The following is a 45,326-nucleotide window of genomic DNA, read 5'->3' as shown; positions in this document are numbered from 1 at the left end:
CTATTTATAGCTGGTCTTTTTTTCTATACTTGGAGTAAAACTAATTAATGTTAAGGTGATTATTATTGGTATAAGAAGAAAGAAGTTAATTGTTGGTGGACTGATTTCGTATTAAATATGAACTTGTGTTAAAATTAGTTAAACTTCTGAATTTTCACTGGAGGAATTTACGTTGGAACGTCATAATGAAGCATTTGACCAAGAAACGACATTTCACTCCTTTACCGAGTGGTTGAAAAAACAAAAGAAATCAGATAATACAATTAAGACTTATTCGGGGGTACTAGCCCAATTTTTTGAGTGGGCAGAAAAGAATTTTGAAGGTCACCTGAACGAAGAGAGTATTCAGGCTTATCTTAATCATCTAGAAAATAACCAACGAAGCGCTGGAACAATAGAGAAACATTATATGGCCTTGAATGTGTATTGTAAATATCTTGGTCAGTCATCTTTGATGATGAATATAGGCCGGAAAATGAATGATCAAAAGAACGATATTCCTGAAGTGTTGACGTTGCAGGAACAAAAGACCTTATTAAAAGATGTGGAAGCAGATGGGAATTTGAGGAACACGGCGATGGTGTATATTATGCTACATACAGGCATTCGGGTTTCTGAATTATGTGATTTAAATGGTAGTGATCTTGTGGAGAAGGATGAAAAGAAAGCGATAGTCATTCGTAATTCAAAGAATGAAGTAGACAGAACTGTACCGCTATCACAAGAAGCAATTCAGCATTTAGCTTATTTTTTAGGCGCACATGAAGATCCTAGAGGACCGCTTTTTTTATCCAGCTATGGGCAGCGAATCACTCCACGTTCTGTGCAATATATGTTAAAAAAGTACCATGTTAATCCTCATAAGCTCCGCCATACTTTCTGTCAGCAACTGATTGATAACGGGGTAGAGTTACAAACTGTATCAAAGTTGGCGGGTCATAAGGATTTAAATATGACAAAACGATATGTGAAGAATAAGGATGTTGATTTCGGACAGGCGATTGACCAGGCCTTTTCTTAAAAAGGTTGTGAGGGATTATTAACTGGATAGAGTCATCTTAAAAAAAGAATTTGAGGCTGGGCTATTAAATGAATTAGTAATAATTCTAAGGGATGTTAAATGAAGAGGCTGCCATGGATGGATTTTTTGCAACATTGCCAATAAAGTATTTGTTTATGCATTACTTGGACCGACTAACCTATAGTGTTTCTCGATTAAGTTTGGAACTTCTTTGTTTCCCTTATAATATTGACTATAAAGTGAAACTTCCATCGGTGGAGGATGAAAAAACCACTGTTAGAAGTTTCACTTTATCTGTATATGGGTAAAAAATAGTTAAAATCTAATTGAATAATAGTTCTGGGAGGAAGTAAGTATTATAATTAGGTGTATTAATCTTCACTTTTTGTCATTATTCCTCAATATCTTCCAAATTGAGATAGAATAGTAGATAAATAGATTTTACTTTAGCAAGGGGAGCGAATATGACCTATCAAGTTCAATTATTAAAGGGCTTGTTACAGCCTAGAACAAACAGATATCAATTAGAACAAGCAGAAGGAATAACTCGTTTCGGCAGTAGGCTTGTAATATTGTATGTATGCAGTGCTCTTATCTTTCTTTTGGGAGCCAATTTTGGAATAGGATCAGAATCCATGTCAAAAGAAATAACTAAGCTAGGAGAAAGTGAATATGAAACAGGTAAACTTCTAGTGATAGCTGGAAAGTTAGTGGCGAGCATTTTGTATCCAACCTTTTATGTGTTGGTGACTGCAGTTGTTTTTTGGGCCGTTTTAGATATTCCATTTAAAAAAGTTGCAGTTGTACAGATGATTGCCTTTGTATTGCACTTGTTAGAAAAGGTAGTGTATTTACCGTTTCTTTTGTTGATGAACTTAAACCAAAGTGCTAATCCGTTTTCATTAGGAGTGATTAGTCAGTATAGTATCTCTAATGAATATTTTATTCACTTCTTTGGAGAAATCAGTATATTTCAGCTGGCAATTATATGCGTCAACTATTTCTATTTACAAAAGCTTACTGATAAAAATAAATACATCCCACTCATTCTGATTTGTGTGTTTTACTTGGCATCTTATTTTGTAGCAGCGTTTTTGGCTTACATCGATGTTCGTGTGTTTTTATAAGGGAGGCAGTACGGTATGAAAAAATGGAAAGTAGGTACACTAGCTGTGCTTGCTTCGGGTTTCGTTGCTTTGAATCTTTTTTTAATTGAGAAAAAAGATAGTAAGGTGACTCGGACATTATTAGCTCGGAATTGGACTGAAGTTAAGAAAGTCGATATCATAGAAAGATTTGAAACAGATGCGGTGATTAAACCATTAGAAGAGTACAATTATTATTTCAATGATCAAGATAAAGAATTTCAAAAATTTCTTGTAAAGGAAGGAGACGAGGTTACGTCAGGTACACCTTTATTTGAATACATAACGCCTAAACTAGATCAGGTTAAGGACGAGCTTGAAACGGAGAAGAGTCGCTATGAGGGAGAAATAGAGGGGATTGAAGAGTATATTGAAGAGCTATCTAGCTATCAGGAAACCATTCCAGATGCTCCATCTGCTAAAGAAAGAGATGCATTTAAAGAGGCTGGATTTCTCTTAAATGAATATGATTCATCTACATTAATCGTAAGTTCGATTCAACAAGAAATCTATAAACAGGAATTAGAGAAGAAGAAGCTAGAAGAGAAAATCAAAGCTTTTGAAAGTCAATTAAACTATCTGGATGAACATGGCGATACAGCAATGACGGCAAGTGAAACAGAAGGAATTGTGAAGAAGGTCAATAAACAATTAGGCTCTCCAATTGTAACAATTGCTTCAAATACGTTAGCAATTGAAGGTTTTTTTAATGAGCAACAAGTGAAAAAAACAGAACCTGGCATGAAAATTATTGCTAAACAGAAGGATGAAAAAGAGAAAATTAAAGGATTAATATCCGTAATTCAGCCATTTCCAGAAACTGAAGCTTCTGTTGGAACTCGAAGTAAATATGCTTTTCAAGCAACTATGAAAGAAGATCCACAATCTTTAATAATTGGTTCCAAAGTGAGAGTATCTGTGGTGACTGCGGAAGCGAAGGGTGTACCATCTTTGCCGAAAACAGCGATTGATTTAGATAAAAAGCCATCTGTCTACAGATTGAATGGGAACGGTACGGTTACAAAGGAAGTGATCGCAACTGGTCTTGAATTTGCTGGTATTCAGGAAGTGAAAGATGGAATAGAATTGGGGGCTATTATTATAAGTGATGCGAAAAGCTTGCCTTATAACAAGTCTGCATTTATCACGCCCCTTCAAGCTGGAAAAGTAAAAATTTCGGCATATAATGAGCTATCCAAACGTCAAAAACTTCGTTTCATTTTAATAGGTTTGTTAGAAAAATAATTGAACTAAAGTTCAAGCTATTTAAAGTGTATGCCTTTTTGGAGGGTGAAAATAAAATGAAAAAACGTGTGCGTGACTATTCTAGAGTTATTTTCCTTTCCGAAGTATAATAAAAAATATTTACAGTTTAGTGTTTTTAATATAATATTTTATTATAATGTAATTTCCGCTTAATCTTAAAAGAACGGGGGAACCAATTTCGTGGTCCTGTACCGCTTGGGGTGAATTCTTATGAAAGGGCATGTGTTTCCAGGTCCTAACCCGACAGCTAACCTCGTCAGCGTCTTAGAGGGAACAAAATGTTATTTGTTCACGCGAAAAAGACACCTATTGTGTCTTTTTTTATTGTGTGAAAGCTTCTATGTTGTTTCCCTTGCCGAGACACTTGCTTTTTAGCAAAGAATATACAGAAGGTGAGGATGTTAGATGAAAAAAATAAGTTTAGCCGGCCAAATATTAATTGGTCTAATTCTAGGGATTATCGTGGGAGCTATCTTTTATGGTAGTCCAACGATTGCATCTTATTTACAACCGATTGGCGATATATTTCTTCGTTTAATTAAAATGATTGTTGTACCGATTGTTGTAGCAAGTATTATTGTTGCGGTTGCAGGTGTCGGTGATATTAAACAGCTAGGGAAAATTGGCGGTAAGACGATTTTGTACTTTGAAATCGTAACGACAATCGCGATTATAGTAGGTATTATTGCTGCTAATATTATACAGCCAGGCGCTGGCGTGAATATGGGGGAGCTTAACCAAACAGATATCGGCAGTTATGTTGATACAGCAGAGGCAAAGGAAAGCGAATCAATAATCGATACGATTGTGAATATTGTACCAACGAATCCAATTGCTGCAGTTGCTCAAGGTGACATGCTAGCCATTATTTTCTTTTCTCTTGCATTTGGTCTTGGGATTAGTGCGATCGGAGAAAGAGGGAAGCCGGTATTGGCATTCTTTCAAGGAACAGCAGATGCGATGTTCTATGTAACTAACCAAATTATGAAATTTGCTCCTTTCGGCGTGTTTGCCTTGATTGGAGTCACTGTTGCTAAGTTTGGATTACAATCTCTTATACCTCTAGGTAAATTGGTGATTTCCGTATACGGAACAATGATTTTCTTTGTGGTTGTTATTTTGGGAATCATTGCGAAACTAGCTGGTTATAGTCTTTTTAAATTAATAAAACTACTCAAAGAGGAGCTTATATTAGCATTTTCTACAGCAAGCTCTGAAGCCGTACTTCCGAAAATTATGGAAAAGGTTGAAGATGCGGGATGTCCTAAGCATATTGCTTCTTTTGTCATACCGACTGGTTACTCCTTTAACCTTGATGGTTCTACTCTGTATCAAGCGTTAGCTGCAATTTTCATTGCTCAAATGTATGGCATTGATATGAGCATTGCTGATCAAATTTCGTTAATGTTAGTATTAATGGTGACATCTAAAGGTATTGCTGGTGTACCAGGGGTTTCCTTCGTTGTATTATTAGCTACACTAGGTACAGTTGGAATTCCTATCGAAGGGTTGGCATTTATAGCCGGAATCGACCGTATTCTTGATATGGGCCGTACGGTGGTAAATGTTATTGGGAACTCTCTTGCTGCTATTGTTATCTCTAAATGGGAAGGTAACTTCAACCCTGAAAAAGCTTCATAACTTTTGAAAAAAAGACAGCTTAAGGAGTGAAATCCAATAGCTGTCTTTTTGCTATTAAATCTTTTATTTACTCTTCACAATGAGAGCGATCGCCCTCGAAAATAAATTCAGGGATTCCATCGGTAACTTGAATTTTCGTTAAACTGGCATTTCCAATATAGGTTTGGGTAAAAAGCTTATCAAGAGATAATTTTCTTAAATAAGCTGTAAGTATTCTTAGAAAAATTGAATGTGAAACTATCAAAACAGTTTCTGATGGATGGCTAGCAATGATATCCTTATACATCTCTTCAGCACGTTTCCATACATCTGTGAATAGTTCTCCGCTGTTTCGTTCATATAAATGCGGTGTTTCCCAAAAAGCTTTGTATTCAGCAGAAAATTCTTTCTCAATTTCTTCTCTGAGGCGCCCCTCCCAATCGCCAAAGGACATTTCTCGTAATCGATCATCTTTAATAATTGGGACAGTACGTTCACCAGCAATTAACTCAGCTGTCTGGTAGGCTCGTTTGCTTGTACTCGAATAGATCACATCAATTGGAATATCCTGAAGTCTATTCCCTAGTGAAAGTGCATCACGGATACCAGATTCGGTCAATTCTCCATTTCCCCAGCCTTGCATCTTTCCTGTAACATTCCATTCGGTTTGACCATGACGAACTAAATAAATGGTAACCATAATAGTCTCCTTACTTTTTTTAGTATATTTCTCCAATCTATTATTGATAAATTCTCTGAATAAATCAAAAGACATGATCTATACAGTGTAACAATATTGACTATGAGTGGGAATGTATGGGCAGGACAAAGAGTATTATAGTGAATAGTGAAATGGAGGTTATGAATAACTTGGAGGTTTTGTCACATTATTTCAAATGATTTGGTAAAATGATTATAGTGATAATAGATGATAGTTTCGCCAGTTTAAGTTTTATCCCGCATTTATGAACAGTATGCCTGCCACTTCATGACTTTCAGGGAATACAAGTAGGAGATCAACTGCCCGTAAATGCTCAATTGGTGAGAAACAGTGAAACTTACCGTGAGTTACGCAGAGGTCAAGTTTGCTCCCACAGACGATAGACCAAAGGACGCGGTGTACTTAGTCTGTGACTCATTGAACCTTAGTTAATCTTGTTGCTTTATCTACGTTGCGCGGAGGTTTAGCGACACTAGACCGGGACTAACAATCAGTGGGAGATGTGAACTCTGACTCTTTGAAGTTTCAATTTATCATCAGTAACTGTTGCGGAGGGTATTGGTATCATGAAAAATGAGATTAGAGACGTTTTATATATACACCTGCAGCCTGCTGAGCGATTTGCAATTTTCTCTGGCGTGACGTTTCGGGAATTTGTTTACTCTTATGAAGGGCCTTTACCTAACCTTTTATTATTGAAACATGGATACGATGATGGAGAATTTAATAGGAATACACTATTGGATTTTGTTCCGAATGAAGATGTTGAAAAGCTCCTGAAAGATAATGTATATGGGTATGGTGATTTTTGTTGGATTGATTTTGAAGAAGAAGCAGGACTTGATGAATTAAATGGTCAAGAAATTGCCGAACTTTTGTATATTGGTCATTGCAAGACACACTTACGACCACCGTTTTTTGGAAAACTGAATAATCAATTTGTTTATCTCGCGCATGATGACGGATGGTTTAATAAGGTTTATTTTCGAAACCATGATGTGTTAACTCAAGTTTTTGGTAATTTACTTATGCTGAAACTGGAGTCATTACGGCTTGAAAGAAACTGGTTAGGTTTAAAGAAAAAAAGGGAGTATCCAGAAATTCCTTTTGAAGTGCTTCAAAGAATCATCCCGTTAACCTCTGAGGGCGTTGTTTTTTCCTTCCAGGATGTTCAGCATTCTAGGACAAAAATAGAAATTCCAGGTTGGATTATTGGGGACTATATTAATATGGATGATATGATGGACGGATTTAATGACTTGAAAAATAAACGGCCAAAAGCCTTGATTGTTTTACATCGAAAGACTAAAGAATGGAGCGTTATTCTGAACTAAACTATCTTATTTGCAAGTGAACATTTCGTGATTGATGATTTTCATTCTGATAAATGGATAGAGTGAGAATGACCTAGCTTTTGGTCAGTCTCCTTTTTTTTCCGCATTAACGGAAAGTCAAGCCCCTCGTTTATGACTCAGAGGAATCGAAGAAGCATAGGTAGGAGATGAAGAAGTCCCCTCTAGTTATATTCACTTTATGTTAGCTATTTAAGTAAAACATGATAATCCAAGGTGTAGTCCGTGCTATTGCCACATAAGATGTAAGGAATATACGATAGAATTATTGGTATGTTTAGGTAAGTTATCAATCGGCGCTTCTTTTTCGTTTTTAACTGAAGAGTAAGGTGTTACAATAATAAAGTGAAATGAGTGATGGAGGTTTAATGAAAATGAAAACAAAACTTGGACTGCTTTATGGCGGGAAGTCAGCTGAACATGATGTTTCACTACAAACAGCTTTAGCGGTCATTAAAGCATTAGATTTAGAGAAATTTGATATATACCCGATATACATAACGAAAGAAGGGTCTTGGGTAAAGGGACCACAGTTGACCGGACCAGTTGAGAATGTGAAAAGTCTTACATTATCTGCTGAAGCTAGCATGTCACCTTTCGCGATGCAGTCAGCTGGGCAAGTTTCCAAGGAGGATGGAGATGAAGGATTCGACTGTCTATTCCCGCTTCTTCATGGTCCGAATGGAGAAGATGGTACTGTTCAAGGGTTGCTAGAATTATTAAATTTACCTTATGTAGGAAATGGAGTTCTTGCCTCATCTGCAGGCATGGACAAAGTAATCATGAAGAATATTTTTGCTCAAGCAGGTCTCCCTCAAGTTAAATATACGTGGTTTATTCGTTCTGAGTGGGAAAAAGATAAAGCCAGTGCTTATGATAAGATTGAAGCAGAACTAGGCTATCCATGCTTTGTTAAGCCGGCTAACCTTGGATCGAGCGTTGGAATTAGCAAATGTGTCAACAGGGAAGAACTTGAAACAGCGTTTGTTGAGGCATTCCAATTCGATCGGAAAATCATTGTTGAAGAAGGGGTCGTTGCCCGTGAAATTGAACTTGGCGTTCTTGGCAATGATCATCCTAAGTGTTCGGTAGCTGGCGAAATTATTGCGAAAAAAGATTTTTATGATTATAAAGCAAAATATGAAGATGGTGATACTGCGATGGTCATTCCAGCTGATATATCTGAAGATAACTATCAGTCTTTAAATGAAATGGCTATTTCCGCTTTCAAATCACTTGATTGTTCTGGATTAGTTCGCGCTGACTTTTTCTTAACAAAAGAAGGAAAGATGTATATTAATGAAGTAAATACAATGCCTGGCTTTACTCCGTTTAGCATGTTCCCTTTATTATGGAAACATACAGGAGTAGACTATCCTCAATTAATCGAGACATTAGTAAGTTTGGCGCAAGAACGTTATGAAGAAAAGCAGAAGATTAAATATAGCTTTTGATGGACTGCCCAGCAATTTAAAATAAGGCTATGTTAAACCTCGTTGTTGATCTTGGCACTATGTTGATTGGAGCGAAAGGAGTGAGACTCCTGCTTAGAAAAGCGAGCCAAAGGGAGTTCACACAGTCGCACAGCGCCGAGGAGGCTTCCGGACCGCCCGAGGAAAGTGAACGCCCTTCGTTTCAATCATCAGGCAAGTTTAACAGAGCCTAAAATAAAAAGTGGAAAGGGTCTGTCTCATAACAAGGGTCAGACCCTCAATCTCCTATATATCGTTATATGACGTATACATGTCACAATAAAGCTGTATATAGTGAGTGGTGAAAACTCTCTTGGGTTATTCATTTTCCATACTGAACTAGTTTGATATTAAGGGATAAGCCGCAATTTTCTAAAATCCTAGGAGGAACAAGATGTTAAAAAAAACGTTAAAGCAAATCCATGAAATGGTCGGTGGATTGAATAACATTACAGATTTTGAATCTATTATAGCGGCAGGAGTTTCAATTGATTCTAGACATATTGAGCCTAACAACTTGTTCATCCCCCTTCGTGGAGAACAGGTTGATGGACATCAATTTGTAGAAAAAGCCATTTCACAGGGAGCAGCTGCTTCTTTTTGGCAAAAGGATGCGGGAGAGCCACCAGCAGGACTTCCATGTATCATGGTAGAGAATACAGAAAAAGCATTACAAGATTTAGCGAAGGCATATCGAAAGCAACTCAATTGTAAAGTAATTGGCATTACAGGGAGTAATGGAAAAACTACCACGAAAGATATGGTAGCAGCTTTATTGCAAACAATGTACCGCGTTCATAAAACGAGCGGAAACTTTAATAACCATCTTGGACTTCCATTAACTATTTTAGGAATGGATGAAGACACAGAGGTGGCCGTTTTAGAAATGGGTATGAGCAGTCGTGGTGAAATTGAATTTCTTTCCAAACTCGCCGAACCAGACTTGGCTATTATTACGAACATTGGGGAGTCACATTTATTGGATCTTGGTTCAAGAGAAGAAATTGCGAATGCTAAACTCGAGATCGTTGCAGGTCTTAAAGCGGGTGGAACGCTAATTTATCATGGGGATGAACCGTTATTACGGGATCGAATTGAACGGGACTTAACGAATCTCCACGTTGTATCTTTTGGAAGAGAAGACAAAAACGACCTGTATCCAATCTCGATTACTCAAACCGATAATAGTACTTCTTTTGAAATAAATGGGGATTTTAGGGAACCGTATACAATTCCGGTTCTTGGGGTTCATAATGTACAAAATGCGTTAGCCGCCATGCTTGTAGCCAAGCTATTGCGCGTAAATGATACTCATATAAGAAATGGGTTTGAATCGGTCCGATTAACCAACATGAGAATGGAATTGGTTGCAGGAGCAAAAGGGCAGAAAATCATTAATGACGCTTATAATGCAAGTCCAACTTCAATGAAGGCTGCGATTGAGCTGGTAGAAACTCTAGAAGGGTTTCAAAGTAAATACCTAGTCCTTGGTGATATGTTAGAACTGGGAAATCAAGAAAAAGAGTTCCATGTAAATATTGGTAAAATCATTCAGCCAGACAAAATTAATGCAGTCTTTACATATGGTTCACTTGGTCATTTTATAGCTGAAGGAGCTCGTAAATCTTTCCCTGTAGACCGTGTGTTTTCGTATGAAGATAAAACCGCATTAATTACTGATTTAAAAGAGCGTACGTCGCTAAATGATTTAATCTTAGTAAAAGCCTCAAGAGGGATGAAGCTAGAAGAAATCGTTCAAGCTCTACAAAATTAAATAAGGGATTTCTCATAAGGGTCTGACCTCGCACTCTAAATCAGTATGTAAAGAATCATACACGTTTCTTATACTTTATTTAGTTGTTGCGGGGTATGACCCTTCTTTTTGGCCCTTTGATTTAAATGATGAATTGGGTATCTGACGAATAAACTCACTTAAGTTAAGAGTTAACGGGCGTGTTTTAACATGGACAAAGTTATGTATTATTTGGATATTAATGACCTATTTCATTTGAGTTTCAGATTCCTTTATTGCAATAATGACCTGAAAATGGTAACATATTTTATGAGTTTAAATGTCTTTGGAAGGTGAATATGGTATATACTATAATTAATCCAAAGATTATTTATCGTTTCTTTAAGAAACAAATGTTATTTCATTCTTCACTTGGTGAAGATCTTGTACTTTCAGATTAAATAGGCCACGCGTCTTGAATAATATAAAAAGCTGCCTCTCTTGGCAGCTTAAGTTGCTAATAGGAAGGTCCAGCTGTCTGCAGTTGGCTCCATAAGCTCATGACATGATAGATGTGAGATATCGACTATCTCCCAATCCTCTTGCCAGAAATGATCCTTGTGGTTCCTTTCCACTCCGCATTCCCCAAACGCATAAGGGCCTGTTTTTTATGGGAAGCTTGGCTTAAGTCAAGTTTTGTTTTATTCTGTAGGATTTGAAATGTAATCATTTTGGGTAATTATATGAGAGCAATTCATAGCCTATGGCATAATTGCAGCTTTGCCTTTAGATTTCACCTTGAATTCTAAAGCAGATTTTCTTTATGTAGGCTTCTGTCTCATAGGAAAATAAGATGCAGCAGCCCTCACCTGAATAAACATGCGATTTTGTATGCTACTTTGATCTTTCCATTTTTGAATTTCATTCTTGTTACATGTTTTGTAAAAAGATTTCCCAAAACCTACGCCAGGCCAGTATTTGCAAAAGGTTTGACTTTTGTTCGGGACTTTTTTATTCATAATAATGGGGTTCGGATTTAAAAAATGCAAGTATTTTAGGTGATCATTGAGAAAACTTTTCTTAAGCGATAAATAATAAACAAGAACCAGCTGTTAGTTGGTGAATTGTGATCAACTACTGACACAATTCAGACGACACAAGCCATTTTTTCGTGTCGATAAATATATGAATTAAAAAGGAGTACGAATATTTTGACATTATTTAGTGAATTAGGTTTAGACAGAACTTCTATGAAATCAATTGAGAGAATGGGGTTTGAAGAAGCAAGTCCGATTCAAGCACAAACCATTCCTTTGGCATTAGAAGGGAAAGACATTATTGGTCAAGCTCAAACTGGAACAGGTAAAACTGCCGCTTTTGGTATCCCGTTAATTGAGAATATTGATCTTAAAGATGATAACGTACAAGGAATCGTTATCGCGCCAACACGTGAGCTTGCTATTCAAGTCTCTGAAGAATTATTCAAGCTTGGATACGGGAAACGTACTCGAGTAATGGCGGTTTACGGCGGACAAGATATTGATCGTCAAATTCGTGCATTAAAGAAAAAGCCACATATTGTCGTGGGTACACCTGGGCGTTTATTAGATCATATTAAACGTAAAAATATTAAATTGGGCAACGTTCATACAGTCGTATTGGATGAAGCGGATGAAATGTTGAACATGGGCTTTATTGAGGATATCGAGTCAATTCTTTCGAATGTACCAGGTGAAAGACAAACTCTGTTATTCTCAGCTACAATGCCAGATCCAATTCGTAAAATTGCAGAACGTTTCATGAAAGACCCAACTCTTGTGCGTGTTAAAGCAAAAGAAATGACAGTTTCTCTTATTGACCAATATTATATCGAATTAAGAGAAAATGAAAAATTTGATACATTAGCTCGTTTATTAGATATCCAAACGCCAGAGCTTGCTATCGTATTCGGTCGTACAAAACGTCGTGTTGATGAGCTTTCGTCTGCATTGAATATCCGCGGATATTCTGCTGAAGGTATTCACGGTGACTTAAGCCAGGCGAAACGTTTGTCTGTTCTTAAGAAGTTTAAAGAAGGTAGCATTGATGTACTAGTTGCAACAGACGTAGCGGCACGCGGACTTGATATTTCAGGCGTCACACATGTTTATAACTTTGACATTCCTCAAGATCCAGAAAGTTATGTCCACCGTATTGGACGTACTGGACGTGCAGGAAAACATGGTGAGGCAGTAACATTTGTGACACCGAGAGAACGAGGTCAATTGGCTGCGGTTGAGCATACAACGAAAAAACGTATGGTGAAGATGAAAACTCCTACGTTAACTGAAGCGTTGGAAGGTCAACAAAAAGCAGTTACTGAAAGAATTGTGAACACTGTAGAAAATGAAGACTTGTCTCTATACCTAGGTCAAGCTGAAGAGATGCTTCAAAAATACAGTGCAACTGATCTTGTTGCAGCAGCATTAAAATCACTAACTAAAGAACCGGATGCAACGCCTGTAAAATTGACAGATGAAGCACCACTTCCAATGAAACGTGGCGGATATAATAAGTCTGGATCTAATGGAAGACAACGTAATGGTCGCGGACCTTCAACAGGCAGAAAAGATTATAGTGGTGCTAAACGCAGAGATAGTCGTAAACCTAGCGGAAGCACTAACCGTAGCAATAGCAGCTATAACAAAAGAGAAAAACTAAATAAATAATATGTTGTAAATGAGGATGTCCCAAACTAAAGGTCGGAGCCCACAATAACTATTTACAGTTAAACTGTGTATGTAACACGATGAGCTGTATATAGTGTGAGGCCAGAACCTTGTGGGGCCTCCTCTTTTTTATATTCTGGAAATATTTTATATAGTATACTTAAAATAGGATTTTATCCTACATAAATGGGCAGCAAGACTTCCACTGATTGAAGTTTCACTTTATAGGTATTTAGAAAGGAGCGGTAGAGTGGAGCCTAGAAACCGGATTTCAAATAAAGCGCTAAAAGTTTGGCGTGTTAGCGGCATAATACGTGCTGCGATTTGTTGGATCATCACTATTGCGGTACTAGTTGTAACTATTCTTTTTGATTGGTCATATTGGGCGATAGGAGCAGCTGGAATAATCTCCATAGTTGTGACTTACATATCTGTCTTTCTTTTTCCGTCAATGAAATGGAAGCGTTGGCGATACGAAGTTCGGGAGAAAGAGATAGAAATCCAAAGTGGTTTATTTATTATTAAAAGGACCTTGGTGCCTATGATTAGGGTTCAGCATGTAGAGACGAACCAAGGACCGCTGTTACGAAAATATCAATTAGCTTCTGTAGAAATTTCTACTGCCGCAACGACCCATGAGATACCAGCTTTGGAACTTCCAGAAGCTGATGAGCTGCGCTTTTATATATCAAAAATGGCCAGCGTGGAGGAAGATGATGTTTGAGCCTAAACGACTTCACCCAGTTGCTGTTTTGTCTAGTATTTTGCAGACGTTGAAGGAAGCAATTATTCCGTTAATTGTCCTCTTATTTTTAGGGAGTAGTAGCGGTAAAAGTATCCAGTTTATTATTTTTGGCGTGATCTGCTTTTTTCTCATCATTCGTTCTTTTCTTTCATGGCTTAAGCTTACGTATTGGGTAGAAGATGGTGAACTTAGAATTGAATCGGGTGTGTTTATAAGAAAAAAACGATATATTCGTTTTGAACGGATACATAGTATTGATGTTTCAGAAGGAATCGTGCAAAGAATATTTGGTCTTGTTCAGCTTAAAGTAGAAACAGCTGGGGCTAATGACGGAAAGCCTGAAGCAGAATTAACTGCTATTACAAAGCAAGAATCGAACGAAATTGTTGCCATTTTTAATGAAGTGAAAGCAAGGAAAAAGAAACTCGATTTTGAGCGTGTTAATGAGGCGGACGCTTTCGAAGAATTAATCAAAGAAGAAGAGATGGATTCGGCATCTATTGTGTTTAAACAAACTTTTCCGCAGTTGTTTTTAATGGCAGCTACATCAGGTGGGATTGGGGTTGTTCTTTCTGGTGCGGTAGCATTTCTTGCTCAATTCGATGAATTGATTCCTTTTAAAAAAATATCGGCTGAAGCAGAACGGTTCATTCAATCGGGTGTGCTTTTAATAATCCTTACGGTGCTCTTGCTTTTCATACTGGCATATTTAATTGCTACAGCCAGAATTGTCTTCATCTATGCCTATTTTACAGTCAGGAAAGTAGAAGAAGAATTAATCATTTCACGCGGCTTATTAGAAAAAAGACAATTAACGATTCCATTGAAAAAAATTCAAGGAATCAGAATCTCTGAGAACTTAATTAGACAACCGCTCGGGTATGCGAGTGTGTATCTTGAATATGCGGGTGGTTCGGCATTAGATAAGGATACAGTGAACGTTTTACTTTTTCCGCTTGTCAATAAAGAACAGCTAAAAGAAAAAATAAATCAGTTCGTTCCTGGATATGAGTTACAGACCGGAATGAAGGGATTGCCCAAACGTTCCTATATCCGTTATTTCATCAGGCAATTATTTATCATTATTCCCGTTATTGCTTTTATATCATGGTTTCTTTGGCCATGGGGATTAACTTCTTTCACTCTTATACCAATTACTGCTATCTGGGCGTATTTAATATTCAGAGAAGGTGGATGGAATATTAGTGGAAACCAACTGCAATTAAGAACTAGAGTTGTATCTAAACATACATATATTTTTCAAAAGAATCGACTGCAAGTATTTGACCGGCGAGTGAGTTATTTTCAAAGAAGAAGGCAACTATGTACGATTGCTGCTACTGTGAAATCTGGTGCAGGGCCTCGGGAAGGGAAACTCATTGACTTAGAGCAAAAAGATGCTGAATTCATAAATGATTGGTTTTCCTATAGTGAATCCAAAAAAAGCGAAGGCTAGGCCTTTGCTTTTTTAATGGAAAGAGCTAACGCTTGAGTTTATTTCTGAAAAATAATGATGCCAGAAGTAAGCCGGCGAGGAGTCCTGAGAAATGGCCGGTAATGTTTACTTTTGGTTGGATAAACGTCATCAATACACCGACACAGATTAGCGTATAGATCGTTTTAACCTCTTGCTTAGGTAAATGATCTTTTTGGAATAGAACAAGATATAAATAAAATCCGAGCAAGCCAAAAATTGCGCCACTTGCACCTACATGGATATAAGTAGGGGGCAGTAGAATGAAAGTAGTGATATTTGCTAAAATGCCCGTAATAAGAAAAAAAAACGTAAATTTAAGACTGCCCAGTAATCGTTCTAGGGGAGGACCAAAGATAGCCAGTGCAAAGCAGTTGAATAATAAATGTGAAAATGAACTGTGTAAAAATATCGGTGTAATCAAGCGCCACCATTCACCAGATGAGATATACAAGTTGATACCTAGACCTTTTTCAAATAAGAAACCTTCAGGTAGTATGGGTAACAAGTCTAAGAGAAATAGGAATATAGTTAAGGCTATTAAAGTCGTAACAAGTGGATAATAAGAAAGATATTGCCGGAAACTCTCTGTTCGTATAAACATGGTTCACCATCCTTAAATCGTTCGAGTGTGTAAAACTATTAACATGGATAGATTTGAGTTTGTCTTAGATGGATTTATTATTACAGGCAGTACTATATATATTGGCGTAATCGATGGTAATTCCTATGTACATCTTTAAAATCTTTAAAAAATTTGAGTAGTGGATAGAAAGGAAGTTACAAGTGATTAAAGGAATTGGAATGGATATTGTAGAGCTAGAAAGAATTCAAAAACTACTTGAACGGCAGCCGAAATTTATTGAAAGAATTTTAACTGAAGAGGAGCGGAAGACTTTTGTTAGTCTGAGTGCCCGTAGAAGAGTTGAATTTGTTGCGGGGCGGTTTGCTGCAAAAGAGGCATTTTCTAAAGCGGTAGGAACAGGGATAGGGGAAAATCTGTCGTTTTTAGATATTGAAGTAAAACCAAATGAACTTGGTAAGCCAGAAATTATTCGGCCAAATTCTGTACGGGCTCATCTTTCTATTACTCATAGTCGTGAATATGCCGCTGCTACAGTTATCATTGAAGAATAATAGGTTGCTTAGATGTAAATGTAAAATGTGATTTAGTAAGAAGATGATTTTTACCTTTCTTATCAGACGGGTCATATTCACCGGGGTTGTCTCATATATTCATAGTGCTATAGGGAGACAAGGCCCGGTAAAAGGTACATTGCAGGAAAGGTACTCTCGAATCAGTTTTTTATAAAAGCTGTTTAGCGATAATTAGACATGTTAAAACAACCAGAAATCATACATCATCCTACCGAGATATGCATAACCTCAATGACTGGATCCTGCCTTTTCCTCTCCCTTTTACGTTCAAATGACAAAAAGGGGTTGAAAAGATGAAGAAGATCGTAACGCTTTTTGCAGGAATCATGCTTTTGCTCATTCTTTCTGCCTGCGGACAAAAGTCACAAGGTGATGTGGTCAGTTCTTTAAATGACAAGGTTGAAGGAATGAAGGGATACAAAGCCCAGGCCAAAATGACTTTACAAATGGGTACGGATCCTCAAAGTTATGATGTTGAGATCTGGCATAAAAATCCTGATTTTTACAGGGTGAGCTTGAAGAATTCCTCAAAAGAACAAAGTCAAATGATTCTACGCAACAAAGATGGAGTGTATGTGTTGACGCCTGCATTAAATAAAAGCTTTAAATTTCAAAGTGAATGGCCGGAAAATAGTAGTCAAGCTTATTTATATGAGTCGTTAGTAAAGGATATTATTGAAGATAAAAGTGCGAAATTCACATCCACGGACGATCATTACGTGTTTGAAACAAAAACACGTTATCAAAATAATAAGATGCTACCTTTTCAAGAAATTACTATTAACAAAAAAGATCTATCGCCTGTTAGCGTGAAAGTAATGGATGCGGATCATAATTCGCTTGTAACGGTTGAATTTTCTAAGGTGAAGTTTGATGCGTCGTTTGATAAAGATGCGTTTGATATGCAAAAGAACATGACACGCGCAAAACTAGAAGTGCCTGTTATGAATGAAGTGAAGGATGAAGTATTTGCTGTTAAATATCCGACTGAAGCTAAAGGGGCAAGTCTGAGTGATGAACAGGAAATCGCAACTGAAAATGGGAAGCGGGTTATTCTTACGTATGAAGGTGACAAGAGCTTTACACTGATTCAAGAAAAAGCAGAAGTAGTAGAAACTTCGCTTGTGGCAACGACTGTGAATGGAGAACCGGTTGATCTTGGGTTTACGGTAGGCGCCGCTACTTCAAACAGTGTGACATGGACGTATAATGGGGTAGATTATACGCTTGTATCGAAAGATATGGAGAAAGAAGAATTATTGGAAATTGCGAGAACGGTTGATGGAACTTCAGAAAAATGATGAAATCGGTTCTCAGCTCAAGGGATCTTATTCCTTTGTGCTGAGGACCTTTTTATGTTGAGGATATGGGGACGGGGCTTAGCCGCCAATCACTATGTAAGATATACAATCTTTATTAAGAAAGTACTCCAAAATCCAGCTCAGCGCCGCCTCCATTGTGATTGGTGGGTGTAACCTGCTACAGGATGGTTCCTTTATAGAACAGGGTGACGTTTTAATTGCCCAATTTGACTTAAATGAAAGTTACTGTATAATTTTGGCGCAATCGAGAAGGAAACTTTTCATGATTTCGTTTTTTTACTATACTAGTTATATACAAAAGAAAGAACGTGCTAGAATATTGTAGCGCTATTGCTTTTAATGTGGATAAAATGGATGGATAGGCAGTAGTGAGTCCGTAGATCTGAAGTGGTTAGAGAGAAGGGTAGCAATTGGAAAAGAAGGAGTTTTATAGAGATACATGGGCAGAAGTTAATTTAGATCATATTTATAGAAATATCATAAATTTGAAGCAGCATCTATCATCGGAAACGAAATTATTTGCCGTCGTTAAGGCAAATGCTTATGGCCATGGTGCGGTAGATGTTGCGAAGACGGCTCTTTACGCGGGTGCTGATTATTTAGCTGTTGCTTTCTTAGATGAAGCCTTAGCATTAAGAAGAAAAGGAATTTTAGCACCAATTCTTGTATTAGGGGCGACGAGACCTGAAAGTGCAAAAATTGCGTCTAAGGAACGAATTACGCTCACTATTTTTCAAGATGATTGGATACAGAATGCAAAATCATATCTTCAAGATGAAGATATTTTATATGTTCATGTGAAATGTGATAGTGGAATGGGGCGTCTTGGCATTAGAAGTAGGGTAGAGCTTGAGGCTATTGAAAGCAGTCTACTTAAAGACTCACGGTTTGTTTTCGAAGGAATTTATACACACTTTTCTACTGCAGATAGCCTAAATAAAGACTACTACCATAAACAACTGGATGTTTTTCAAAAAATGCTTTCCTGGCTAAAATCAAAACCTCAATTGATACATGCTTCGAATAGTGCAGCTTCATTAAGATATCCAGAAGCCACATTCAACTCAGTAAGAATGGGGATTGCTATGTACGGGTTAACGCCCTCTGTTGAAATGAAAGAATTATTACCTTATCCACTTTCTCCAGCTTTATCATTAAAAACAAGAATCGTAAATGTGAAAGAGCTGAAAAAAGGGGAGAGTGTTAGTTATGGGGCGACATATACCGCTATGGAGAATGAGTGGATTGCTACGCTTCCCATAGGGTATGCAGATGGCTGGATACGTAAGCTTCAAGGGCAAGAGGTACTTATAAACGGCGAAAAAGCGCCAATAGTTGGTCGGATTTGTATGGATCAATGCATGATTAAAGTCCCTAAAAACACGCCAATCCATACAGAAGTAACGTTAATCGGTGAGGATAATGGACAAGAGATTACCGTTGATGAAATAGCGGAGAAGTTAGAAACGATCAATTATGAGATTACTTGTATGATTGCATCAAGAATACCTCGGGTGTATATTAAAAATGGTAAAATAATACACACGGTGAACGCTTTATTAGAATAGATAAAAAAGGGAGAACTAATATGACTTGTCGATGTGTATTTATTTTAGCCCTCATTAACTGCCTGAAAAGGCCTGATTGTTGAGATACAATGAGACTACTGATGTGTGAGTTGAGGTAAAGTTATCTCCTGAAGAGGGTCACATAGACGAAGACATGAGGACGCGGCGCACTTAGTCAGTGATTCATCTTAGTTCGTACTGTCGATTTATCTACGCTACGCGGAGACATTAGCTACTATAGAACGGACTAACAAGCAGTGGGGGAAAAGAGCCCCCTACTACTTGAAGTTTCGCTTTATGCAGAAGTCTCTGATTCTCTGAGGCGAGGAAATGGTCCCCAGTCACCTTGTATGTGCTCGGACTTTCGGAGTCTTTTGTAGCACAATGACTGACATCGGCTTATCCAATGAATTATTTTTAGAAAAATGAATAAGTTTTACAGGTTTTTGTTGATAATAATATATAGTCTAGAATATACTCTTTGCAGATAGTGATTTTAATGGTAAGATTGAAAAGGATTAGTATTAGGTGTGTAGTGATTGGTGGAGGTGTATGTTTGTGTCTGAATCCAGCGCAACAAGAGAGATAATAATTCGATTACCTCAAAATTTCCTAACCGAATTAGATGGTTATGTAACTGAAGAAAATGTTAATCGCAGTGAATTTATTTATCGTGCGACGAAAATGTATCTTCGTGAACGTAAAAAAAGAGAGTTTCGCGAATCCATGAAACGTGGTTATATTGAAATGGCCACCTTGAATCTAACCCTTGCTTCTGAAGCATTCCTTGCAGAGTATCCAGAATATGAGGCCGAACATTCCGTTGCACGATTAGCAAGCGGAGGCTGAGCACTTGATTGTTGTTAAGCGCGGTGACGTATACTTCGCAGACCTGTCTCCGGTTGTAGGTTCTGAACAAGGTGGAACCCGTCCGGTACTCATCCTTCAGAATGATATTGGAAATCGCTTTAGTCCAACTGTGATTGTAGCAGCTATTACTGCACAGATACAGAAAGCTAAGCTACCTACACATGTGGAGATTAATGCAAAGAAATATGGATTTGAACGTGATTCGGTCATCCTTTTAGAACAGATACGCACAATTGATAAGCAGCGTTTAACAGACAAAATTACACATCTGGATGAACCAATGATGCATAAGGTAAATGAAGCTTTACAGATTAGTCTGGGACTAGTAGAATTTTAGTATGTGAAAAAATGGTTTTTCCTTCGAAGAGGACGTCTTTATATAATAATTTATGCCTAATGATAGGTGCAGTAACGATTTTAGCTTTTTGCTGAAATCGTTATTTTTTTTGTTTCTAGTTAGATATTAAATAATGGCTCTGTTAAACTTGCCTGTTGGTTTGAAAAGAAAGGGGTTCGCCTCTCCGCGGGCAGTCCGAGATCCTCGGGGCTGTGCGCCTGTTGGGTCTCCCTTTGACTCGCTTTTTACGCAGGGGTCCCACGCCTTCCGCTCCAATCACCATTGTGACAAAAATCATAATTAAAAAATGGTATTGAAAATAAAAAAAGAATTTTCTTAAAATAGGTTTAATCCTCCTTGAAAGAGGGTTTTATTAAAGTTGAGGCTTCTTAAATGATGTTCATTGGTTGCATAAAAGGAAGGTTAAGTAAATTTCAATTATTGAACAAAATAATAAAAAAGAGCCATTAGATGTAACGATTGAACATTACTATTCTTATAGGAAAAAGAAACATGTGTAATATTTTGTCAGTATTAAGAAGAGGCATTTAAGTTTGTTTTACATTTACTTAACATCCCTGTGAAGTAGACATAGAGTCTGCGGGGGTATGTTAAAATGGGAGGAAATTATGAATCAAGTAGTTTTTACATTTATTACCCAAAATCGTGATTACATACTAGAGGAATGGATGAATCTCATGAAGGAAAATGCCGATGAGCGCCTTATTAATGTGATTTCCAATGAGATGTTTGTACAAACGAGCGCAGAGTATATCGATTTGATTATTTCCAACACAAGAAGAAACAATGAAGAGTTCACTTACAAACTTTCTGAATTTGCGGAGAAGGTTGTACGTTTAGGGTGGCCGCTTTCTTTCGTAATTGAAGGAATTCATAAATTTACTCTATGTGTGATTAATGGAATGGTCTTAAAGGGGCAGGTTACAAAAGACAATCAAATGGAGATCATATACGATTTAGATAAATGGACTTCGCCTATGAAGCAGGAAATTATTTCTACCTACACCCAAACGTGGGAAGGGACAGTCTCTCTTCAAAAAATAGCGCTACAAGAACTATCCGCACCACTAATCCCTGTTATGGAAGGGATCACCATCATGCCGTTAGTTGGGACCATTGATACAGAACGGGCTAAACAAATTATGGAAAACTTACTGACTGGAGCCGTTAAACAGCGTTCAGAGGTCGTTTTAATTGATATTACTGGTGTTCCGGTAGTAGACACAATGGTTGCTCATCATATTATTCAAGCGGCAGAAGCGGTCCGACTTGTTGGGGCGAAATGTATGATTTGTGGCATTCGTCCTGAAATTGCTCAAACGATTGTTAGTTTAGGAATAAATTTATATGAAATCGTTACAAAGAATTCATTGAAAAAGGGAATTGACGCTGCCTTAGAATTAACAAACCGTAAGATTGCTAAGGTGGAGGAATGAAAATGAGAATTCCAATATTAAAGCTATATGATTACCTATTGGTGTCGATCCAATGGGAATTGGATGATGCTACAGCACTCGGTTTTCAAGAAGATTTATTACAAAAAATTCATGATACGAGCGCGAATGGTGTTGTAATTGATTTAACTTCCATTGATTTTATTGATTCTTTTATCGCAAAAGTACTGGGAGATGTATTAAGTATGTCAAAACTGATGGGAGCAAAAGTGGTGATCACCGGAATTCAGCCTGCTGTTGCGATAACCTTAATCGAGCTTGGTATTAGCCTGGAAGGAGTTATGACAGCACTAGATTTAGAGAAAGGCCTGGAGAAATTACAACAGGAATTGGGGGATTAATGGTATGGAGTTCCAATCCTGCGTGAAAATTATCAATGAATGGGATATAGTCGCCGCGCGCCAATTGGGGCGAAATGTCGCAAAAGAGCTGGGATTTGGTACTGTCGACCAAGCACGTATTACGACGGCTATCAGTGAACTAGCCAGAAATATATATTTATACGCTGGACGTGGCAGCGTCTGTATAGAAAAAGAGTACGAGCATGGAAAATCCGGTATGAAGATCATAGCAAGTGATGAGGGACCGGGGATACAGGATATCCGGAAAGTCATGGAAGATGGGTATACAACTTCTGGAGGGCTAGGAGCAGGTCTTCCAGGAGTAAAACGTTTAATGGATGAGTTCGATATCGATTCGTTTCCAAGTAAGGGAACGACAATCACAACCATTAAATGGCTTCGTTAGGAGGGTATTATGGAATACAGAGAGAAGATGAAAAATAAATACCGTGAAGCTCTCTCTACTTATTTGCAAGATCAAACGGAGCAAGCGTTATATCAAGGGCAAAAAATAAGTAAAAAATCGATTGAATATAATATTGCACCAGAAGAAATTATTAATATACATAAAAATATCCTTATGGATGTTTACCCAGACACCCCAGAGAAAGTTCTAGATTCCTTCGATTTTCTACTCGAGGTCATGATGGGTTACGGTTTTGCTTATCGTGAACATCAAAATCTCAGACATATCCAGCAAGAACTTGAATCGGAAATTAAAATTGCTGCCAATGTTCAGTCTACTTTGCTTGAAACAACAATTCCAAATGTGGATGGTCTTGAAATTGGAGCAATAAGTGTACCAGCAAGACAAATGAGTGGTGACTATTACCATTTTGTTCAAGATGAAAAGAAACATATTGGTGTGGCCATTGCGGATGTAATTGGGAAGGGAATTCCTGCAGCACTTTGTATGTCAATGATTAAATATGCGATGGATAGTCTACCAGAGCACCGGCATAATCCAAGTAGCGTATTAGAGAGCTTGAATCGTGTCGTAGAACACAATGTTGATCCCAGCATGTTTATTACGATGTTTTATGGGTTATATAACCCAGAGAAACATTTATTCTCCTATTCAGCTGCTGGCCATGAGCCTGGCTTTTATTACGAAGCAGCTACAAAGGAATTTACAGATTTAAGTGCAAGAGGATTATTGCTAGGTGTTGATAAGAAAACGAAGTATGTACAGTATGAAAAAAAAGTAGAGCGCGGAGATATGATTATTTTGTTATCAGATGGTGTAACAGAATGTCGTACAAGTGAAGGTTTTATAGAGAGAGAATCCTTGATTAAATTTATTCAAAAGAACATGCACCTGCATGCACAAGATATCGTTCATCGTCTCTTTAAGCAGCTTGAGAAAATGCAGCATTTTCAACTGCGTGATGATTTTACATTACTTATTTTAAAAAGAAATGTTTAATGTGATGATAAGTGGGTAAATAAATCGAAGGAGATTCGTATAAAAAAGGTGGGGGCATAGAAATGGATATTACAGTGGATGTAAAAGATATTACCTCTGGGGTAGAAGTGCGAGTGAAAGGTGAAATTGATGCATATACAGCTCCTAAGCTTAGTGAAGCATTATATCCTTTATCTAAGCGAGAGGGAATTGTTATGATTGTCGATTTAACAGAGGTTTCGTATATGGATAGTACTGGTCTAGGCATTTTCGTTGGTTTATTTAAAAGTGTACGTGCGCATAATGGTGTGTTTACGCTAGTTGGACTGTCGGAACGTTTACAACGACTGTTTGATATTACTGGTCTCGCTGATATCATTGATATAAAAAGTCATGCAGAGGGTGGAGTAGAATGAGTCAAGCATATGAATATATTGAAATGAAGATCCCGGCTAAGCCTAATTTCATTGGGGTTATTCGGTTAACGCTTTCTGGAATAGCTAGTCGAATGGGCTTCACCTATGATGAAATTGAGGATTTGAAGATTGCTACAAGTGAAGCGTGTACGAATGCCGTACAACATGCATATAAAGGGGAGGATCATGGGCAAGTGAAAATTAGTTTTGGTTTATATGAAGACCGTTTGGAAGTAATGGTATCCGACAGTGGGAAAAGTTGTAACTTTGATGAAGTGCGTCAAGGTCTTGGACCATATAAAAATGAGCATGAGGTTGAATTCTTAAGAGAAGGAGGTTTGGGCCTCTACCTCATTGAGACTCTTATGGATGAAGTGAAAATTCATCAACATGAAGGGGTCACAGTATTCATGACTAAGTTTGTTGAGGGAGAGCGGGTGGAGATGGATGCAAAAACACTCTCAACCTAATCAAGCTACAAAAGATGAAGTTCATAAATGGATTCGAGCTTATCAACACAACCAGGATGATGAGGCCCAAAATCAGCTGGTCCTCCATTATAGAAATTTAGTCGAAGCCATTTCTAGAAAATATTCCAAGGGCAATGCATCTCATGAAGATATTGTACAAGTGGGAATGATTGGACTATTAGGAGCGATTCGCAGATACGATGAATCTTTCGGTAAAAGCTTTGAAGCCTTTGCAGTACCTACAGTGATCGGTGAAATTAAAAGGTATTTACGTGATAAAACGTGGAGTGTCCACGTTCCTAGACGAATTAAAGAGCTTGGTCCGAAAATAAAAGTAGCTGTGGAAGAGTTAACCACGGTTCTCCATCGCTCTCCTAAAATTGGAGAAATTGCTGAATTTATAGGAGTAGCTGATGAAGAAGTGTTAGAAGCTATGGAAATGGGAAAAAGCTATCAAGCTTTATCTGTTGATCATTCGATGGAAGCTGATTCAGAAGGTGGCACCGTAACACTGCTTGATATTTTCGGAGATGTTGATGAAGGATTCGAACGAGTCAATCAGCGCATGGTGTTGGATCAAGTGCTTCATGTGTTAAGTGAAAGAGAAAAATGCATTATACAATTTACGTATTTAGAAAATCTGAGTCAAAAAGAGGCTGGCGAGAAACTTGGGATTTCACAAATGCATGTTTCCAGACTACAACGCAGAGCAATTAAGAAGCTCCGGGAAGCGATATATGCAGAGAATAAATCGGAGTTTGTTCAATGATAACGGAGCTTTATTCCGAGAATCAATTCGAGATATGGGCTTTTCAATCATCTAAAAACGGAGCGACTTATTGTGGAGATGATTATTATATAGCACATACCGAGGAGTATCTTCTTTGCGTACTTGCAGATGGTCTAGGTAGTGGGGAGTTTGCCTATGAATCTTCTCATGCAGTCATTGAAGAGATTATAGCAAACCAAAACAAAGATGTAGAAGCTCTTATGGATTTAGGGAATGGAGTGTTGACGAATAAAAGAGGGGCTGCTGTATCTGTAATAAAGATTTATTTCGATACAAAAGAGTTTGTATATAGCTCAGTTGGAAACATTCGATTCTTTTTGTATAATCCTAAAAAGGAAAAACTAGTTTACCCACTTCCTGTTACTGGATTTCTATCTGGAAGGGCACAAAAATATCGTACTCAGAGATTTAAATATGAACCAGGGGCGAGCTTCATTCTTCATTCAGACGGTGTTCAACTTCAAGGAGCAAAAGCTCTTTTGAAATCCCGTTCTCCTTTGGAGCAGAAAACCCGAGAAATAATTGAAGGAATAAAGGTCCAAGTCGATGACTCAACATTTATTATAGGAAGCTTACTTTCATGAAACTTTGGAAAGTAAGCTTTTTATTATGAGGAATTATTTGAAATAATTTTATTAGGGGTTTTTCTCACCAAATTCGCAACCATTCGAGGTTTTTGCTAGACTAGACGTATAAGGAATTTTTTAGCAGAGGGATTATTAACAATTAGCTTGGAGGAAAAACTGTGATTGTAGCGGAAACTCAAACAAAAGAAATTTTAGAAAAAGTATCTAGTGAGCTATCATTGAAAACACATCAAGTACAAAATGTAATGAACTTGCTCAAAGAGGGTAATACCGTACCTTTTATTGCGAGGTATCGAAAAGAAATGACCGGCTCATTAGATGAAGTACAAATTAAGACGATCATGGAACGTTCGAATTACTTGGAAAACTTAAATCAACGGAAGTCCGAGGTTATACGAAATATAGAGGAACAAGGAAAGCTTACTCCGGACCTACAGTTACAAATTACAAAGGCGGATAAACTTCAGGAAGTAGAAGATCTATATCGTCCATATAAACAAAAAAGAAGAACGAAAGCGACAGTGGCAAAAGAAAAAGGCTTAGAGCCTCTGGCTATATGGTTGCTTGAATTTCCTGTATCTAAATCGATTGAGGAAAAAGCAGGTGAGTTTTTATCTGAAGAGCTTGATGTTCCTACTATCGAAGATGCAATCAATGGTGCAAAAGATATTATTGCAGAGATTATCGCAGATGATGCAGAATATCGTAAAAAAATAAGAGCGGACGTTTTTAAAACGGGTACATTCGTATCGACTGTCAAAGATGAAGAAAAAGATGAAAAGAAAATATTTGAAATGTATTATGAGTACTCTGAACCTGTTCATAAAATAGTGCCGCATCGAGTATTGGCATTGAATCGCGGAGAAAAGGAGGATGTACTTAGAATATCCATCGTTCCAAACACAGAAGCTATTATTGCTTATTTAGAAAAGGTGGTTACGAAAGATGCGATCTCTAGTGCAGTTACTCCAATTAAGGAAGCGATTGAGGATAGCTTTAAACGCCTAATCATGCCTTCTGTTGAACGTGAAATTAGAAAAGAGTTAACAGAAAAAGCTGAAGATCAGGCGATTCATATCTTCTCAGAAAATCTACGCAATCTTTTGCTGCAACCACCTTTAAAAGGGAAGGTCGTTCTTGCACTTGACCCTGCGTATCGAACTGGCTGTAAGCTCGCTGTGATTGATGAAACAGGAAAAGTATTGGCGATTAATGTCATATATCCTCACCCTCCAGTAAATAAGAAAGACGCTGCTCGGGATACGACAATATCACTTTTAAAAGAATATCAAGTAGAAATTGTTGCAATTGGAAATGGAACGGCTTCTCGTGAATCTGAACAATTTATTGCGGATATTCTGAAAGAAGTTCAGGAACAAATTTCGTACATTATCGTAAACGAAGCGGGAGCAAGTGTCTACTCTGCATCTGACATCGCTCGTGTAGAGTTTCCTGATCTTGCGGTAGAAGAACGGAGTGCTGTTTCTATCGGTCGCCGTTTACAAGATCCGTTAGCAGAGTTGGTAAAAATTGATCCGAAGTCAGTAGGGGTAGGTCAATATCAGCATGATGTCTCGCAAAAGAAATTATCAGAATCGCTTGCCTTTGTTGTCGAGACAGCTGTTAACCAAGTAGGTGTGAACGTCAATACAGCCTCTCCATCTCTTCTTCAGTATGTAGCTGGGCTCTCAAAGTCCGTTGCACAAAATATTGTGAAGAGGCGGGAAGAAGAAGGGAAGTTTACAAGTAGAAAAAGCTTAAAAGGGATCCCGCGCCTCGGAGCTAAAACCTATGAGCAATGCATCGGTTTCTTAAGAGTAGTAGACGGTGAAGAGCCATTGGACCAGACATCCATTCATCCTGAAAACTATGGGGCGGTTAATAAACTTTTGAAAAAATTAGGATTTACTTCTCGCGACATTGGCACTGATGCACTCAATGAAGCATTGTCTAATCGTGGAGATATAAAGGAATTAGCGGAAGGTTTAGAAATTGGGGATATTACGTTAAAGGACATTATGGATGATTTAAGAAAACCTGGTCGAGACCTTCGTGATGATTTGGCAAAACCATTATTGAAACAAGATGTCCTAAAACTAGAAGACTTAGCAAAAGGAATGGAGCTTCAAGGAACCGTTCGGAATGTTGTTGACTTTGGTGCTTTTGTTGATGTTGGGGTTAAACAAGATGGTCTTGTTCATATTTCAAAACTGAGCAATAAATTCGTGAAGCATCCACTCGATATTGTAGCTGTCGGAGATGTAGTAACTGTTTGGGTAGATTCAGTAGATATGAATAAGCAAAGAGTAGCATTAACGATGCTTCAACCAAAAGACCAACTATAAAGTGAAACTTCTATCAGTGGGGATTCTCATCCCCTACTGATTGTTAGTCCCGTTCTACTGTCGCTTGATATCGATCAAACGACAGCAATCTCTAAACCTTGTGATGGGGTATTATTGCCTATTAATGCGGGATAAAATGTAAAAAAACACTTTCATAATATTCGAAGGTGTTTTTTTGTTAGAATTTTTTCGTTAATAATGAACACTTTCGTTATTCCAATAGTAAAACCAACATTGATTCAGCATCTTCACTTGAACATGATTTTTTTCGTGGAATGCCCTACGAATTTGATTTTGAAGCCATATAGGCATGGAATAAGCCTCCAGTTAATTCGACGTTTTTTATTATTATATGAAATGAGTGGTTGTCTCGTGTCCATGACAAGCCTAAAAACATCCATTAGCCTTCTGATCCCAACTAATATGATGGAAATGGTCCCCGTTCCCAAAAATGTGTCACCTTATGAAGGTGGCAGTGAAGAGTAGATTTGCGAAGCCCCGCCCCTTTTCCAGAAAAAGAGAATCAAATCCAAGATATGCTTTAAGATAGAATCATCTTCGTTTATGATAAAGGGGAAGATGGATATTGTATGTTAGAGAGGGGTGAAGGAGTGGAAAAACAGCAACTTCAAAAACTTGTAGAAGAAATTTCACTAAAGGATTTTGGGAGGGCTTTTAGGCATCAAGCATCTTTCAATCCTCGTCTCAGAACGACAGGTGGGAGATATCTTTTGCGCTCGCATGATATAGAAATCAACAAAAAATATTATGATGAGAGAGGTACAGGAGAGCTTATCGGCATTATTAAGCATGAGCTTTGCCATTATCACCTTCATCTTGAGGGAAAGGGGTATCAACATAGAGATGCAGATTTTAAAACGCTACTCAAACAGGTGGGGGCTCCTAGATTTTGTACACCCCTATCAATGGACAAGAATAAGGTAAAGCAAAACCAGAAAATATATCAATATGCTTGTAAGGCATGTAGCCAATTGTATATAAGGAAAAGAAGAATAAATACTTCAAGGTATGTTTGTGGAGCGTGTAAAGGGAGGCTGTTTCTTACTGATAGGAAAGAGGTTTAAAAAAAATGAAAAGATGCTTGACTTTAGTTTAAAACGTCCTTATAATCTAAAGAGTCGACAAAAGATAACAAAAAGTTATTACGACGTTAGAGTCTTTGAGTTCTATAGTAAGACACCAAATTTTTATATTATTCCGCAGTAGCTCAGTGGTAGAGCATTCGGCTGTTAACCGAACGGTCGTAGGTTCGAATCCTACCTGCGGAGCCAATTTGGGGAAGTACTCAAGAGGCTGAAGAGGCGCCCCTGCTAAGGGTGTAGGTCGGGTAACCGGCGCGAGGGTTCAAATCCCTCCTTCTCCGCCAGCTACAATTATTACGACGGCCCCTTGGTCAAGCGGTTAAGACACCGCCCTTTCACGGCGGTAACACGGGTTCGAATCCCGTAGGGGTCATTTTTTTGATTATTAATATTTAGTTAAGGTCCCGTGGTGTAGCGGTTAACATGCCTGCCTGTCACGCAGGAGATCGCGGGTTCGATTCCCGTCGGGACCGCCATTTGTTTTAAAAGTTATGCAAGTATTAATAAGTTTATTGGGTAATGTTTTTTTGTTCATAATTCGATGGGCTATAGCCAAGCGGTAAGGCAACGGATTTTGATTCCGTCATGCGAAGGTTCGAATCCTTCTAGCCCAGCCATTTTTTATTTTTAACATAAGGTATATTCTTGATGAGCCATTAGCTCAGTTGGTAGAGCATCTGACTTTTAATCAGAGGGTCGCAGGTTCGAATCCTGCATGGCTCACCACTTGTCTTATGCGGGTGTGGCGGAATTGGCAGACGCACCAGACTTAGGATCTGGCGCCGCGAGGCGTGGGGGTTCAAGTCCCTTCACCCGCACTTTCAAAACTGCGTTGACACCAAATGTAGAACGTGGTACATTATTTAATGTCGCTTGCGGTCGTGGCGGAATGGCAGACGCGCTAGGTTGAGGGCCTAGTGGGGGCAACCCCGTGGAGGTTCAAGTCCTCTCGGCCGCACCAAATACATACGTATCAAGGCATTCTTCGAAAGAAGGGTGCCTTTTTTGTGTTTTCTTCACTAGATTTTTTTCGTCATTATCTAGTACGACAGTCTAGTGGGAGGTAAACCATGCGAAGAAAAGAATTAAGCCAATCTGAACGAGAAATCATTAACCAAGTAACAAAGATTAACGATGAGCTAGCCATAAAGGAATTTTTAAAAAGCAGAAGATTGAAGAACGTTCGTGAGACAACCATTAAGTATTATGAAGATGCTTTTCATGTATTGAAGAGGGACCTTACTAAACTGAAAATTAAGAAGCAACTAGTTGAGCTTGAAGAAAAAGACCTTGAAAAAATTATTCTTCTTTGGCAGAAGAAATTGAAAGTAACAACCATTAACAGCAAACTTCGAGGAATCAGACCTTTTTATGCTTTCTTGGAAGAAAAGAAATGGATAAAGACAAATCCAGCTGCTAATATCAACCTTCTCAGAGATCGGAAAAAAATTCGAGAAACTCTTGAAGATGATGAAATCAGGAAGGTGGCAGACAACTTCAAAAAGCAGAATACTTTTCCCGCCTTTCGAGATTTGGTCATTTTCCAATTACTACTCGATACTGGAATTAGAATCAATGAATGTTTGAGCATCCAATTGAATGATATCGATGGAAAGAGACTTGTCATTACGGAATCAAAGAACTTGCAACAAAGAATGGTTTTTCTGTCAAAAAACATGCAAGAGAAGTTGAAGATATATCTCAAGGTTCGTGGAAGCCTACACCATGATTATTTGTTCGTTAACCAAGACAATGAGAGGTTAAGTAAGAACACGTTCCAAGAACGGCTTAGAATGGCTGCTAGGGCTTGTGGAATCAAAAAACAGGTTAGTCCTCATGTTTGTAGAAGAACGTACGCTAAGAAGGCAATTCTGAAGGGTATGGACCCATTTTCATTGGCAGTCTTACTTGGACATTCAACTTTAGAGGTAACAAAGCGATATGTTCAAATTTGGGGAGCAGATTTGGAGAAACAAGCATCCAAAAAAGAAGATTTTTCAGAATTTTTCTAAAATATTTACGAATGTGCGTTCGGTATATTAAAATAAAATAAGAGAGTGGTTAAGCTTGAGACCCTTTCCACTCCCTTAATAAAACCAAACGCAGAAGAATAAACTTCTACATATAACATTGTAGCAAATTCTTTTCTTCTGTGTCAAAAGGAGAAAGAGAAATGAATTTAAGCTTGATGTCAATTTTAAGTGGAAAAGGCTTTGTGATGTACAACAAAGAACTTGCCCACAAAGTTTCAGTAAACGGAGCGATCATTTTTGGTCAGTTATGTTCAAGCTATGAAAGTTTTGGAAGTAAAGGTATGTTAACAATTCGAGATAACAAAGAATATTTCTTCCTAACAATTGAGACTTTAGAAGAAGAAACAGCTCTTTCTTACAAACAACAAATGAAAGCTGTTAAAGACTTAGAAGAAGCTGGTTACATTGAAACAAGAAACATGGGAGTCCCACAAAAGAGACATTTTCATATTACGGATAAAATTGTTAAAGAACTACTTTCCAGTTCTGACAAAAGGGAAGAACTGAATAATCCATCAAATCCTGACTCTTCGCCTTCAAACAGCAATCTCAATCTTGACCAAAGGGAAAGATTAGAGTTGCCAAAAGGTGACGATAAGACTTGCCAAAAGGTGTCGAATATTAAAAAGAAAAATAAAAAAGAAAAAATAAAAGAAAACAATATTATTATTGATGATGATAAGCGAACAAGTTCGACCGAAGCTATTAAGCCAATCAATAATGAATTAATTGATTCAATTTGGGAATCAGTTAAAGATGATATTTCCAAAAGAACATTTAATACTGTCCTTAGAAAAGTCAAAGATAAACACGCTCAGGGTCAAGTCAATAGTTTCAGGGATTACTTTATAACAGCTTTAACTAATAAAGAAAATGAACTCGAATTAAGACGAGCAAAAGATAAGGCAGCTTTAGAAATCAAGAAAAGTTCAATTGATCGTTCAGACAGAAAAATTTTAGAATCCTTATATCCAGAACAAGAAGTTAACAGAGAACCTGTACCGTTCTATAACTGGTTGGAACAATAAGGAGGTCTAATCATGATTAACACTAAGCTCAGATAGGCTCCCAGAAGCCCGTATTTGACCCAGATTGAACAGAAACTTGAGAGATAATGAAATATATTATCTCTCTTTTTTATGGTCTTAAAATGGGAGGAATTAATTACCATGAATTATTTTTGAATTTTGATTTACACTCGCCCGATTTTTTGAATAATAGTAGTATCAAAATTTGGGGGTCTTTTACTATGACAACGATGGAAAACAGATTTATTGAACTTTTTATGATTCGCTTTAACGATGGAAAGCATGATTGGTTAGAAGATGACGAATGGCAGAAAATTGTTAGCGAGATGGAAGAACTTGAAAACTTCATTGACAAAGAAAAAGTCAGTAAGAAATTGAAGGAACTATTTGGATTGAATTGATCGAGCTTAATGCTCGGTCTTATTTTTTTTGTACATAAAATCCATATTTTATATTAATGAAGTTGAGGGCCATTTTGACTACAAAAACGAAGTTAGGTACATTTTGTCCGGACTTAGGTACATTTTGTCTAAAGTTAGGTACAATTTGTCCAAAAGTTAGGTACAAAATGTACCTCTAATAAGAATACATAATAATTTATAAGAATAATAAATAAGAATATTATCTCGGAACTTTGCAAGTTCCGAGATGCTATGCTAAATAAATTTTGAATATTGATTTACGTTTTGTATTCATCAGATATGATAATAAAAGAAGAAGAACCTTTTACTCGAAATTACTTCGTAATTTCTCGTATGAATATTTTTTTAAAAAAGTTTCTAAATCTTGTACAGAATCTTCTTGCAGAGTATATAAATAATGAGAGATACGAGAACTTTCCAAAAGTACGTCTTATATCCCTAGCTTCGTATATATAAATATAGAGAGGTATTATATCAACCTCTTATTTTTTTATCTTCAATAATGACATTTATATCTTTGGAGGAAATCATCTAATGAAAAAAATTAAATATGAAAGCAGATCATTCACAGCTCCAGAAGAACTTTACAAAGAGTTCATGGAACATTGCGAAAAACGTGGACTTAATCGTTCAGCAATTATTCGAAAACTACTAATCAATTATTTAGAAGAACAAAAAAACAAAGCTCTCTAATAGAGGGCTTTTTAATTTGGTCAGCATTCAAACATCGGAGGAATTCAAATGAGAAAAACAACTATTATCTGGAATCCAAAACTTAATAACTTCCTTATGGAAAACGGCTTACATGCAATCGAAAAAGTTTATCACCAAGAAAAAATCGGTTTCTATGGTCGTAGGTACAAGAGCACTCACATCTTGTCGCAGTTGATTGAAGCCTACAAACAAAAATAAAAGGATGGATACTAATATGAACTACATTACTAAAACAAACTTAAACAAAAAGAAAAACGCTGTTGAAATGGAAGAAGAATTCTTCCGAATTCCCAAATCCCTTTTAAGAAGTGTAGAGTACAAAGCCCTAACTCCTGCAGCAAAATTAATTTACATTGAACTATTAGATCGAGTTGGTTTATCAATTATGAACGATTGGACAGATGAATTCGGCCGATATTATGTGAAGCTTTCGAAAGAAGTTTTACCAGAAGTTCTTGGTCTCAATCCTAAAACTCTTGACAGAGCAAAACTTCAACTTGCTGAATTCGGATTAATAGAAGTTCGTAAGGTAAATGCTAGAGTTCATCATATTTATGTTTCACTTCCAAACAATACTAAAACAAAGGATGGTAATTAATTATGCTAAACAAACAATGGAAAGAAATCGAAGTTCGTGGTCATCAAATGTTGGTAAGCGATTATGGAGATTTTTACGATCTTGAGAAAGAAGAAGTTTACCTACCTTACAAATCCCCAAATGGTTATCTTCATGTTTACGGAGACCTGGCTCACAGATTAGTAGTAGAAGCTTTCATCGGTCCAATTCCGAAAGGAAGAGTAGTCAATCACATCAACGGTCGAAAGCTTGATAATCGAGATTGCAACCTTGAAATCGTAACTTACAGACAAAATACTCGACATGCTATCAGAACCGGTTTGTTTGAGCATGCTTGTGCAATAGAAGTTTTCAAAGATGGAGAATACTATGGCCAATATGAAACTCTAATGGATTTTGCTAGAGAACTTCGTCCTCATAATCCAAAGCAGCTTATGATGGGATTAAGTGCTGTGTACCTTGGAAAATGGAAACCACAACGTGGAGCTTTAGCTGGAATTGAAATTTCCCCACAAGAAACTTTGGAGGTTATCTAATATGAGAAAGAAACTTAAAACTTATTCATTCAAACTTTTCCTTGAAACTGTTCAAGGTTCGATTTCAACAGAAGTTCTAATTGCTGCTTATCCATATGAGCTCTTCCATAATAGCTTCATTGATAAGTGCTATTACCTGGCAGTAAAAGATTTGAGAGATTCTGGCTATGATTTAGAAACTTTAGAAAAAGCTCTTTCAGTGGATTATTCTTTACTACCATACAAACTTGCAAAGGAGGTGGCTAACTAATATGTTGGTTATCTTCTTTATTAGTTTGGCAGCCGTAATTCACTTCAATCATAAGCAAGACCTAAAATTGTATGACCGTGTAGAGGAGAACTTCAAATGAATCATCCAATAACTGAACAAATCAGAAGACAGATTGAAGAAATTGAAGAAGCTAAAGAAAGGCAAAATGGCATATATGCTTATTCTCGTATGTGGAGCAATAACTTTGAGCTCGCGTTCAATGGAATCAAAAGGCTTCCTCTAGTGCATGAGAATAGCGAAGCAATTTATGTTTTAGATAAAGACTTGAACATTCTTCACAGATTAGAAGCAAAATATCTTGTTAGACAATGGATTGAAAAGGTATTCGGAAAAGTAGTATCAGATAAAACAACTTACAGATATTTTACTTCAGGGAAATTATACAAAGGAAAGTATTACTTTGTTCCAGTGGACAAGTATGAAAGTTTTGTAAAAAAGTTTCAACTTTTTGATTAAAATAGGCAAAATGTCCGGTATCTCTGTTATAGCATTAATAGAGAGATAAGAAGTATATTATTTTTTTACTACTAAATTGCTTAGCCAAGCTAATTGGAGAGGTAGAGATTTTGGTCACCGCCTTGTTCTCTATCTCTTTTTATTCTGCTCCGGCCTTCCACCAACTGCAGATAGCATTTTTTGCTAACAGGAGTCAAAAAATCCAGGTGTCACGATCCACCTGGTCCCTTTTAAGGGTTTCTATCATGGGGTGTCACGAGCCCCACCGCCTAAAGTTCGAAATCAGGACTTTCTTTTTCTTTGGGTTTCTGTTGAAACCAACTTTGAACGTAGTTGAGTTAGTTCTCATTGAACCTCCGAGCTTTGAGAACACTCTTGGAACCACCCGTCATAGTGGTTCCTCTTTTTTTTTACATAAGATAGCGATCGCCTTAACTGGTGGTCGCTTTTTTTATTTTGCAAATTTACTAGAAAGGAGTCAGATACATGGGGTTATTCAGATTTGGTAGTAGCAAAACACAATCCGGAGATTATTTCTCAACAGCAATTTTTTCTGGCACTCGTTCTTACACAGTTTCAGAAATTCAAGCGATGCAAATTCCTGCTGTTAAAAGTTGTGTTGAATTGATTACTTCCACTATTTCGCAGCTTCCTATCTATCTTTACACAGAGTTAGAAAATGGTGATTTAGAAGAAGTAAACGATGCTAGAGTTTCATTGCTAAATGATGCAGCCAACAAAAGAGACACTGCAGCCAAAGTTAAAAAGCTTCTTGTTAAAGATTTGCTGTTCTATGGAAAAGCATATCTGTTCAAGAAAGATAATGAACTTCATTATTTAGAAGCAAGCAAGATGACTGCTGATTCATTCACTAATGATGGAATTACAATCTCTCGCAGACAATTCACTTACAACGGAATGAGAACTGTAACGCTTGACGAAAACGAAGTAATCGTTTTTGAAACTGGCACAGAAGGAATTCTTGTTGATGGCGAAAACATTCTTCAGCAAGCTCAGAACGAACTTGAGTACTCGAAAAATGTTATGTCCAACGGAGCTTTACCAGTTGGTGTTCTTCAAGTTGCAAGTAGATTGACAGAGAACGCTATCACAAGATTGAAAGAAAGCTTCAGCAATTTATATGGCTCTGCAAAGAATGCGGGTAAAACATTGATTCTTGAAGAAGGCATGGCATATAAAGCTGTCTCTTTGAATCCAAATGAATTGCAGCTAAATGAGACAAACAAGCATACAATTGCTTCTATTTGTCGTTTGTTTAATGTTCCTCAAGCATTGGTTGATAGCAACGCTAATAAGTACGCTTCTTTAGAAATGCAGAATATGCAATTCTTGCAGTTTACTGTTAGTCCTCTTATCAACACTATCGAATCGACATTAAATCAAACCTTCTTGGAAGACTTCGAACTTGAAGGTGGACGATACTTCCGATTCGATACATCTGAAGTTCTTCGAGTTACTGAAAAAGAACTCGTCGACACAACAATCAGCCTGGTTAAAAGTGGCTTGATTTCAGTTAATGAAGCAAGAGCAAAACTTGATAGAAAACGAATTAACACAGATTACTTCGTTCTAACTCTTGGAAATGCCTTGAAAGATGCTGAAACAGACAAGATCACCATCATTAACTTAGGACAAACAATTGAATTAGGAGGTAGCACCAATAATGAAAATGGAGCTAAGAAGCAACAAGACAACACTAGCATCTAATGGTGATTTAGTTGTTGCTGGTTATGTAAATAAGCCTGGTCAACTTTCAGAAGTTCTTGGTGCTGCTAAGAAGTTTCGTGAAAAGATTGCTCCCGGGGCATTCTCAAAAGCTATTGAAAATCGCAATCGTGAGATTGATTTTTTAGCTGAACACAACAACAAACAAATTTTAGCTTCCACCAGAAATGATTCTTTGACGCTTCGAGAAGACGGCGAAGGATTATTTATGGAAGCACGAATTAGTCCTACAACTTGGGGTCAAGATTACTTCACTTTGATTTCAGAAGGATTAATTCAAAATATGAGCTTTGGTTTCAGAGCTTTGAAAGACACTTGGGAAATGGTTGAAGGTGTTGCTGTTCGTACAGTTCATGAGTTGGAACTCTTCGAAGTGTCAGCAGTTAAAGATCCAGCCTACTCTCAATCAACAATAGCAGCAAGAAATATCGAAGTAAATGATGTGGAAGTGCCTGATGAAATTTCAGAATCTTCCGAAAACAAAAAAGACGAAAGAGGTAATGTACAAATGGCTGAAATGAAAATGGAAACTCGCACAAATGAATTTGAACAAATTCTTCGTGGAGAAACTCGTGCTTTACAAACAACTGCTGATGGTGGTTCTTTAATCCCTGAAAACGTTCAAGGTGAAATCATCAAAAAAATGGAAGAGTCTTCTGCTGTATTCGCAAAAGCTCGTAAACTTGGTTCTGTTGCTGGAACTCTTCGTGTAAACCGTGAAGATGATAAAGTTGTTGCTGGATTCGTTGGAGAAGGCGAAAACGTTCTTGAGTCTGCTATCGGTTTCACTCACGTTGATCTTAAGCAAAAACGTGTTGGTGCAGCTTTAACTCTTACTAACCAATTAATCAATGACGCAGCAGTTAACATCGCTGAATATTCTAAAGACCTTCTTGCCCGTCGTACTGCTAAAGCAGTTGAGAAGTCTATCTTGGTTGGTAAAGGTGGTCTTGAATTCAACGGTATCGTTAACGATGCAGACATCAAGGCTGTAAAACCTGAAGGTGCCGTTACTTTAGAAGACTTGCAAGAACTATACCTTGCTATTCACCCAGAATTCTTGAATGGTGCTTCATTCATTATGTCTCGTGAATTCTTCAACAAAATTGCAAAAATGAAGGATAACCAAGGCCACTACTACATTCAAAACGGTATTGTTAACGGCAAATTGACTTACACTCTATTTGGCATGGCAATCGATGTAACTGATGCTCTTACAGCTGAAGTTCCAGTTCTTTTCGGTAACGTTACAGAAGCTTACTCTGTAATGGTTAAACAAGAAGCTGGCATCCAAGAAATCGTTGACTCAGTTCAAGCTCTTCGTGGTTCTAAACTGTTTGTATTCGATGCTTACATGGATGGAGCAGTAGTTAACCCTCAAGCTATCGCTAAACTAGTTTTAGCTTAATATGTGAAATGTTTCACAAATCGGAGTCGAGAAATCGGCTCCTTTTTATTTTCTATTAGAAAGGATAGATTACTTTGGCAAAAATGACCGGTATGAAATGCAAGGTATACATTGAAGATGCTGCAACAGGTAAAGTCCTAGCTGGACAAAAAAACGCCACTCTTTCTCGTTCTGCTGAAACTATTGATGCGACTTCTAAAGACACAGCAGGCTTCTGGAAAGAATCGGTTGCAGGATTTAAAGAATGGAGCATTGATTGTGATGGAGCATACATCGAATCTGATGCAGCTTACCAACTTCTCGAATCAGCATTCATCAATTCTGAAAACGTAAACGTTTATATCGAACTTCCTTCTGGAACTAAATATCGTGGAAACGTTACTATCACAGACTTTAGTCTTGAGTTCCCTTACGACGATCTAGTGACTTACTCACTTTCTCTACAAGGTTCTGGAGCTCTAGAAACAACTATTGCTTAATCGAGAGACCTTCGGGTCTCTTTTTTATTTCTACATAAGAAGGCTTGAACATTTGCCTAATAAGAAAAAAGGAGAGATGAAAATGAACAGTCAAATGACTCAGTTGCAATACATTGAAGGTCTTGAATCCATTAGACACATGTTCAAGCCTTCGAATTATCGATTCATATTAGCAGAAGCTTTAGTTTACTATTTTTCACACAAAACAAGTTCCCCATCAACTATTAGAAATCGTACGAACGAAGTTTTGAAAGGTAGGAAAGTAGAGCCTATCAGTCTTGGATTCGTTCGAAATTTAATTGAAAACTAAGAGGTGAGAAGTCTTGAAAATTACTGAACTAGATTTGGATTTTGTAAAAAGGTATTTGAGAATTGAGCATTCGGAAGACGATATGCTTCTTGAAATGATGATAACAGCTTCGAAAAGTTTCATCCAAAATTACTTAAACCAAACGTTTGAAGAAATGGGAGAAGTGCCAGCTGAACTTACTATTCCAGCCCTAGCTATAATCGCTCATTGGTATGAAAAGAGAGAAGTCCAAGTAAACGACAGAGTTGTTAAAGAAATTCTTTATTCTTTTTCTGGAATCCTTGATATGTTTCGTATCTTCAAAGGTGGTCAGATTCTATGAATCCAGGTCAACTAAATAGACGATTAACATTCAATCGTAATGAGGAAGTTTCAGATGGTGCTGGTGGTTTTGAAAAGTCTTTAGTTCCTATCAAAACAGTTTGGGCAAATGTTCGATCTGCTAGAGCGAGAGAATTTTATCAAGCTGCACAATCTCAAGTTGAAATTACTCATGTAGTCACAATTCGTTATGACGCCTCTATCAATAGAACTCAAGTTATTACTTTTGACGGAAAACAATTTGAAATTCAATTTGTCATGGAGAAAGAGCCTAAGAGATTTCTTGAACTCCATGTTGTAGAAAGGACGTAAGACTATGGCAACTAGATTATATGAAGTTCAAACAAAAGTCTATGAAGCTCTTACTTCTATTTCTACGAAAGTTTATGACTACGTTCCAGAAGGAACTCAATCCCCTTATATTACTTTTGGTCAAATGACTTCTTCAAGTGAAGGTCTATCAGATGAACGAGTTTCTGTGGCTCTTGAAGTGTGGTCTGAAGGGAAAGGCCGTAAGGAATGTATTTCTATATTAAACGAAATAGAAAGAGCCTTACAGGCTGATCTAGAGCTTGTCACAGCCAGTGTAATTCAGCAGAAGATAGCTCAAACAGAAATCATCCCTCACCAGGGTTTATATCAAGGAATTGTAACTATCGAGTTCCAGATTGATTGGAACGAATAAGAAAGGAGTTGAAATGATCTATGGCAATGATGGTTAAAATTGGTGCTGATACTAGACAGTTTGAGAGACAAATGAAGACCCTTACTAAAGAGTTTAGTACTGTATCAAATAAGCTCAACTCAGCCGGTAAGACAATGTCAACTTACGTTACAGCTCCACTAGTAGGGTTAGGTGCAGTTGCTGCTAAAACTGGTATGGAATTCGAAGCAACAATGTCCAAAGTTGCTGCCACTATGGGTAAGCCAGTATCAGCAATCGGTGAACTGAATGACTTAGCCCGTGAGATGGGTAAAACAACAAAGTTTACAGCGATTGAAGCAGCAGATGCAATTAACTATATGGCACTAGCTGGTTGGGATAGCCAAAAGATTATGGCTGGTTTACCTGGACTACTTAACTTAGCAGCAGCTGGTGGAATGGACTTAGCCACTGCAGCCGACATCGTAACAGATGCGATGACAGGGATGGGGTTAGGTGCCGATCAAACAGGAAAAATCGTTGATATGATGGCTAAGACAGCATCTAATGCCAATACAAGTGTTGAGCAAATGGGTAAAGCAATGATTCTAGTTGCTGGTCAATCTAACACTTTGGGTATTGAAGCAAACGATCTAGCTCTTTCTCTTGGATTAATGGCCAATGCCGGATTTAAAGGGGAAATTGCCGGACAGCATTTATCAGCTGGTATTCGTCGACTTACTGACCCAACGAACAGAGCTAAAAAAGCAATGGACAAATACGGAATTGCTATTTCAAAAAATGAAGATGGTTCTTTCAACTTAGGCAAAACAATCGAAACCATGAGAGAAAAGCTAAATGGCTTGAACAAGGTTCAAAAGGCTCAAGCTTTAAGCGCTATCTTTGGTGCCGATGCTCAAAAATCATGGGCTGGAATTATAAATGCCTCAGCTGGTGATTTCGATAAGTTAAAAGATGCAATTGCTAATGCAGATGGTGCTGGGGCAGAAATGGCTGCCACAATGCAAGATAACCTTCTAGGTAAAATCAACCTTATGCAAGCAGCTCTTCAAGAGTTATCTATCCAGATTTATGATTATATAAAGCCAGCTCTCGAAGCTATAGTCCTATGGGTAACAGGTCTTGCCGAGTCATTTGCAAATGCTAGTCCTGAGACAAAAAAATTCGTCTTAGCTTTAATTGGAATTGCTGCTGCGATTGGTCCGCTACTCCTGGTGGCTGCCCAAATTGTCGCCTTCACCGGAAAGCTTAAAGCTTTATGGACAATGATAAAAGCTGGTCAATCAGCCTTTGCTGTATTTACGATGGCAGCTGGTGGTCCAGTGACGTTAATCATCCTCGCTTTAGTTGCTCTAGGTGTTGCAATTGCTGCTTTAGTAATCTATTGGGATGAAATTACTGCCTACTTCAAAACTAACTTACCAGCTTTGTATAACATCTTCAAAGCACAATTTGAAGCTATGAAGCAAACGATTACTGGAGTATTCAATGGCATCAAAACGATTATTCTTGGAGCTTGGCAAGTAATCAAAGGTATCTTCCAATTCTGGACAGGTCTCATCAACGGAATCGTCACTGGTGATTTCACAACGATGAAGAAAGGCTTAACAAATATCTTCTCTGGATTGGTCAACATTCTTGGAGGATTGGCTACAACAGCAATCAGTCTTTTAACCCATCCATTCAGAATGATTGCTGCTACTTTATCTGGCATTTTTGAAAGTATGAAGTCTAACGCTACTTCTACTTTTAGTTCCATGATTAGTGGAATCAAGTCATTCATCAATGGTGCTATCGGTGCTTTCAATAAGTTCTCTGGTGGTATCAACAAAGCAATCGGCAAGATCAATTCTGTTCCAGGTGTAAACATTCCTACGATTCCTAGCGTTCCAATGTTGGCAACCGGTGGTAGCTTATTTGGAAATGGTTCAGCAATCGTGGGTGAAGCTGGTCCTGAGTTAATCAGCAAATCTGGTTCAGCTGTGAAAGTAACTCCATTGTCTGCCGGAGAGAAAGCTCGTGGTATCGGTGGAGCTGTTGGTGGTCAAGGAATCATCATCAAAGAAAACAACTTCGTCATTCGTGAAGAAGCTGATATCGATAAAATTGCAACTAAGCTTAACCAATTAGTAGAACGTAAATCACGAGCTACTGGTAGATTGAGTTTAACTTAAGGCTACTCTTCGGAGTAGTCTTCTTTTTTTATAAAGGAGTTGAGACCAATGAGCAACATTAGATTCACTGTTAATGTTGATGGTGTTGAACGCACTATCGCTAATATCAACCGCTTTGATATTGAGGCTACCTTAAAAGCGAAGGCTATTATTAGAAAGAACGCTCTCGGTGTAGGGCGCGATAGTAGAAAGGTAGCGCCTAGAAAAACAGGTAAGCTAAGTAAAGCAATCAGCACAAAGTTCTACATCAATGGGATGTATGCAGTCACAGGTCCTAATCATAAGAAAGCACCACACAGAGCGTTCTTTGTACATGGTACGAAAGATCGATTCAGAAAGAATGGTGGATTCACAGGAAGAGTGAATGAGATTAGATACATGGAATCAGCAGAACAAAAGTATAAACAAAGGTTTGAACAAGAAATCAAACAAACTTTTGATAAAGATGTAGAGGTGTAGGTTGAAAGAATTTTTTTATTTTTTTTAATTACACTTCGAGTGAATGATCTGGTTTGAAGTATAGGGCGAGTGTGGAAGTACGCCCTCTCTTTTTAGAAAAAAAGCTAATACGCTCTAAAATAACGAGGGGAGGTCCACTCACACAACTGCTACGTTTTACAAATACTATTTTTATGTAAATATATGTAAATTAAGGGGATGATTAATATGAACGCACCAACATATTTCAATGAAGCAGCAACGAGATACTTTGACTTTGTAGTTGAGCAACTTCAAATAGAAGAAAAGCTGAATGCCACTGATCAACCAATCATCGAAGCCTTATCCTTCAATCTTGCAACTCTTGAAGAATGCCAAAAGATTCTGATGAAAGAAGGATTCGTTATGGAAGGACTTCACGGAAAGAAGGAACATCCAGCTGTCGGAATTTCGATGAAAGCACAAGCGAAAGTTCTTGAGTCTTTCAAACTTCTTGGATTAGATGCTTCTTCTCGTTTCAAAGAAGAACAAGCAAAACCAGAAGATAACTCGAATGACTTAGTTTTAAAAGTGTTAAGAGGGGAACTCGCATAGTCATAGTGGGTTCCCAGATTGACCCAGATTGAATCTTATGAGACCTTCTAATATTTTCATATTGGCTCGTTTTAAAATTCAATACATAACAAATATAGACCTCATTTTTACTTGAAGATTCGCCATCTTCGTTTAGGTTTTTCAATCTTTCTATCCTCGAATTCTTCAAAGATAATTTCTCCATCATCGAATTCAATGTAAGCTGGAACTTCATTAAACAGAACTTCGTATGCTTGACCATCCCCATCTGGATTATTCACTGCTCGAATGACTTCAAATTCCCATCCAATCATGTGAGCGTACCAAAAGAACTCGTCTTGACATTTAACTACTCGAATCTTCATATCTGTTCCCCCTTATAAATCAATCCCAATCTTCAGGCAATCTTGGTAGATTACTTCGATTATAAAACTTATAAAACATTTCTGACAGGAATTTGTGCCTTTCTTCATTAGATACCCATTTTTCAAGATTCTTCACGATCTCCATCATTTCCTCTGCAGTATGAAGTTGCCCTTCCTTCTCTTCCATTTCTTTATTGATACGATTTAAGTACATATCATGCACTCCAATTTTCCTGGATAGAAATTGAAGGTCTTTTTTTATATCTGAAATTTCTTGTTCTAAAATTTCCTCAGCAGTTTTCATTTCAAAATCTCCTTCCTTTTTGCTTCTTTAAAAATATTTTATCACACCTTTTTACAAATGGATTTATTCAGATACAAATGTAAAGAGGAGGGGTTAATATGGAAAAAAGATATTATGTATACGCTCATTATTTAGAAGGCATATTATTTTATGTTGGCAGTAACTGTGGAACCAATAAAGGAATGAATCCAAATCGAGCATGGGATATTTCATATAGAAATAAGAAATACAAAAATTTCGTGGGAGACCGTTTAGATGAAGTTGAAGTGGAAATTCTTGAATGGCTACCATTAGGAGCTACTAGTGGTGAATGTCAGTCAAGAGAAATAAGGTGGATTCATTCATTTCATGATTTAGGGTTAGCTCAATGTTCAGGTCAAGATAACCGAGGTTCAAAAAATGGGATGTACGGAAAAGGCTACATTCAATTAGGAAATAAAAATCCTATGTATGGAATGACTCCAACAAATGCTCGACCCTGTGCTTTATATAAAGAAGGAATAGAACTTGGTAAGTTTTCATCTGTAATGGAAGCAAGAAGGTTTTTAGAAAGCAAAATTGGAGGAAACCTTGAAAAAGGATTGCAGAAAATCATTAATGGAACATGGATTCCAACAAGGAAAAGTCAGCTTTACGGATACTCTTTAAAATACATTTAAAAAAATCGTTGACATAGGTCAGTCGTGTCTTTATAATAGGTCTAGTGACGTTGAGAAACGGTGAAGTCACACAAAGCCTTGATACGACTGAACTATTTGGTTATTCTCAATTGAATGAAATTGAGGGCCTAGTGGGGGCGACCCCGTGGAGGTTCAAGTCCTCTCGGCCGCACCAAACAAATGTAACTTAGTAAGTATTTGCGCCCGTAGCTCAATTGGATAGAGCGTCTGACTACGGATCAGAAGGTTATGGGTTCGACTCCTTTCGGGCGCGCCATATAGACGGGAAGTAGCTCAGCTTGGTAGAGCACTTGGTTTGGGACCAAGGGGTCGCAGGTTCGAATCCTGTCTTCCCGACCATTGATTTTTCTTTTTGTAAATAATATGCGGGTGTAGTTTAGTGGT

51 protein-coding genes, 10 tRNA genes and 1 riboswitch are annotated in these 45,326 nt (G+C 37.6%); of the genes, 55 read left to right on the top strand and 6 right to left on the bottom strand.

Annotated features, from left to right (window positions below):
• Positions 1–172: 172 nt before the first annotated feature.
• The 4 genes from V179_RS27075 to V179_RS0105190 all read left to right on the top strand — a co-directional run bounded on the left by V179_RS27075 (position 173) and on the right by V179_RS0105190 (position 5,073).
• On the top strand, positions 173–1,021 hold the full coding sequence (locus V179_RS27075; protein WP_051404843.1) for a tyrosine-type recombinase/integrase: 849 nt from the start codon (positions 173–175) through the stop codon (positions 1,019–1,021).
• Positions 1,022–1,485: 464 nt separating this feature from the next.
• Complete coding sequence (locus V179_RS0105200) at positions 1,486–2,148, top strand: hypothetical protein (protein ID WP_028390586.1); 663 nt, start codon at positions 1,486–1,488, stop codon at positions 2,146–2,148.
• A 15-nt stretch (positions 2,149–2,163) separates the two neighbouring features.
• Positions 2,164–3,411: an efflux RND transporter periplasmic adaptor subunit gene (locus V179_RS0105195; RefSeq protein ID WP_028390585.1), complete on the top strand. Its 1,248-nt coding sequence runs from the start codon at positions 2,164–2,166 to the stop codon at positions 3,409–3,411.
• 157 nt (positions 3,412–3,568) lie between these two features.
• A riboswitch (cyclic di-AMP (ydaO/yuaA leader) is annotated at positions 3,569–3,709 on the top strand.
• Between the two features lie 128 nt (positions 3,710–3,837).
• Entirely contained in the window at positions 3,838–5,073 is a 1,236-nt protein-coding gene (locus V179_RS0105190) for a cation:dicarboxylate symporter family transporter (protein ID WP_028390584.1), read from the top strand.
• Positions 5,074–5,140: 67 nt separating this feature from the next.
• On the opposite strand, the gene V179_RS0105185 is transcribed toward V179_RS0105190, so the two are convergent.
• Positions 5,141–5,752 (bottom strand): histidine phosphatase family protein, encoded by a 612-nt coding sequence (locus V179_RS0105185; protein ID WP_028390583.1) that lies wholly within the window; start codon positions 5,750–5,752, stop codon positions 5,141–5,143.
• 587 nt (positions 5,753–6,339) lie between these two features.
• Here V179_RS0105185 and V179_RS0105180 point away from each other — a divergent pair.
• The 3 genes from V179_RS0105180 (at position 6,340) to V179_RS0105170 (ending at position 10,371) form a co-directional block, all read left to right on the top strand.
• Complete coding sequence (locus V179_RS0105180; RefSeq protein ID WP_028390582.1) at positions 6,340–7,107, top strand: hypothetical protein; 768 nt, start codon at positions 6,340–6,342, stop codon at positions 7,105–7,107.
• Between the two features lie 392 nt (positions 7,108–7,499).
• Positions 7,500–8,579: a D-alanine--D-alanine ligase gene (locus V179_RS0105175; RefSeq protein ID WP_028390581.1), complete on the top strand. Its 1,080-nt coding sequence runs from the start codon at positions 7,500–7,502 to the stop codon at positions 8,577–8,579.
• 412 nt (positions 8,580–8,991) lie between these two features.
• The gene (locus V179_RS0105170) at positions 8,992–10,371 is read left to right on the top strand and encodes a UDP-N-acetylmuramoyl-tripeptide--D-alanyl-D-alanine ligase (RefSeq protein ID WP_028390580.1); all 1,380 of its coding nucleotides are present in this window, start codon (positions 8,992–8,994) and stop codon (positions 10,369–10,371) included.
• Between the two features lie 467 nt (positions 10,372–10,838).
• Here V179_RS0105170 and V179_RS31945 read toward each other — a convergent pair whose 3' ends face one another.
• The gene (locus V179_RS31945; protein ID WP_268745172.1) at positions 10,839–10,964 is read right to left on the bottom strand and encodes a hypothetical protein; all 126 of its coding nucleotides are present in this window, start codon (positions 10,962–10,964) and stop codon (positions 10,839–10,841) included.
• Positions 10,965–11,540: 576 nt separating this feature from the next.
• On the opposite strand from V179_RS31945, the gene V179_RS0105160 reads away from it, so the two are divergent.
• The 3 genes from V179_RS0105160 to V179_RS0105150 all read left to right on the top strand — a co-directional run bounded on the left by V179_RS0105160 (position 11,541) and on the right by V179_RS0105150 (position 15,238).
• A complete protein-coding gene (locus tag V179_RS0105160) occupies positions 11,541–13,037 on the top strand; it encodes a DEAD/DEAH box helicase (RefSeq protein WP_028390579.1) in 1,497 nt (498 codons plus the stop codon).
• A 250-nt stretch (positions 13,038–13,287) separates the two neighbouring features.
• Positions 13,288–13,761 (top strand): PH domain-containing protein, encoded by a 474-nt coding sequence (locus tag V179_RS0105155; protein WP_028390578.1) that lies wholly within the window; start codon positions 13,288–13,290, stop codon positions 13,759–13,761.
• Positions 13,754–15,238 (top strand): PH domain-containing protein, encoded by a 1,485-nt coding sequence (locus V179_RS0105150; RefSeq protein ID WP_028390577.1) that lies wholly within the window; start codon positions 13,754–13,756, stop codon positions 15,236–15,238. The genes V179_RS0105155 and V179_RS0105150 overlap by 8 nt, the downstream gene beginning before the upstream one ends.
• A 25-nt stretch (positions 15,239–15,263) precedes the next feature.
• On the opposite strand, the gene V179_RS29620 is transcribed toward V179_RS0105150, so the two are convergent.
• Positions 15,264–15,860 (bottom strand): rhomboid family intramembrane serine protease, encoded by a 597-nt coding sequence (locus tag V179_RS29620; RefSeq protein WP_084552214.1) that lies wholly within the window; start codon positions 15,858–15,860, stop codon positions 15,264–15,266.
• Between the two features lie 182 nt (positions 15,861–16,042).
• On the opposite strand from V179_RS29620, the gene acpS reads away from it, so the two are divergent.
• The 14 genes from acpS to V179_RS0105075 all read left to right on the top strand — a co-directional run bounded on the left by acpS (position 16,043) and on the right by V179_RS0105075 (position 28,340).
• Complete coding sequence (acpS, locus tag V179_RS0105140; protein ID WP_028390575.1) at positions 16,043–16,393, top strand: holo-ACP synthase; 351 nt, start codon at positions 16,043–16,045, stop codon at positions 16,391–16,393.
• A 314-nt stretch (positions 16,394–16,707) separates the two neighbouring features.
• A complete protein-coding gene (locus V179_RS0105135) occupies positions 16,708–17,715 on the top strand; it encodes a LolA family protein (protein ID WP_028390574.1) in 1,008 nt (335 codons plus the stop codon).
• A 431-nt stretch (positions 17,716–18,146) separates the two neighbouring features.
• Positions 18,147–19,304 carry an alanine racemase gene (alr, locus tag V179_RS0105130; RefSeq protein ID WP_028390573.1) on the top strand — a complete coding sequence of 386 codons (1,158 nt, stop codon included), beginning with the start codon at positions 18,147–18,149 and terminating at the stop codon, positions 19,302–19,304.
• A gap of 558 nt (positions 19,305–19,862) precedes the next feature.
• Positions 19,863–20,153 carry a CopG family ribbon-helix-helix protein gene (locus V179_RS0105125; RefSeq protein ID WP_028390572.1) on the top strand — a complete coding sequence of 97 codons (291 nt, stop codon included), beginning with the start codon at positions 19,863–19,865 and terminating at the stop codon, positions 20,151–20,153.
• 7 nt (positions 20,154–20,160) lie between these two features.
• A complete protein-coding gene (locus V179_RS0105120) occupies positions 20,161–20,511 on the top strand; it encodes a type II toxin-antitoxin system PemK/MazF family toxin (protein WP_028390571.1) in 351 nt (116 codons plus the stop codon).
• Between the two features lie 629 nt (positions 20,512–21,140).
• On the top strand, positions 21,141–21,968 hold the full coding sequence (locus V179_RS0105115) for an RsbT co-antagonist protein RsbRA (RefSeq protein WP_028390570.1): 828 nt from the start codon (positions 21,141–21,143) through the stop codon (positions 21,966–21,968).
• 2 nt (positions 21,969–21,970) lie between these two features.
• On the top strand, positions 21,971–22,327 hold the full coding sequence (locus V179_RS0105110) for an STAS domain-containing protein (protein WP_028390569.1): 357 nt from the start codon (positions 21,971–21,973) through the stop codon (positions 22,325–22,327).
• A gap of 4 nt (positions 22,328–22,331) precedes the next feature.
• Positions 22,332–22,733 carry an anti-sigma regulatory factor gene (locus tag V179_RS0105105; protein ID WP_028390568.1) on the top strand — a complete coding sequence of 134 codons (402 nt, stop codon included), beginning with the start codon at positions 22,332–22,334 and terminating at the stop codon, positions 22,731–22,733.
• Between the two features lie 9 nt (positions 22,734–22,742).
• Entirely contained in the window at positions 22,743–23,753 is a 1,011-nt protein-coding gene (locus tag V179_RS0105100; protein ID WP_028390567.1) for a PP2C family protein-serine/threonine phosphatase, read from the top strand.
• Between the two features lie 62 nt (positions 23,754–23,815).
• On the top strand, positions 23,816–24,148 hold the full coding sequence (locus tag V179_RS0105095; RefSeq protein ID WP_028390566.1) for an anti-sigma factor antagonist: 333 nt from the start codon (positions 23,816–23,818) through the stop codon (positions 24,146–24,148).
• Complete coding sequence (gene rsbW, locus V179_RS0105090; RefSeq protein WP_028390565.1) at positions 24,145–24,618, top strand: anti-sigma B factor RsbW; 474 nt, start codon at positions 24,145–24,147, stop codon at positions 24,616–24,618. Before V179_RS0105095 ends, rsbW begins: the two co-directional genes overlap by 4 nt.
• A complete protein-coding gene (gene sigB, locus V179_RS0105085; protein ID WP_028390564.1) occupies positions 24,596–25,387 on the top strand; it encodes an RNA polymerase sigma factor SigB in 792 nt (263 codons plus the stop codon). Before rsbW ends, sigB begins: the two co-directional genes overlap by 23 nt.
• A complete protein-coding gene (locus V179_RS0105080) occupies positions 25,384–25,992 on the top strand; it encodes a PP2C family serine/threonine-protein phosphatase (RefSeq protein WP_200868658.1) in 609 nt (202 codons plus the stop codon). Before sigB ends, V179_RS0105080 begins: the two co-directional genes overlap by 4 nt.
• A 161-nt stretch (positions 25,993–26,153) precedes the next feature.
• The gene (locus V179_RS0105075; protein ID WP_028390562.1) at positions 26,154–28,340 is read left to right on the top strand and encodes a Tex family protein; all 2,187 of its coding nucleotides are present in this window, start codon (positions 26,154–26,156) and stop codon (positions 28,338–28,340) included.
• Between the two features lie 192 nt (positions 28,341–28,532).
• On the opposite strand, the gene cmpA is transcribed toward V179_RS0105075, so the two are convergent.
• Positions 28,533–28,652: a cortex morphogenetic protein CmpA gene (cmpA, locus tag V179_RS30505; RefSeq protein WP_152534698.1), complete on the bottom strand. Its 120-nt coding sequence runs from the start codon at positions 28,650–28,652 to the stop codon at positions 28,533–28,535.
• 299 nt (positions 28,653–28,951) lie between these two features.
• On the opposite strand from cmpA, the gene V179_RS0105065 reads away from it, so the two are divergent.
• The 28 genes from V179_RS0105065 to V179_RS0104915 all read left to right on the top strand — a co-directional run bounded on the left by V179_RS0105065 (position 28,952) and on the right by V179_RS0104915 (position 43,614).
• On the top strand, positions 28,952–29,425 hold the full coding sequence (locus V179_RS0105065) for a SprT family protein (RefSeq protein ID WP_028390561.1): 474 nt from the start codon (positions 28,952–28,954) through the stop codon (positions 29,423–29,425).
• A gap of 132 nt (positions 29,426–29,557) precedes the next feature.
• A tRNA-Asn gene (locus V179_RS0105060) sits at positions 29,558–29,632 on the top strand.
• A gap of 4 nt (positions 29,633–29,636) precedes the next feature.
• Positions 29,637–29,727, top strand: a tRNA-Ser gene (locus tag V179_RS0105055).
• Positions 29,728–29,744: 17 nt separating this feature from the next.
• Positions 29,745–29,816 (top strand) — tRNA-Glu (locus V179_RS0105050).
• Positions 29,817–29,843: 27 nt separating this feature from the next.
• Positions 29,844–29,919: transfer RNA gene (locus tag V179_RS0105045), tRNA-Asp, on the top strand.
• Between the two features lie 66 nt (positions 29,920–29,985).
• Positions 29,986–30,060: transfer RNA gene (locus V179_RS0105040), tRNA-Gln, on the top strand.
• 33 nt (positions 30,061–30,093) lie between these two features.
• Positions 30,094–30,169 (top strand) — tRNA-Lys (locus V179_RS0105035).
• Between the two features lie 10 nt (positions 30,170–30,179).
• Positions 30,180–30,261: transfer RNA gene (locus V179_RS0105030), tRNA-Leu, on the top strand.
• Positions 30,262–30,318: 57 nt separating this feature from the next.
• Positions 30,319–30,404 (top strand) — tRNA-Leu (locus V179_RS0105025).
• 109 nt (positions 30,405–30,513) lie between these two features.
• Positions 30,514–31,455 (top strand): tyrosine-type recombinase/integrase, encoded by a 942-nt coding sequence (locus tag V179_RS0105020; protein WP_028390560.1) that lies wholly within the window; start codon positions 30,514–30,516, stop codon positions 31,453–31,455.
• Between the two features lie 161 nt (positions 31,456–31,616).
• A complete protein-coding gene (locus tag V179_RS31260) occupies positions 31,617–32,504 on the top strand; it encodes a site-specific integrase (protein ID WP_051404842.1) in 888 nt (295 codons plus the stop codon).
• A gap of 221 nt (positions 32,505–32,725) precedes the next feature.
• Positions 32,726–32,905 carry a hypothetical protein gene (locus V179_RS0105010; protein ID WP_028390559.1) on the top strand — a complete coding sequence of 60 codons (180 nt, stop codon included), beginning with the start codon at positions 32,726–32,728 and terminating at the stop codon, positions 32,903–32,905.
• 555 nt (positions 32,906–33,460) lie between these two features.
• Entirely contained in the window at positions 33,461–33,619 is a 159-nt protein-coding gene (locus tag V179_RS29615; RefSeq protein ID WP_084552213.1) for a CopG family ribbon-helix-helix protein, read from the top strand.
• A gap of 48 nt (positions 33,620–33,667) precedes the next feature.
• Entirely contained in the window at positions 33,668–33,838 is a 171-nt protein-coding gene (locus V179_RS30970) for a hypothetical protein (RefSeq protein WP_154663991.1), read from the top strand.
• 16 nt (positions 33,839–33,854) lie between these two features.
• Positions 33,855–34,238, top strand: coding sequence for a replication initiator protein A (locus tag V179_RS0104990; RefSeq protein WP_028390558.1), 384 nt, complete (start codon positions 33,855–33,857; stop codon positions 34,236–34,238).
• A gap of 2 nt (positions 34,239–34,240) precedes the next feature.
• Positions 34,241–34,753, top strand: a complete 513-nt coding sequence (locus tag V179_RS27060) for an HNH endonuclease signature motif containing protein (RefSeq protein WP_034300676.1) — start codon at positions 34,241–34,243, stop codon at positions 34,751–34,753.
• 1 nt (position 34,754) lies between these two features.
• A complete protein-coding gene (locus V179_RS0104980) occupies positions 34,755–35,003 on the top strand; it encodes a hypothetical protein (protein WP_028390557.1) in 249 nt (82 codons plus the stop codon).
• A 96-nt stretch (positions 35,004–35,099) separates the two neighbouring features.
• Positions 35,100–35,480 (top strand): hypothetical protein, encoded by a 381-nt coding sequence (locus V179_RS0104970; RefSeq protein ID WP_028390556.1) that lies wholly within the window; start codon positions 35,100–35,102, stop codon positions 35,478–35,480.
• Between the two features lie 486 nt (positions 35,481–35,966).
• Positions 35,967–37,208, top strand: coding sequence for a phage portal protein (locus V179_RS27055; RefSeq protein WP_051404841.1), 1,242 nt, complete (start codon positions 35,967–35,969; stop codon positions 37,206–37,208).
• Positions 37,165–38,634, top strand: a complete 1,470-nt coding sequence (locus V179_RS0104955) for a phage major capsid protein (RefSeq protein ID WP_028390554.1) — start codon at positions 37,165–37,167, stop codon at positions 38,632–38,634. The genes V179_RS27055 and V179_RS0104955 overlap by 44 nt, the downstream gene beginning before the upstream one ends.
• Positions 38,635–38,726: 92 nt before the next feature.
• Positions 38,727–39,113 (top strand): phage major tail protein, TP901-1 family, encoded by a 387-nt coding sequence (locus tag V179_RS0104950; protein ID WP_235178959.1) that lies wholly within the window; start codon positions 38,727–38,729, stop codon positions 39,111–39,113.
• A gap of 82 nt (positions 39,114–39,195) precedes the next feature.
• Entirely contained in the window at positions 39,196–39,423 is a 228-nt protein-coding gene (locus V179_RS0104945; protein ID WP_028390552.1) for a hypothetical protein, read from the top strand.
• A gap of 13 nt (positions 39,424–39,436) precedes the next feature.
• A complete protein-coding gene (locus V179_RS0104940; protein WP_028390551.1) occupies positions 39,437–39,745 on the top strand; it encodes a head-tail connector protein in 309 nt (102 codons plus the stop codon).
• Positions 39,742–40,056 carry a phage head closure protein gene (locus tag V179_RS0104935; RefSeq protein WP_028390550.1) on the top strand — a complete coding sequence of 105 codons (315 nt, stop codon included), beginning with the start codon at positions 39,742–39,744 and terminating at the stop codon, positions 40,054–40,056. Before V179_RS0104940 ends, V179_RS0104935 begins: the two co-directional genes overlap by 4 nt.
• Positions 40,057–40,060: 4 nt before the next feature.
• Positions 40,061–40,429, top strand: a complete 369-nt coding sequence (locus tag V179_RS0104930; RefSeq protein ID WP_028390549.1) for a DUF3168 domain-containing protein — start codon at positions 40,061–40,063, stop codon at positions 40,427–40,429.
• 20 nt (positions 40,430–40,449) lie between these two features.
• Positions 40,450–42,582: a phage tail tape measure protein gene (locus tag V179_RS29020; RefSeq protein ID WP_051404839.1), complete on the top strand. Its 2,133-nt coding sequence runs from the start codon at positions 40,450–40,452 to the stop codon at positions 42,580–42,582.
• Positions 42,583–42,630: 48 nt separating this feature from the next.
• On the top strand, positions 42,631–43,041 hold the full coding sequence (locus tag V179_RS0104920; RefSeq protein WP_028390548.1) for a hypothetical protein: 411 nt from the start codon (positions 42,631–42,633) through the stop codon (positions 43,039–43,041).
• 207 nt (positions 43,042–43,248) lie between these two features.
• Positions 43,249–43,614, top strand: a complete 366-nt coding sequence (locus V179_RS0104915) for a P27 family phage terminase small subunit (RefSeq protein ID WP_028390547.1) — start codon at positions 43,249–43,251, stop codon at positions 43,612–43,614.
• Positions 43,615–43,721: 107 nt separating this feature from the next.
• Here the strand turns inward: V179_RS0104915 and V179_RS0104910 are convergent, their stop codons facing one another.
• Positions 43,722–43,958 carry a hypothetical protein gene (locus V179_RS0104910; RefSeq protein ID WP_028390546.1) on the bottom strand — a complete coding sequence of 79 codons (237 nt, stop codon included), beginning with the start codon at positions 43,956–43,958 and terminating at the stop codon, positions 43,722–43,724.
• 19 nt (positions 43,959–43,977) lie between these two features.
• The gene (locus V179_RS0104905; RefSeq protein ID WP_028390545.1) at positions 43,978–44,262 is read right to left on the bottom strand and encodes a hypothetical protein; all 285 of its coding nucleotides are present in this window, start codon (positions 44,260–44,262) and stop codon (positions 43,978–43,980) included.
• A gap of 98 nt (positions 44,263–44,360) precedes the next feature.
• Here V179_RS0104905 and V179_RS0104900 point away from each other — a divergent pair, with 98 nt between their 5' ends.
• The 3 genes from V179_RS0104900 (at position 44,361) to V179_RS0104890 (ending at position 45,281) form a co-directional block, all read left to right on the top strand.
• Complete coding sequence (locus V179_RS0104900; RefSeq protein ID WP_028390544.1) at positions 44,361–44,921, top strand: hypothetical protein; 561 nt, start codon at positions 44,361–44,363, stop codon at positions 44,919–44,921.
• A 200-nt stretch (positions 44,922–45,121) separates the two neighbouring features.
• Positions 45,122–45,198: transfer RNA gene (locus V179_RS0104895), tRNA-Arg, on the top strand.
• A gap of 6 nt (positions 45,199–45,204) precedes the next feature.
• Positions 45,205–45,281: transfer RNA gene (locus tag V179_RS0104890), tRNA-Pro, on the top strand.
• Positions 45,282–45,326: the final 45 nt, after the last annotated feature.

Origin of the sequence: Bacillus cihuensis, assembly GCF_000504145.1 — a bacterium.
Taxonomy (GTDB): domain Bacteria; phylum Bacillota; class Bacilli; order Bacillales; family DSM-1321; genus Peribacillus; species Peribacillus huizhouensis.
The sequence above is the reverse complement of the archived record's forward strand: the minus strand, read 5'-3'. Positions and strand labels throughout refer to the sequence as shown.

Excerpts from the sequence above, each read along its gene's own strand:
- V179_RS0105200 (WP_028390586.1), top strand. The coding sequence starts at position 1,486 with ATGACCTATCAAGTTCAATTATTAAAGGGCTTGTTACAGCCTAGAACA.
- V179_RS0105195 (WP_028390585.1), top strand. The coding sequence starts at position 2,164 with ATGAAAAAATGGAAAGTAGGTACACTAGCTGTGCTTGCTTCGGGTTTC.
- V179_RS0105190 (WP_028390584.1), top strand. The coding sequence starts at position 3,838 with ATGAAAAAAATAAGTTTAGCCGGCCAAATATTAATTGGTCTAATTCTA.
- V179_RS0105185 (WP_028390583.1), bottom strand. The coding sequence starts at position 5,752 with ATGGTTACCATTTATTTAGTTCGTCATGGTCAAACCGAATGGAATGTT.
- V179_RS0105180 (WP_028390582.1), top strand. The coding sequence starts at position 6,340 with ATGAAAAATGAGATTAGAGACGTTTTATATATACACCTGCAGCCTGCT.
- V179_RS0105175 (WP_028390581.1), top strand. The coding sequence starts at position 7,500 with ATGAAAACAAAACTTGGACTGCTTTATGGCGGGAAGTCAGCTGAACAT.
- V179_RS0105170 (WP_028390580.1), top strand. The coding sequence starts at position 8,992 with ATGTTAAAAAAAACGTTAAAGCAAATCCATGAAATGGTCGGTGGATTG.
- V179_RS0105150 (WP_028390577.1), top strand. The coding sequence starts at position 13,754 with ATGTTTGAGCCTAAACGACTTCACCCAGTTGCTGTTTTGTCTAGTATT.
- V179_RS29620 (WP_084552214.1), bottom strand. The coding sequence starts at position 15,860 with ATGTTTATACGAACAGAGAGTTTCCGGCAATATCTTTCTTATTATCCA.
- V179_RS0105135 (WP_028390574.1), top strand. The coding sequence starts at position 16,708 with ATGAAGAAGATCGTAACGCTTTTTGCAGGAATCATGCTTTTGCTCATT.
- V179_RS0105115 (WP_028390570.1), top strand. The coding sequence starts at position 21,141 with ATGAATCAAGTAGTTTTTACATTTATTACCCAAAATCGTGATTACATA.
- V179_RS0105110 (WP_028390569.1), top strand. The coding sequence starts at position 21,971 with ATGAGAATTCCAATATTAAAGCTATATGATTACCTATTGGTGTCGATC.
- V179_RS0105105 (WP_028390568.1), top strand. The coding sequence starts at position 22,332 with ATGGAGTTCCAATCCTGCGTGAAAATTATCAATGAATGGGATATAGTC.
- V179_RS0105100 (WP_028390567.1), top strand. The coding sequence starts at position 22,743 with ATGGAATACAGAGAGAAGATGAAAAATAAATACCGTGAAGCTCTCTCT.
- V179_RS0105095 (WP_028390566.1), top strand. The coding sequence starts at position 23,816 with ATGGATATTACAGTGGATGTAAAAGATATTACCTCTGGGGTAGAAGTG.
- rsbW (WP_028390565.1), top strand. The coding sequence starts at position 24,145 with ATGAGTCAAGCATATGAATATATTGAAATGAAGATCCCGGCTAAGCCT.
- sigB (WP_028390564.1), top strand. The coding sequence starts at position 24,596 with ATGCAAAAACACTCTCAACCTAATCAAGCTACAAAAGATGAAGTTCAT.
- V179_RS0105080 (WP_200868658.1), top strand. The coding sequence starts at position 25,384 with ATGATAACGGAGCTTTATTCCGAGAATCAATTCGAGATATGGGCTTTT.
- cmpA (WP_152534698.1), bottom strand. The coding sequence starts at position 28,652 with ATGCCTATATGGCTTCAAAATCAAATTCGTAGGGCATTCCACGAAAAA.
- V179_RS0105020 (WP_028390560.1), top strand. The coding sequence starts at position 30,514 with ATGCGAAGAAAAGAATTAAGCCAATCTGAACGAGAAATCATTAACCAA.
- V179_RS31260 (WP_051404842.1), top strand. The coding sequence starts at position 31,617 with ATGAATTTAAGCTTGATGTCAATTTTAAGTGGAAAAGGCTTTGTGATG.
- V179_RS0105010 (WP_028390559.1), top strand. The coding sequence starts at position 32,726 with ATGACAACGATGGAAAACAGATTTATTGAACTTTTTATGATTCGCTTT.
- V179_RS29615 (WP_084552213.1), top strand. The coding sequence starts at position 33,461 with ATGAAAAAAATTAAATATGAAAGCAGATCATTCACAGCTCCAGAAGAA.
- V179_RS30970 (WP_154663991.1), top strand. The coding sequence starts at position 33,668 with ATGAGAAAAACAACTATTATCTGGAATCCAAAACTTAATAACTTCCTT.
- V179_RS0104990 (WP_028390558.1), top strand. The coding sequence starts at position 33,855 with ATGAACTACATTACTAAAACAAACTTAAACAAAAAGAAAAACGCTGTT.
- V179_RS27060 (WP_034300676.1), top strand. The coding sequence starts at position 34,241 with ATGCTAAACAAACAATGGAAAGAAATCGAAGTTCGTGGTCATCAAATG.
- V179_RS0104980 (WP_028390557.1), top strand. The coding sequence starts at position 34,755 with ATGAGAAAGAAACTTAAAACTTATTCATTCAAACTTTTCCTTGAAACT.
- V179_RS0104970 (WP_028390556.1), top strand. The coding sequence starts at position 35,100 with ATGAATCATCCAATAACTGAACAAATCAGAAGACAGATTGAAGAAATT.
- V179_RS27055 (WP_051404841.1), top strand. The coding sequence starts at position 35,967 with ATGGGGTTATTCAGATTTGGTAGTAGCAAAACACAATCCGGAGATTAT.
- V179_RS0104955 (WP_028390554.1), top strand. The coding sequence starts at position 37,165 with ATGAAAATGGAGCTAAGAAGCAACAAGACAACACTAGCATCTAATGGT.
- V179_RS0104950 (WP_235178959.1), top strand. The coding sequence starts at position 38,727 with ATGAAATGCAAGGTATACATTGAAGATGCTGCAACAGGTAAAGTCCTA.
- V179_RS0104945 (WP_028390552.1), top strand. The coding sequence starts at position 39,196 with ATGAACAGTCAAATGACTCAGTTGCAATACATTGAAGGTCTTGAATCC.
- V179_RS0104935 (WP_028390550.1), top strand. The coding sequence starts at position 39,742 with ATGAATCCAGGTCAACTAAATAGACGATTAACATTCAATCGTAATGAG.
- V179_RS0104930 (WP_028390549.1), top strand. The coding sequence starts at position 40,061 with ATGGCAACTAGATTATATGAAGTTCAAACAAAAGTCTATGAAGCTCTT.
- V179_RS29020 (WP_051404839.1), top strand. The coding sequence starts at position 40,450 with ATGGCAATGATGGTTAAAATTGGTGCTGATACTAGACAGTTTGAGAGA.
- V179_RS0104920 (WP_028390548.1), top strand. The coding sequence starts at position 42,631 with ATGAGCAACATTAGATTCACTGTTAATGTTGATGGTGTTGAACGCACT.
- V179_RS0104915 (WP_028390547.1), top strand. The coding sequence starts at position 43,249 with ATGAACGCACCAACATATTTCAATGAAGCAGCAACGAGATACTTTGAC.
- V179_RS0104910 (WP_028390546.1), bottom strand. The coding sequence starts at position 43,958 with ATGAAGATTCGAGTAGTTAAATGTCAAGACGAGTTCTTTTGGTACGCT.
- V179_RS0104905 (WP_028390545.1), bottom strand. The coding sequence starts at position 44,262 with ATGAAAACTGCTGAGGAAATTTTAGAACAAGAAATTTCAGATATAAAA.
- V179_RS0104900 (WP_028390544.1), top strand. The coding sequence starts at position 44,361 with ATGGAAAAAAGATATTATGTATACGCTCATTATTTAGAAGGCATATTA.